The 54,941-nt window shown below is 60.9% G+C and carries 53 protein-coding genes and 9 pseudogenes (1 of these 62 running past the window's edge); 37 read left to right on the top strand and 25 right to left on the bottom strand.

All coding sequences use genetic code 11. The features are described from left to right. Positions 1 to 772 carry the 5' portion of an SDR family NAD(P)-dependent oxidoreductase gene (locus HAP41_RS13365; protein WP_166101196.1) on the bottom strand. 5 nt of this gene lie to the left of the window's left edge, so the window shows 772 of its 777 coding nt (coding positions 1–772); the start codon lies at positions 770 to 772; its stop codon lies beyond the left edge, outside the window. 103 nt (positions 773 to 875) lie between these two features. Here HAP41_RS13365 and HAP41_RS13370 point away from each other — a divergent pair, with 103 nt between their 5' ends. From HAP41_RS13370 to HAP41_RS13390, 4 genes are all read left to right on the top strand, one after another. Next, positions 876 to 1,565, top strand: a complete 690-nt coding sequence (locus HAP41_RS13370; protein ID WP_166101192.1) for a GntR family transcriptional regulator — start codon at positions 876 to 878, stop codon at positions 1,563 to 1,565. A gap of 285 nt (positions 1,566 to 1,850) precedes the next feature. Further along, positions 1,851 to 3,482 (top strand): GMC family oxidoreductase, encoded by a 1,632-nt coding sequence (locus tag HAP41_RS13375; protein WP_224580865.1) that lies wholly within the window; start codon positions 1,851 to 1,853, stop codon positions 3,480 to 3,482. A gap of 426 nt (positions 3,483 to 3,908) precedes the next feature. Continuing rightward, positions 3,909 to 4,835 carry a non-homologous end joining protein Ku gene (gene ku / locus HAP41_RS13385; protein WP_166101189.1) on the top strand — a complete coding sequence of 309 codons (927 nt, stop codon included), beginning with the start codon at positions 3,909 to 3,911 and terminating at the stop codon, positions 4,833 to 4,835. 81 nt (positions 4,836 to 4,916) lie between these two features. Next, positions 4,917 to 5,384 (top strand): metallophosphoesterase family protein, encoded by a 468-nt coding sequence (locus HAP41_RS13390; RefSeq protein WP_166101186.1) that lies wholly within the window; start codon positions 4,917 to 4,919, stop codon positions 5,382 to 5,384. Here HAP41_RS13390 and HAP41_RS13395 read toward each other — a convergent pair. Together HAP41_RS13395 and HAP41_RS50730 are read right to left on the bottom strand one after the other, a co-directional pair. Further along, a pseudogene (locus HAP41_RS13395) lies at positions 5,359 to 5,588 on the bottom strand (DinB/UmuC family translesion DNA polymerase); the annotation flags it as partial. The gene HAP41_RS13390 and the pseudogene HAP41_RS13395 sit on opposite strands and share 26 nt — an antisense overlap. Positions 5,589 to 5,639: 51 nt before the next feature. Continuing rightward, a pseudogene (locus HAP41_RS50730) lies at positions 5,640 to 5,838 on the bottom strand (NADH oxidase); the annotation flags it as partial. A 191-nt stretch (positions 5,839 to 6,029) separates the two neighbouring features. On the opposite strand from HAP41_RS50730, the gene HAP41_RS13400 reads away from it, so the two are divergent. Further along, entirely contained in the window at positions 6,030 to 6,323 is a 294-nt protein-coding gene (locus tag HAP41_RS13400; protein WP_166101183.1) for a winged helix-turn-helix domain-containing protein, read from the top strand. A 54-nt stretch (positions 6,324 to 6,377) separates the two neighbouring features. Here the strand turns inward: HAP41_RS13400 and HAP41_RS13405 are convergent, their stop codons facing one another. Beyond that, a complete protein-coding gene (locus tag HAP41_RS13405) occupies positions 6,378 to 7,652 on the bottom strand; it encodes an IS256 family transposase (RefSeq protein WP_166064748.1) in 1,275 nt (424 codons plus the stop codon). A gap of 250 nt (positions 7,653 to 7,902) precedes the next feature. Between HAP41_RS13405 and HAP41_RS13410 the strand changes: the two genes are divergently transcribed. Then, entirely contained in the window at positions 7,903 to 9,027 is a 1,125-nt protein-coding gene (locus HAP41_RS13410) for an ATP-binding protein (protein WP_166101179.1), read from the top strand. A 380-nt stretch (positions 9,028 to 9,407) separates the two neighbouring features. On the opposite strand, the gene HAP41_RS13415 is transcribed toward HAP41_RS13410, so the two are convergent. Then, complete coding sequence (locus HAP41_RS13415; protein WP_166101176.1) at positions 9,408 to 9,743, bottom strand: hypothetical protein; 336 nt, start codon at positions 9,741 to 9,743, stop codon at positions 9,408 to 9,410. A gap of 163 nt (positions 9,744 to 9,906) precedes the next feature. Between HAP41_RS13415 and HAP41_RS13420 the strand changes: the two genes are divergently transcribed. Beyond that, positions 9,907 to 10,410 (top strand): hypothetical protein, encoded by a 504-nt coding sequence (locus HAP41_RS13420; RefSeq protein ID WP_166101170.1) that lies wholly within the window; start codon positions 9,907 to 9,909, stop codon positions 10,408 to 10,410. Positions 10,411 to 10,750: 340 nt separating this feature from the next. Continuing rightward, positions 10,751 to 13,036: an ATP-binding protein gene (locus tag HAP41_RS13425; RefSeq protein WP_166101166.1), complete on the top strand. Its 2,286-nt coding sequence runs from the start codon at positions 10,751 to 10,753 to the stop codon at positions 13,034 to 13,036. On the opposite strand, the pseudogene HAP41_RS13430 reads toward HAP41_RS13425, so the two are convergent. Next, a pseudogene (locus HAP41_RS13430) lies at positions 13,019 to 13,764 on the bottom strand (IS5 family transposase); the annotation flags it as partial. The gene HAP41_RS13425 and the pseudogene HAP41_RS13430 sit on opposite strands and share 18 nt — an antisense overlap. 198 nt (positions 13,765 to 13,962) lie before the next feature. Here HAP41_RS13430 and istA (HAP41_RS13435) point away from each other — a divergent pair. Then, positions 13,963 to 15,474, top strand: a complete 1,512-nt coding sequence (istA, locus tag HAP41_RS13435) for an IS21 family transposase (protein ID WP_166105319.1) — start codon at positions 13,963 to 13,965, stop codon at positions 15,472 to 15,474. A gap of 14 nt (positions 15,475 to 15,488) precedes the next feature. Next, a complete protein-coding gene (gene istB / locus HAP41_RS13440; protein ID WP_166057122.1) occupies positions 15,489 to 16,241 on the top strand; it encodes an IS21-like element helper ATPase IstB in 753 nt (250 codons plus the stop codon). Between the two features lie 129 nt (positions 16,242 to 16,370). Here the strand turns inward: istB (HAP41_RS13440) and HAP41_RS13445 are convergent. Then, positions 16,371 to 16,463: pseudogene (locus HAP41_RS13445) on the bottom strand (IS5/IS1182 family transposase); the annotation flags it as partial. 114 nt (positions 16,464 to 16,577) lie between these two features. Between HAP41_RS13445 and HAP41_RS13450 the strand changes: the two are divergent. From HAP41_RS13450 to HAP41_RS13465, 3 genes and pseudogenes are all read left to right on the top strand, one after another. Next, on the top strand, positions 16,578 to 17,153 hold the full coding sequence (locus HAP41_RS13450) for a hypothetical protein (RefSeq protein ID WP_166101162.1): 576 nt from the start codon (positions 16,578 to 16,580) through the stop codon (positions 17,151 to 17,153). A 90-nt stretch (positions 17,154 to 17,243) separates the two neighbouring features. Continuing rightward, positions 17,244 to 18,430 (top strand): annotated as a pseudogene (locus tag HAP41_RS50340) (ABC transporter substrate-binding protein). A 157-nt stretch (positions 18,431 to 18,587) separates the two neighbouring features. Continuing rightward, positions 18,588 to 18,794 carry a hypothetical protein gene (locus HAP41_RS13465; protein WP_166101159.1) on the top strand — a complete coding sequence of 69 codons (207 nt, stop codon included), beginning with the start codon at positions 18,588 to 18,590 and terminating at the stop codon, positions 18,792 to 18,794. A gap of 232 nt (positions 18,795 to 19,026) precedes the next feature. Here the strand turns inward: HAP41_RS13465 and HAP41_RS13470 are convergent, their stop codons facing one another. Then, entirely contained in the window at positions 19,027 to 19,305 is a 279-nt protein-coding gene (locus HAP41_RS13470) for a hypothetical protein (RefSeq protein WP_166101155.1), read from the bottom strand. 599 nt (positions 19,306 to 19,904) lie between these two features. On the opposite strand from HAP41_RS13470, the gene HAP41_RS13475 reads away from it, so the two are divergent. Further along, positions 19,905 to 20,627 (top strand): hypothetical protein, encoded by a 723-nt coding sequence (locus tag HAP41_RS13475; RefSeq protein WP_166101152.1) that lies wholly within the window; start codon positions 19,905 to 19,907, stop codon positions 20,625 to 20,627. 38 nt (positions 20,628 to 20,665) lie between these two features. Here the strand turns inward: HAP41_RS13475 and HAP41_RS13480 are convergent, their stop codons facing one another. Both HAP41_RS13480 and HAP41_RS13485 read right to left on the bottom strand, forming a co-directional pair. Beyond that, positions 20,666 to 21,022 carry a c-type cytochrome gene (locus HAP41_RS13480; protein ID WP_166101150.1) on the bottom strand — a complete coding sequence of 119 codons (357 nt, stop codon included), beginning with the start codon at positions 21,020 to 21,022 and terminating at the stop codon, positions 20,666 to 20,668. Between the two features lie 150 nt (positions 21,023 to 21,172). Next, on the bottom strand, positions 21,173 to 21,625 hold the full coding sequence (locus tag HAP41_RS13485; protein ID WP_166101148.1) for a pyridoxamine 5'-phosphate oxidase family protein: 453 nt from the start codon (positions 21,623 to 21,625) through the stop codon (positions 21,173 to 21,175). 272 nt (positions 21,626 to 21,897) lie between these two features. On the opposite strand from HAP41_RS13485, the gene HAP41_RS13490 reads away from it, so the two are divergent. From HAP41_RS13490 to HAP41_RS13500, 3 genes are all read left to right on the top strand, one after another. Continuing rightward, on the top strand, positions 21,898 to 22,059 hold the full coding sequence (locus tag HAP41_RS13490) for a hypothetical protein (RefSeq protein ID WP_208012674.1): 162 nt from the start codon (positions 21,898 to 21,900) through the stop codon (positions 22,057 to 22,059). A gap of 26 nt (positions 22,060 to 22,085) precedes the next feature. After that, a complete protein-coding gene (locus HAP41_RS13495; protein WP_414643298.1) occupies positions 22,086 to 22,436 on the top strand; it encodes a c-type cytochrome in 351 nt (116 codons plus the stop codon). Positions 22,437 to 22,692: 256 nt separating this feature from the next. After that, complete coding sequence (locus tag HAP41_RS13500; protein WP_166101145.1) at positions 22,693 to 24,981, top strand: heavy metal translocating P-type ATPase; 2,289 nt, start codon at positions 22,693 to 22,695, stop codon at positions 24,979 to 24,981. A gap of 18 nt (positions 24,982 to 24,999) precedes the next feature. Here the strand turns inward: HAP41_RS13500 and HAP41_RS13505 are convergent, their stop codons facing one another. The 5 genes and pseudogenes from HAP41_RS13505 to HAP41_RS13525 all read right to left on the bottom strand — a co-directional run bounded on the left by HAP41_RS13505 (position 25,000) and on the right by HAP41_RS13525 (position 27,730). Next, a complete protein-coding gene (locus tag HAP41_RS13505) occupies positions 25,000 to 25,311 on the bottom strand; it encodes a DUF3240 family protein (RefSeq protein WP_166101140.1) in 312 nt (103 codons plus the stop codon). Beyond that, positions 25,308 to 25,832 (bottom strand): annotated as a pseudogene (locus HAP41_RS13510) (efflux RND transporter permease subunit); the annotation flags it as partial. The gene HAP41_RS13505 and the pseudogene HAP41_RS13510, both read right to left, overlap by 4 nt. Positions 25,833 to 26,025: 193 nt before the next feature. Next, positions 26,026 to 26,337 carry a c-type cytochrome gene (locus tag HAP41_RS13515; protein ID WP_166101135.1) on the bottom strand — a complete coding sequence of 104 codons (312 nt, stop codon included), beginning with the start codon at positions 26,335 to 26,337 and terminating at the stop codon, positions 26,026 to 26,028. A 209-nt stretch (positions 26,338 to 26,546) separates the two neighbouring features. Next, positions 26,547 to 26,897: a c-type cytochrome gene (locus HAP41_RS13520; protein ID WP_224580863.1), complete on the bottom strand. Its 351-nt coding sequence runs from the start codon at positions 26,895 to 26,897 to the stop codon at positions 26,547 to 26,549. Next, positions 26,897 to 27,730 carry a universal stress protein gene (locus HAP41_RS13525; protein WP_166101132.1) on the bottom strand — a complete coding sequence of 278 codons (834 nt, stop codon included), beginning with the start codon at positions 27,728 to 27,730 and terminating at the stop codon, positions 26,897 to 26,899. The genes HAP41_RS13520 and HAP41_RS13525 overlap by 1 nt, the downstream gene beginning before the upstream one ends. Before the next feature lie 123 nt (positions 27,731 to 27,853). Between HAP41_RS13525 and phbB the strand changes: the two genes are divergently transcribed. From phbB to HAP41_RS13545, 4 genes and pseudogenes are all read left to right on the top strand, one after another. Then, complete coding sequence (gene phbB, locus HAP41_RS13530) at positions 27,854 to 28,579, top strand: acetoacetyl-CoA reductase (protein ID WP_166101127.1); 726 nt, start codon at positions 27,854 to 27,856, stop codon at positions 28,577 to 28,579. Positions 28,580 to 28,855: 276 nt separating this feature from the next. Next, positions 28,856 to 29,691 (top strand): annotated as a pseudogene (locus HAP41_RS13535) (IS5 family transposase). A 152-nt stretch (positions 29,692 to 29,843) separates the two neighbouring features. After that, positions 29,844 to 30,065, top strand: coding sequence for a LuxR C-terminal-related transcriptional regulator (locus HAP41_RS13540; protein WP_166101120.1), 222 nt, complete (start codon positions 29,844 to 29,846; stop codon positions 30,063 to 30,065). Between the two features lie 248 nt (positions 30,066 to 30,313). Further along, a complete protein-coding gene (locus HAP41_RS13545; RefSeq protein WP_166053720.1) occupies positions 30,314 to 31,657 on the top strand; it encodes an IS1380 family transposase in 1,344 nt (447 codons plus the stop codon). A 255-nt stretch (positions 31,658 to 31,912) separates the two neighbouring features. Here HAP41_RS13545 and HAP41_RS13550 read toward each other — a convergent pair whose 3' ends face one another. After that, positions 31,913 to 32,104, bottom strand: a complete 192-nt coding sequence (locus tag HAP41_RS13550; RefSeq protein WP_038945956.1) for a hypothetical protein — start codon at positions 32,102 to 32,104, stop codon at positions 31,913 to 31,915. Between the two features lie 390 nt (positions 32,105 to 32,494). Here HAP41_RS13550 and HAP41_RS13555 point away from each other — a divergent pair, with 390 nt between their 5' ends. Continuing rightward, on the top strand, positions 32,495 to 33,769 hold the full coding sequence (locus HAP41_RS13555) for an IS256 family transposase (RefSeq protein ID WP_166064748.1): 1,275 nt from the start codon (positions 32,495 to 32,497) through the stop codon (positions 33,767 to 33,769). A 32-nt stretch (positions 33,770 to 33,801) separates the two neighbouring features. Here the strand turns inward: HAP41_RS13555 and HAP41_RS13560 are convergent. Continuing rightward, positions 33,802 to 34,466, bottom strand: a pseudogene (locus HAP41_RS13560) (response regulator transcription factor). 422 nt (positions 34,467 to 34,888) lie between these two features. Continuing rightward, the gene (locus HAP41_RS13565) at positions 34,889 to 35,083 is read right to left on the bottom strand and encodes a hypothetical protein (protein ID WP_166101111.1); all 195 of its coding nucleotides are present in this window, start codon (positions 35,081 to 35,083) and stop codon (positions 34,889 to 34,891) included. Positions 35,084 to 35,722: 639 nt separating this feature from the next. Between HAP41_RS13565 and HAP41_RS13570 the strand changes: the two genes are divergently transcribed. Beyond that, positions 35,723 to 35,971 (top strand): carbonic anhydrase, encoded by a 249-nt coding sequence (locus tag HAP41_RS13570; RefSeq protein ID WP_224581035.1) that lies wholly within the window; start codon positions 35,723 to 35,725, stop codon positions 35,969 to 35,971. A 115-nt stretch (positions 35,972 to 36,086) separates the two neighbouring features. On the opposite strand, the gene HAP41_RS13575 is transcribed toward HAP41_RS13570, so the two are convergent. The 4 genes from HAP41_RS13575 to HAP41_RS13590 all read right to left on the bottom strand — a co-directional run bounded on the left by HAP41_RS13575 (position 36,087) and on the right by HAP41_RS13590 (position 38,434). After that, entirely contained in the window at positions 36,087 to 36,233 is a 147-nt protein-coding gene (locus HAP41_RS13575; RefSeq protein ID WP_166101108.1) for a hypothetical protein, read from the bottom strand. A 329-nt stretch (positions 36,234 to 36,562) separates the two neighbouring features. Further along, positions 36,563 to 36,967, bottom strand: coding sequence for a baeRF12 domain-containing protein (locus HAP41_RS13580; protein ID WP_063981738.1), 405 nt, complete (start codon positions 36,965 to 36,967; stop codon positions 36,563 to 36,565). Positions 36,968 to 37,633: 666 nt separating this feature from the next. Further along, positions 37,634 to 38,047 (bottom strand): cupin domain-containing protein, encoded by a 414-nt coding sequence (locus tag HAP41_RS13585; protein ID WP_063986168.1) that lies wholly within the window; start codon positions 38,045 to 38,047, stop codon positions 37,634 to 37,636. 105 nt (positions 38,048 to 38,152) lie between these two features. Beyond that, the gene (locus HAP41_RS13590; RefSeq protein ID WP_175618132.1) at positions 38,153 to 38,434 is read right to left on the bottom strand and encodes a hypothetical protein; all 282 of its coding nucleotides are present in this window, start codon (positions 38,432 to 38,434) and stop codon (positions 38,153 to 38,155) included. Positions 38,435 to 38,564: 130 nt separating this feature from the next. Here HAP41_RS13590 and HAP41_RS13595 point away from each other — a divergent pair, with 130 nt between their 5' ends. The 5 genes from HAP41_RS13595 (at position 38,565) to HAP41_RS13615 (ending at position 43,022) form a co-directional block, all read left to right on the top strand. Further along, positions 38,565 to 39,590 carry an ATP-binding protein gene (locus tag HAP41_RS13595; RefSeq protein WP_224580862.1) on the top strand — a complete coding sequence of 342 codons (1,026 nt, stop codon included), beginning with the start codon at positions 38,565 to 38,567 and terminating at the stop codon, positions 39,588 to 39,590. Positions 39,591 to 39,746: 156 nt separating this feature from the next. Next, positions 39,747 to 40,433: an antibiotic biosynthesis monooxygenase family protein gene (locus HAP41_RS13600; protein WP_166101105.1), complete on the top strand. Its 687-nt coding sequence runs from the start codon at positions 39,747 to 39,749 to the stop codon at positions 40,431 to 40,433. Between the two features lie 416 nt (positions 40,434 to 40,849). Next, a complete protein-coding gene (locus HAP41_RS13605) occupies positions 40,850 to 41,785 on the top strand; it encodes a LysR family transcriptional regulator (RefSeq protein WP_166101102.1) in 936 nt (311 codons plus the stop codon). Then, positions 41,782 to 42,519, top strand: a complete 738-nt coding sequence (locus HAP41_RS13610; RefSeq protein WP_166101099.1) for a peroxiredoxin-like family protein — start codon at positions 41,782 to 41,784, stop codon at positions 42,517 to 42,519. Before HAP41_RS13605 ends, HAP41_RS13610 begins: the two co-directional genes overlap by 4 nt. 317 nt (positions 42,520 to 42,836) lie before the next feature. Next, positions 42,837 to 43,022 (top strand): hypothetical protein, encoded by a 186-nt coding sequence (locus tag HAP41_RS13615; protein WP_166101095.1) that lies wholly within the window; start codon positions 42,837 to 42,839, stop codon positions 43,020 to 43,022. On the opposite strand, the gene istB (HAP41_RS13620) is transcribed toward HAP41_RS13615, so the two are convergent. Continuing rightward, positions 43,007 to 43,759, bottom strand: a complete 753-nt coding sequence (istB, locus tag HAP41_RS13620; RefSeq protein ID WP_166057122.1) for an IS21-like element helper ATPase IstB — start codon at positions 43,757 to 43,759, stop codon at positions 43,007 to 43,009. The genes HAP41_RS13615 and istB (HAP41_RS13620) overlap by 16 nt on opposite strands. A 14-nt stretch (positions 43,760 to 43,773) precedes the next feature. Then, positions 43,774 to 45,284, bottom strand: a pseudogene (istA, locus tag HAP41_RS13625) (IS21 family transposase). A 120-nt stretch (positions 45,285 to 45,404) separates the two neighbouring features. Here istA (HAP41_RS13625) and HAP41_RS13630 point away from each other — a divergent pair. The 3 genes from HAP41_RS13630 to HAP41_RS13640 all read left to right on the top strand — a co-directional run bounded on the left by HAP41_RS13630 (position 45,405) and on the right by HAP41_RS13640 (position 48,020). Beyond that, positions 45,405 to 46,043, top strand: a complete 639-nt coding sequence (locus HAP41_RS13630) for a cytochrome P460 family protein (RefSeq protein ID WP_224580861.1) — start codon at positions 45,405 to 45,407, stop codon at positions 46,041 to 46,043. A 26-nt stretch (positions 46,044 to 46,069) separates the two neighbouring features. Continuing rightward, positions 46,070 to 46,615 (top strand): DUF1993 domain-containing protein, encoded by a 546-nt coding sequence (locus HAP41_RS13635; RefSeq protein WP_135214177.1) that lies wholly within the window; start codon positions 46,070 to 46,072, stop codon positions 46,613 to 46,615. A gap of 64 nt (positions 46,616 to 46,679) precedes the next feature. Beyond that, complete coding sequence (locus HAP41_RS13640; protein ID WP_166101090.1) at positions 46,680 to 48,020, top strand: MFS transporter; 1,341 nt, start codon at positions 46,680 to 46,682, stop codon at positions 48,018 to 48,020. A gap of 221 nt (positions 48,021 to 48,241) precedes the next feature. Here the strand turns inward: HAP41_RS13640 and HAP41_RS13645 are convergent, their stop codons facing one another. Next, on the bottom strand, positions 48,242 to 49,738 hold the full coding sequence (locus HAP41_RS13645; RefSeq protein WP_248577199.1) for an MFS transporter: 1,497 nt from the start codon (positions 49,736 to 49,738) through the stop codon (positions 48,242 to 48,244). A 430-nt stretch (positions 49,739 to 50,168) separates the two neighbouring features. Between HAP41_RS13645 and HAP41_RS13650 the strand changes: the two genes are divergently transcribed. The 6 genes from HAP41_RS13650 (at position 50,169) to HAP41_RS13670 (ending at position 54,850) form a co-directional block, all read left to right on the top strand. Then, positions 50,169 to 51,086, top strand: a complete 918-nt coding sequence (locus tag HAP41_RS13650) for an NADP-dependent oxidoreductase (RefSeq protein WP_166101083.1) — start codon at positions 50,169 to 50,171, stop codon at positions 51,084 to 51,086. Positions 51,087 to 51,203: 117 nt separating this feature from the next. Further along, on the top strand, positions 51,204 to 51,326 hold the full coding sequence (locus tag HAP41_RS50040; protein ID WP_256478593.1) for a hypothetical protein: 123 nt from the start codon (positions 51,204 to 51,206) through the stop codon (positions 51,324 to 51,326). A gap of 10 nt (positions 51,327 to 51,336) precedes the next feature. Next, a complete protein-coding gene (locus HAP41_RS13655) occupies positions 51,337 to 52,773 on the top strand; it encodes an MFS transporter (RefSeq protein WP_166101079.1) in 1,437 nt (478 codons plus the stop codon). Between the two features lie 88 nt (positions 52,774 to 52,861). After that, the gene (locus tag HAP41_RS13660) at positions 52,862 to 53,275 is read left to right on the top strand and encodes a cupin domain-containing protein (RefSeq protein ID WP_166101076.1); all 414 of its coding nucleotides are present in this window, start codon (positions 52,862 to 52,864) and stop codon (positions 53,273 to 53,275) included. A gap of 93 nt (positions 53,276 to 53,368) precedes the next feature. Beyond that, complete coding sequence (gene egtD / locus HAP41_RS13665) at positions 53,369 to 54,322, top strand: L-histidine N(alpha)-methyltransferase (protein ID WP_166101072.1); 954 nt, start codon at positions 53,369 to 53,371, stop codon at positions 54,320 to 54,322. Positions 54,323 to 54,391: 69 nt separating this feature from the next. After that, positions 54,392 to 54,850 carry a DUF3788 domain-containing protein gene (locus tag HAP41_RS13670; RefSeq protein WP_166101069.1) on the top strand — a complete coding sequence of 153 codons (459 nt, stop codon included), beginning with the start codon at positions 54,392 to 54,394 and terminating at the stop codon, positions 54,848 to 54,850. The last annotated feature ends 91 nt before the right edge of the window (positions 54,851 to 54,941 follow it).

A 54,941-nucleotide genomic window follows, 5' to 3' on the forward strand; every position in this document is an offset into this window, starting at 1 on the left:
GCATCCTGTAGCCGCCGTTGACGTCGATGGTGACGCCGGTGATGTAGGACGCGCCCGGCGAGACCAGGAAGCGCACGGCTGCCGCGACATCGTCGGGCGTGCCGAGCCGTCCCAGCGGAATCTGGGCCGAAGCCTTCTCGTCGTCGGCGGGATCGAGCGACAGACGCAGCATCGGCGCGTCGATTAGCCCCGGCGCCACCGAGTTCACGGTGACCGTCCGCGGCGCAAGCTCGCGCGCCAAGACCTTGGTGAGACCAAGCACGGCGGATTTGCTGGCGATATAGGACGCGCTGGACCTGTAGCCGCCGAGCTGGGCCGCAACGGACGACAGTGTCACGATGCGTCCGCCGCCGACGGAGGCGGGCAGGCGGTTTGCGAATTCCCGGCAGCACAGAAACGTCCCGGTCGCGTTGACGTCCTGCGTCGTCTGCCATTCGGCAAGGTCCGTCTCTGCGACGAGATTGCGCGAGCCGTCGGGCCGCAGCATCAGGACGCCAGCCGCGGTCACCATGACGGCGATATCGCCCAATGCATGCTGGGCGCGGTCGAACGCCGCCTTGACCTGCGTCTCGTTCGAGACGTCGGCGACAATGGCGATGTGGCCGGTGCCGGCGAGTTGCGGCAGCAGGCCGTCAAGTGCATCCCGGCCGCGGTCGAGAGCCACCACCCGCAGGCCGTCTTCGGCCAGCGCTCGGCAAATGGCCGCACCAATCCCGCCGCTCGCCCCCGTCACGAGGGCGGCGCGCCGCTCCTGACCATTCACGCGTTTCACTCCTTGGTCCCTTGATTGGATACAATCCAAGGGTAGTCGCGCGCTAATGTCAACAATGGCAATATTTTATCCAATCTTCACCTTCGCATGTGGATGAGGCCCCGTGACCAGCGCATCGGATGTCACTGAATTGTTGCGTGAGCGCATTCTGTCGGGCGATGTGCCGTCAGGGTCGCGGCTGCAGCAGATTCCGCTATCGGAAGCCCTTGGCGTCTCACGCACGCCGCTGCGTGAGGCGCTTGCGCAACTCGCGAAGGAAGGACTGCTCATCTACGAACCGAACCGCGGTTACGCGGTAAGGGCGTTCTCAACGGCCGAAATCAGCGCGGCTTTCGAGGTGCGCGCGCGGCTGGAGGCGCTGGCGTGTGGCATCGTAGCGAGGCAGGGCGCCTCAGTGGAGGTGCTCGACCGGCTGCGCGAATGCGTTGCCGAAGGTGATCGTATTCTTTCGAAGGGTGTTCTAGATCCACACGATCTGATCCCCTATCGCCGTATGAACGTCGATTTTCACGAGACCATAATCCAGACCTGTGAGAACCCCTTCGTCAGCAGTTTCGTGCGGCAGTGTCACAACGTTCCGATGGCGTCAGACCGGGTTTTCATTTGGGAAGATTATCAGGTCATCGCGCGCTCCCACGACGATCACCATCGGATCCTAGATGCGATCGCTAAGCGTGAGGCCCAGCGCGCGGAGAACTTGATGTCGGAGCACATCCACTTCGCGCTCCTCGTTCTGCGCAGGAAGCTCGAAGAAGATGGCCGGGCCGCGCAATTGCGCGACGACCGAAAGTAACCATCGAAACGGCGCCTTCGTCCGTACGTTGGTAGCCAACGGTAGTCCGGGCCCCGCGCATCGCGCGTAAGGTGATCTTCACCGGTGGTGTATCGCGCCGATTGAGGCGGTGGGTGCGCATGAGGAGCGATCGAGAAGCTGCTTTTAGTTTCGGCTTCTCATGGCGGGACTGCCGCATATGATGGACATGCACCACGGATGGATATCCGAGCCTAGCGAAACAGTTTTCTCAGTCCCATTGCGCCTTTCCAATCCGAGAAGTGCACAGAATGGAAGTGACCGAACGTGATTGAACAGGAATACGACACGATTATCATCGGCGGAGGTTCCGCTGGAGCGACGCTCGCCGCGCGCCTCAGCGAAGACCCATCGCATCGGGTGCTGCTGCTTGAAGCGGGACAAGATCTCCGAACAGCAACTACGCCGGAACACATCCGCATCCCCAACCCGATGCGCGCCATCGGTGACGACGATTTCCGCTGGCCGAAGCTGTTGGCGCGACGCACCGAGCGCCAGCAGCCGCTGCTGCTCTGGCGCGGCCGTGCCATGGGCGGAAGCTCGACAATCAATGGTCAGATCGCGATCCGCGCCGTCCCCGACGACATCAACCGTTGGACGGCCGCGGGCTGTCAGGGGTGGTCGTGGGACGAGCTTTTGCCCTATTTCTGTAAGCTTGAGACGGACAAGAATTTCCCCAATGCAGTCTATCACGGCGATCACGGCCCGATCCCGGTGTATCGAGCTCCGGTCCCGGATTGGGGCAATGTCGACCGGGCGTTACGCTCGTCCGCGCTTGCCCTCGGTTATGGCTGGTGTGAGGATCACAACGCGCCTACCGGCACCGGAGTCTCGCCCTATGCTATCAACAGCGAGGGCGGCCTGCGAATCTCCACCAATGATGGGTATCTGGAGCCGGCGCGCGGTCGCGCCAACCTTGACATCGTCGGTGATGCCCTGGTCGACAGCGTCACCTTCGAAGGAAACCGGCTGCACGCCAGTGGCGTCTTGGTCCGCGTCAACGGTCAATCCTACGCGCCCCGCGCGACGCGCGAGGTTATCCTCTGCGCCGGCGCCATCCATTCGCCGGCTATCCTGCAACGCTCCGGCATCGGGCCTGTCGCCCTGCTGGAGCCGCTCGGTGTCCCGATCCGCGTGGATCTCCCGGTGGGCGAGAATCTGCTCGACCACCCGATTGTAAACGCACTGCTGCATTTGCGCGAAGGAAGCCAGGTAAGCACGCTGATGCATCGGCACACCAATTGCTGCCTGCGCTACTCGTCCGGCCTCGCAGACGCTGGCGAAAATGACATGATCATGATTGCTGGCAATCTTGCTCGCTCGCAGCAATCGACGGCCGATGTGGCGCTCGGACGCATCGCTGTCTCTGTCTATCAGGCCTTCAGTCAAGGCTACGTCCGCATCACTACCACCGACCCAGAGGTCGACCCGGCGGTTGAGGAACGCATGCTGTCCGATCCTCGCGATCTGGTGCGCCTGCGCGATGGTGTTCGCCGCCTGCGCGATATCTGCTTGCAGCCTGCGGTAACCGAGGTCGCTTCCCGCGTCGATTATGGCATCAGTGGCCGCTCTATGGACGAGCCGTTCAGCGACGCAGAGTTAGACGGCTGGCTGTTCGCCGAGTGTAGCGACGCGCAACACGCGAGCGGTACCTGCCGCATGGGCGCGCCGGACGATGCGCGCTCGGTCGTCGATCACGAATGCCGGGTGATCGGATGCACCGGACTGCGCGTGATCGACGCGTCGGTCATGCCGGAAGTCCCGCGCGCCAACACCCATTTGACCACAGTAGCCATCGCAGCGCATGGCAGACCGGTTGAAAGATACAAGGTAAGCGGTGGTACCCGGTGCCGGCCTGAGTGTATCGATGCAGCCCAGGCTCTTTCCGTACTAGAATGACTTGGGAGCCATCGCGTCCTTCTGAATCTCGACGACCCTGGCGCAGCGCCGGCACCCCACCCTCAGAATATGTTGAGGAATCTGGCTCAGCCGCAGCGCCCCTCCAGATGGGCCCGACCTGCTCTCTGCGCGAAGGTCGTCCAGAAGCGCTTGCCAGTATTCCGGCGGCAGATCAGCTTCCGGAGCCAATCCGTGCTCCCGAGGCACTTTTCTACCGACGAAAGCGGCCATCTTATCCATCTCCTTCGGGTTCGGCATGCGCCAGCTCACGGGTCGGTCCGTCATGCCTCAATAGAACATAACAGGAACAAAAGAGTCGATAGCCGGCATGAAAAATATCCTCTTGGGGGCCCGTCCATGCTGTCGGAACCATGCCCTCCCGTTCGTCTTGAATCCGAGCCGTCCCGAACTGGAGTTCTGCGTAACATGGCCCCGAGAGCCAACTGGAAAGGCTTCTTGCGTCTGTCGCTTGTCACCTGTCCGGTGGCTCTCTACCCGGCGACATCGGAATCCGAAAAGATCTCGTTCAATCAGCTCAATCGAGCGACCGGTCACCGGATCAAGTACGTGAAGGTCGACGCCGATACCGGTGACGAGGTCGCGAACGAGGACATAGTCAAGGGCTACGAACTCGACAAAGGACAGTACATCGAGCTCACCAAGGAGGAGCTCGAGGAGCTTGCGCTGGAGTCGACGCGGACCATCGAGATCGACGAATTCGTCGACAAAGCAGACATCGACCCGCGCTATCTGATCCGTCCGTACTACCTGCGTCCCGACGGCAAGGTCGGTCACGACGCCTTCGCGGTGATCAGGGAGACCATCCGGGAGATGGATAAGGTCGCGATCGGCCGCGTGGTTCTCACCAACCGCGAGCACATTATCGCGCTCGAGCCGTTGGAGAAAGGTCTGGTCGGCACGCTGCTGCGCTACCCCTACGAGGTCCGATCCGAGCAGGAGTACTTCGACGAGATCCAGGACGTCAAAGTCACCAAGGACATGCTCGACCTCGCAAGGCACATCGTTAACCAGAAGACGGGCACGTTCGACCCCGAGAAATTCGAGGATCATTACGAGACCGCGCTGGTCGACCTGATCAACCAGAAGCGCGCAGGCAAGACCATCCGCCCGAAGGAACGGCCCAAAGGCGAAAACGTGGTCGATCTGATGGAGGCGCTGCGGCAGAGCGTCGGTCGGGAGGCTGCGCCGGCGAAGGCAGCAAAGCCCGCCAAGAAGCCGCGCAAGGCGGCGGCGGGCCAGAAAGAGATGCTGATGACGATCCAAGGCAAGAAGCCGGTGAAGGAAGCTGCGGCGAAGAAACCCGTGACGGGCCAGCGGCGGAAGTCGGCTTAGGCGGGCGATGTCCAGGGCACCCGCGGTGCATCAGGAGGCCGCGGCCCAACGCGCGATTAAGTGCTTCAACCGGACGGTTCGATGACCATCACCATCGGGATTATCTCGGATACTCACGGCCTGCTCAGGCCGGAGGCGCTGCGCGTGCTGGCCCATGTCGACCACATCATTCACGGCGGCGACATCGGCGATCCCGAGATCATCACGGCGCTGCGGAGAATTGCCCCCGTCACTGCGATCAGGGGGAACGTGGACACGGGCGACTGGGCCACCGAGTTTGCCGAAACCGAGTTCGTGCGACTCGCCGGACGTTTATTCTACGTTCTGCACGACCTCAAAACCCTGCAGGTCGATCCCGTAGCTGAGGGCATCGATGTCATTGTTTCGGGCCACTCCCACGTGCCGAAGATCAATACCGTAGACGACTTGCTCTACCTGAATCCCGGCAGTGCTGGGCGCCGACGCTTCAAGCTACCGATCACGCTTGCGCGCCTCGAAATCGCTCCCGACGGTCTGAAACCAATTATCCACGATCTGGATGTTGGATAGGCCGCGTCCATAGGCAGCGCCAGATGGGGAGATCGAGCTGAGGCTCGACATCGTCGTTCACCAGCGTTTGCAGCGACGACAGCGACACGCCCAGAAGGCGAACCGACTTCGGGAAGGGCATCTCGGCCTGCAGCAGGCTATCGCCAAACTCTCCAAGTTGTCCCGGCTCGATACGGAATTTGGGACCGACCGGCTCCGCGTGATGCGGGACGTTGGATGTCATCAAGGTTGCGTCGATATGATAAAGGAAGTTTCTCCTTGCAAACGTGGTCTTCAGCTCATCAACAACGCGCTGGCGCGGCCTCTGTTCGCCGGCCTGTCCGATCTTCATCAGGAGCGGCATCAGCAGCCAGCCGCCCCGGCCCCAAGCGGTGCCGAAGGAACGGGTGATCTCGGTCGGTTGAGGATCGAGCGTACTGTAGACAGAGACCTGCTTGTAAGCCGTCGAGCCATAGTACCGTGTTGGCTAAACCGATCGCCTTGTGGTTGAGGATCGCAGCATAGCGCTGGATTGCGCCGTTTGCCTCGAGGAGGGGGATGAACTTGCTCTGCTAAGCTCCGTACCGCCGGCTTCGCCAGTCCATTGATTTCACTGGTAAGCATGGCAAAGTAGCTCGCGCGGCACAACCAATTGGACACATGATGATGGTGCGCTCAGTGGTTGACGAAGATCGATTCGCGAAAGGAAGTTTTTCTTTTGGGCCGTTTAAATTAGTCCCGGAGCAGAGACGTCTCGAAAAATCGGGTGTGCCGCTTCGGTTGAGCGCGCGCGGCTTGGACATTCTTGCAGTCCTTGTTGAGCATGCTGGCGAAGTTGTCAGCAAGAAGGATCTGTTAGTTCGGGTTTGGGCCGACGTCACCGTCGACGAGGGTAGCCTCAGAGTTCACGTAGCGGGCTTGCGCAAGGTGCTCGGTGATGGAGAGGAGGGGGCGAGGTAGGGGATGTCCCGATCGCTGTTGAACTACGTCGGGTCGACGTTGCCGGAATGAATATTACGCAGCCCTCGTGACGTGGGCAACGGACTTGATTGTCATGCGATCGTGGTGAGCTTGAAGGGCCGCACGCAGAACCGACAATTGCTTATGCGCCTTCAATCGTCGGAAGCCCTTGTTGGCCTCGATCATACCGGCCGCGACCCATCGCAAGGCCATACCGGCATCCCGCCAGCGTTTAACGTTGCGCGTGACGCGGCGAATGGTGCCCATCATGTTCTCGGCGATATTGGTACAGGCGAGCGATCGGCGAAGCTCCTTCGGCAACTTCAACCGGACGACAGTCAGGATTTCGTCGAGGCCTTCGAGGATACTGGCCGCAACGCCGGGCCATTGCTGGTCGAGTCGACGCGCGAGATTGCGGATCAATTTTTCAGCCTTGTCGGCGTCATCGAGCTCCCAGGCCTGGCGCAGCACCCGGCGGGTGGCCGCATGATGCTCTTTCGGCAGGCGTTCCATGATGTTGCGCGCCTTGTGGATCTGGCAGCGCTGGATCGCAGCGGCCGAACCGAAGGTGCGGCGGATCGCCTTCGACAACGCCTTCGCGCCGTCGGCGATGAACAGTCTTGGCACCGTCGGGTCGAGCCCGCGCGAGACCAGGTTGTCCAGCAGGGCCTGAACCGTTGCTGCATTCTCGGTCGCCCCTTCCACCAGCGCCAGCGGATGCTTGTTGCCTTCGCCGTCAACCCCGATCGCGGCCACCAGCACGAGATCGTCGTCGAGATGCAGCCCGTCGATTTGGACCACCAGAAGGTCGAGCGCGGACAGATCGGCAGCCATGAAGTCGGCCAGCCGCGCCGCCGACAGAGCCACGAACCTCCGCGAGGCCGCCGACTTCGAAATCCCCGATCCGGGCGGTGCCGGCACGTCACCCTCGGGCAGCCGGACGGCGCGGCCGAACCGGCGCGTCGACACATTGATCAGCATCAGGTTCATCGCCCAGCGACCGAGCCAGTCCTCCTGCGCCGCCGTTTCCCAGCTCGGGATCGTGACCTCGCGGCCGTCCATGCCCCGGACCCGCGGGCGATCGACCTCGATCTTGCCGCCGTGGAAACCGATCCGCCCCCGCGTTCGGCCCCAACGGTGCGCCCGCCGCGCCGCATCACGACCGTGGCGCGGCCCGCAGGCCGCTGTCACATCCGCCTCCATCATCGTGCCGAGCGCCTCGATTCCTGCCGCAAGGCAGAACCGATCGAAGCTCGCTCGCACTTCCGCAAATGATTTCTCCACAGCCCCGGTCGCCGGCCAACCAGCCGGTGTGATATCTCTCGTCATGGCGTTGCTCTCCTTTGTGGAATCAGCACCCCGAGCCTACCGGCTCAAGGTGGGCAACGCCGACCTCTTCAGAAATTCAACAGAACCCGGGACATCCCCGGCGAGGTATGTCACGACCATTCCAGGACAAGGGTATTGCTTCGTAGCGCCCGTCTCACGAACGCTCAAACCTGTTGCTGACATCTCAAGCTTGGGTCAACGGCCTAAATTTCCGAATCGACTTGGCAGGATGATTGGCAGGGACGACGCCGTGCGTGCGATCTCCTCGCATCTTATGGCCGAACGATTCGTGTCCATTGTCGGTCCGGGCGGGATCGGCAAAACAACTCTGGCAATATCTGTCGGCCATCAACTAACTACGGAGCTTGCCGATCAGGTTCACTTTATTGACTTGGGCTCACTTTCCGATCCGCATCTCGTGGCGGGTACGATTGGCTCGGCGCTCGGGTTTGTCGTTGACGATCGCGACCCTATTCCCGGTCTTCTGGCCGCGCTGCGAGACATCCGCGTTTTGCTGGTGCTCGATAGCTGCGAGCGCGTGATTGAGGCAGCTTCTGCGCTGGCAGAAACCATTTTCGAGGAAGCGCCGCAAGTCTGCATCTTGGCAACAAGCCGAGAAACCTTGCGGGTCAGAGGCGAGCACATTCATTGGATAGCCCCCCTCGAGTTTCCGCCTGAGGGCGTCCATATGAGCGCACGAGAGGCGTTGGCGTACACTGCAGTACAGCTCTTTGCCGAACGCGTTGCAGCAAGTCAGCTTCGGTTCATGCTCAACGATGTCGACGCGCCGGTGGCGGCCGAGATATGCCGAAGGCTTGACGGGATCCCCCTCGCAATCGAGCTGGCGGCCGGTCGTGTGGACGCCTACGGAATTCATGATGTTGCGCGTCTCCTCGATCACAAGTTTGAGCTCTGGCGAGGCCGGCGAACGGCGTTGCCGCGACACCAGACGCTCACTGCGACGCTCGACTGGAGCTACGACCTATTGTCGGAGCTTGAGCAAACTATCCTGCGCCGACTATCCGTTTTCGTCGGACCGTTTACGATTGAGGCCGCCTTTGCGATCGCAGCCGGAGATGATTTGGACGATTCGCAGGTAGTCGAGTCCATTGCTAGTCTTGTCGCGAAGTCACTTCTAACAGGGAACACTCGTCTCGCCATCCCTCTGTACCGATTGCTGGATACCACTCGCGGGTATGTGCAGGCGAAGTTGGCCAAAAGCGGCGACGCAAGCCTCGTTGCTCGCCGTCATGCTGTCTATCATTTGGCCTTGTTCGAGCGCATTGGTGCCAAGCTGCCCGGCTCCCGCAAGAGCGACAATGCGTCTGACTCCAACCTCATTCGGTCGATGACAGGGGCAGAAGCGACAATCTAACCGAAGCGTCGGTTGTCACCAATGGTCGGCCTCTCGATGAGATCCGCGTTGCGCTCGACTGGGCGCATGGCAAGTCTGGTGACCCACTGCTAGCGCTCGACCTCACGGCCGCTGCCGCACCGATCTGGATTCATCATATGCTAATAGACGAATGTCGGGAACGGACAGAGCAAGCGGTTTCCCGAATTGACGAAAAGGTAGGCCATGACGCGCGCCGGGAGCTACGCCTCTTCTTCACTTTGGCGGTTGCGCACATGGAATCGACCGGGGACGCTGCGATAATTGATGATGCGTGGTTGCGTGTATCCCGATTGGCTGAAGAACTGGATGATAACGAGTATCGGTTGAGGAGCTTGTGGGGTCTCTGGATAGGGCGATACCTAAGAGGCGATTTCCCCGGCGCACTGCAGATCGCCGAAAAGTTCGTCAACCTGCCTGATGGCGCTATCGATGTCGCTGATCGTTTCGTCGGAGAGCGGATTTTGGGAGTGACGCTGCACATCCTTGGGGACCAAGCGGGTGCGCGGCGACATCTGGAAAAAATGCTGGCAGGCTACGTCGCTCCGCCAGGGCAAATGCACGCCCTGCGATATCAGTTTGATCAACATGTGGCTGCCCGAACGTACCACAGCCAAACCCTTTGGCTGTTGGGTTTCCCGGACCAGGCAATCGAAGTCGGCAGACGCGCCTTCGATGATGCGACGGCGCTTGGACATGAATGTTCTCTTCTCTATGCGCTTGCCTATGGCGTTTGCCCCCCTAGCGCTCGAGCTCGGCAATTCTGATGCTGCGGGAGCGCTCATCTGAACGATGCTTCATCGAGAAATGACGTTCAGGGCGATGGGGGTATGGGGCCGATGTTATTCGGGTATTCTGGAGATGAAGCGTGGCCACACCGCTTCTGGCCTTGCCCTGCTTCGCGAAGGCTTGAAAGGCTTCCCCCCGACCGGCTTCCAAAGCCGCTATTTATTCCTTCTCGGCAATCTCGCGCTCGGTGAGTCTGGCATCGGCGATCACCGTGGAGCCAATACAACGATCGATAGGGCGCTGGATCAATCGGAAAGGAACCAGGACCGTTGGTTCGTCGCCGAATTGCTACGTATCAAGGGCATTTTGGCGCTTGATCAAGGCGGCCCGGAAGCGCCCATGTTGGCCGAAGCGCACTTCAATCACTCTCTCGAGTGGTCGCGCCGCCAAGGCGCAACATCCTGGGAGCTCAGAACTGCGACAAGTCTGGCCTGCCTGATGCAGAAGCAGTCGCGCTTCGGGGAGGCACGAGAGCTGCTCGCGCCGCTCTACGCACGCTTCAGCGAGGGGTTTACCACCGCAGATTTGGTCAAAGCTCGCTCTTTGCTGACGTTGCTGAACGAGTCGACACCCTAGTTGGATCAATCGGATCGCAGGTGGCGCCTTTATTCGGCGCAGAGCGAGTGCGTGTCGCAATCATACCATTCCACTAAGTGATGACGGGCCATTTACTCCGTCCACGCAGCATCTTGTGCATCGCACAAGAGAACCTTGTTCGATTTCCGGAAAGTGCGAAGGCAGAGGTTTTAAATAGGAAATCGGCCCCTCGACGAGGGTGCTCAAACAGCCGTAAAATGTGTCAGCGGCGGTTGGCCCAGAAGTATCAACTCCGTAATGGTTTTGAACGCGGCAAGGTGTCGTTGGGAGGCTGACGATCGTACGTTGATCGACCTGTTAGGATCGGCAATGTGTTGAGATGATCGACCGCAAAAATCCAAAGGCAGATCAAGAGATTTTGTTTGGTCCTTTCCGTTTGTCCGGTTCGCGGAGAGTTCTGGAAAAGGAGGGCGTTCCAATTGAGGTTGGGGTCCGAGCCTTCGAAATTCTGGCCGTTCTGGTTGAGCACGCTGGGAAAGTGGTCGGCAAGAAGGATTTGATCGCTCAAGTATGGCCCGGCGTCACGATCGATGAAGTAAACCTTCGTGTTCAAGTTGCCATGCTCCGTAAGGCGCTCGGCGAAGGAGACGCCGGAGCGCGCTATGTGGCAACAATTCCGGGCCAGGGCTATTGCTTCGTGGCGCCAATCTCTCGCTTGGGGCCGCTGCAAGCCGATGCTACGCACAACCCAGCCTCATTCATCGCTCGAAAGTTGCCGCCTCGTTTGACCCGAATGATTGGTCGCGATGAAGTGGTCCACGAGATATCAGGTCAGTTGTCGGAGCGACGCTTTGTGACGATGGTTGGCCCGGGCGGCATAGGAAAAACAACTGTTGCTGTCTCGGTGGCTCACGCATTGTTCGAAGAGTTTGCAGGTGCCGTATGCTTTGCCGACCTCGGTCCCCTCAATGAGCCGTCTCTGGTGGCCAGTGCGATAGCTTCGGCATTAAGACTCGGGGTTCGTTTCACTGATCCCACCAAGGGACTTGTGAATTTCCTTCGAGACAAACGGGTCCTGTTGATCTTCGATAGCTGCGAGCACGTGATCGGGACCGCCGCAGCAATAGCCGAAGAGATTTTCGTGAGCGCGCCGCAGGTGCATCTCCTCGTAACAAGTCGGGAATCGCTAAGGGTTGAGGGCGAGTACGTCTATTCGCTGGCAGCTCTGGATAGCCCGCCAGGAGATGCCGACCTCACAGCGGCGCGGGCACTCGCCTTTCCGGCGGTGCAGCTTTTTGTGGAACGAGCCGCGGTTGGGCGGCAGTATTTCCAACTGCACGATGCCGATGCCTCGATAGTTGGCGATATTTGCCGTCGACTAGACGGAATTGCCCTCGCCATTGAGCTCGCCGCCGGCCGCGTCGATGCTTATGGCATTCGGGAAACGGCGGCGCTGCTGAACGACCGCCTTAACCTCCTTGGCGAAGGTAAGCGCACCGCGCTTGCGAGGCATCAGACCCTAAGCGCAACCCTGGACTGGAGCTACGACCTGCTTTCAGAATCTGAGCGCTTGATTCTTCGCAGACTCTCGGTCTTCGCGGGCAATTTTACTCTCGAAGCGGCTCGCTCGATCGCTGTTGGAATTGACCTGGATGACGCGCAAGTCGTCACCGGAATTGCGAGCTTAATCGGAAAATCGCTCCTCGCGACGGATGGCGACAACAAAGCGGCGCGCTACCGATTGCTCGACACCACCCGAGCTTATGGCTTGGGAAAGCTCGCTGGGAGCGGAGAACTAGACTACATCAAACGGCGTCACGCGAGCTATTACAAACGGATTTTTGAGCGAATCGATCACACTTCGTCCGGGGTCGAAGGCTTTTCAACGTACGCCGAGCATCTCGATAATGTGCGGGCAGGGCTCGAATGGTGTTTTTCTGACCCCGGTGACATTCGGGTTGGCATTGCACTCGCGGCTGCGACAGTGCGGTTGTTCTTGGAGATGTCACTATTAACTGAATGTCGTCGTTGGGCCGAGCGCTCGATCACCGCGTTCGATGAATCGGATCGCGGGAGCGCTCGCGAGATGGAGTTGCGATCAGCACTTGGACTTTCACTAATGTTTGCCACGGGAAACAGCGACGAAGCACGAGGCGCTCTTTTAAGAGGGTTGGAACTCGCCGAAGAGCTTGGAGATTTGCGGAATCAGCTGCTACTTCTCGAAAAGCTGCATGTATTCCATCAGAGGATAGGAGACTGCCACGAAGCCTTCACCCTTGCGCAGCAGAGCGAGGACGTCGCCGCAAGTCTTGGCGATAGCTCGAGTGTTGCGATAGCGAATTGGACGCTGGGGTTTTCCCACTACTTCGCGGGGGACTGCAAAAGCGCACAGACGAATTGGGGGGCGCCAATGCCAAAAGGCGATAGTTCTCGATCGTACGGGACCAATGTTGCTTTTGATCGTGACATCCAAGCGCGTACGCGATGTGGTTTGGGATCCGTTCTCTGGGTGCGTGGCTTTCCGGATCAGGCCATGAGGATCGGCAGGGATATAATCAAGGAGGGCGCAACTCTGAGGGACCCGTCAACATTCTGCATTTGCCTGAGTTTTACGAGCTTCACATCCCTTAGAGTCTGTCCGGAAAGATTACCTTGGATTGCATAGCTTTCGCAGCATGAGTCGGATGGAGGCCAGCTTGAGAAAGGCGAGCGCCCTGTGATTGAAGCATTCCCAATCTTTGGACAGTCTTCGGCATCGCCCGAGCCAGGCAAAGGTACGCTCGACGATCCAGCGTTTGGGCAAGACGACGAAACGGTGAGCCTGATCGGAGCGTTTGACGATTTCGAGGTTCACGCGCTTCAGAGCGCTACGCAGCCCCTTCTGGAAATGTGGCCCTTGATATCCGCCGTCGGCGTAGAGCTTCAGAAGAAAGGGATAGAGGCCGAACAACGTTGCCATCAGGAGCACGCCGCCGTCGCGATCCTGGATGTCCGCCGCATGCACGATGGCGTGCATCAAGAGGCCTTGCGTGTCGACGAGAATGTGCCGCTTCTTGCCCTTGATCTTCTTGCCCGCGTCGTAGCCATGGAGATCATGAGGCCCCCTTTTTCAGCGCTTTTCACGCTCTGGCTATCGATGATGGCGGCGGTGGGAGAAGCCTCGCGCTCGGCCCTTTCGCGACATTCGACATAGAGGGTGTGATGAATTTTATCGAGCGTGCCGTTCCAGCTCCACAGATCGAAGTAGCCATACAGCGTCGAGCGCGGCGGCAGGTCCTTGGGGATCGCGCGCCACTGGCAACCTGTGCTCAGGATGTACATCAGCCCGTTGGCAATCTCGCGCAGGTCCACCGTACGCTTGTTGCCGCCGCGCTTGGCCGGCGGGATGCGAGGCGTGCGGATTCCGATTTATTCCGGCCGGGTATTCCGACTTGAAGCCGGCCACGATTCCGAAATGAAACCGGCCGGCATTCCGATTTGAAGCCGGCCGGGTTTTGGAAGTCGGCGTTTTCGTTTGGGTCAGTCCTTCAGGCATCAAGTCCCTCGTTGATCCACGAGGGGAAGCGGATGCCGGCCAAGAGAGAACTGACCATGCGACAGATACGACAGATGCTGCGGCTTGCCCGTGATGGGGTGAGCGCCCGGGAGATCGGGCGCACGCTCGGGGTGGCGCGCAGCACGATCCAGGACAATCTCAAGCGTGCCTCGACTGCCGGGCTGGCGTGGCCTTTGGCGGGCGATCTGACCGACGCCGTTCTTGAACAACGTCTGTTTGCCCATGCCGGCGTCAGGCGCGGCTTCCGCCGGCGCCGGGAGCCGGATTGGGCCTCGCTGGCCTGTGAGCTGAAGCGGCCTGGCGTCAATCTGATGGTGCTGTGGGAGGAGTACCGGGCGGTCCATCCGGAAGGTTATGGCTACAGCCGGTTCTGCGATTTATTCCGGGAATTCGAGCGGCGGCTGTCTCCGACGATGCGGCAGGACCATCCGGCCGGCGACAAGGTCTTTGTCGATTACTCCGGCAAGAAGATCATGATCGTTGATCGCGCAACCGGGGTTGTGCGCGACGCGGAGATCTTCGTCGCCGTGCTTGGCGCCTCGAATTACACCTACGCCGAGGCGACCTGGACGCAGACACTTCCGGACTGGATCGAGGCTCATGTCCGAATGTTCCGGTTCTTTGGCGGGGTGCCACGCCTCGTCGTCCCTGACAATCTGAAGTCCGGCGTGCACCGGGCGTCGTTCTACGACCCCGAAATCAATCGCAGCTACGGGATGATGGCGTCCCATTACGGCGTTGGCATCCTTCCGGCACGGCCAAGAAAGCCCCGGGATAAGGCAAAAGTGGAAGCCGGAGTGCGTTTTGCCCAGACCTATATCCTCGGGCGGCTTCGCCGGCAGACCTTCTTCTCGCTGGCTGAGGCGAATGCGGCAATCGCCGCCGCGCTGGAGCGCATCAACGCCCACGTCATGCGCCGGATCGGCGTCAGCCGCCGACAATTGTTCGAGACCGTCGAGATGCCTGTCCTGGCGCCGTTGCCGGATGCCGACTATCAGTTCGCGGAATGGCTCCTGGCCCGCGTCTCGCTCGATTATCACGTCGAGGTCGACGGCTTCTTCTACTCAGTTCCACACGGCCTGATCCGGGAGCAGGTCGACGTTCGCGCCACCACCCGGACCATCGAGTTGTTCCATCGGGGTTTGCGTGTTGCTGCTCACCAGCGCCGTTATGGCGGCCGCCGGCACGGCACTGATCCCGATCACATGCCCAGTGCGCATCGGCGTTACGCCGAGTGGACTCCCGATCGATTCCGGCGCTGGGGGCGGTCGATCGGGCCCAACACCGAGGGGCTCGTTCTCGCCATCCTGGCCAATCGGCCTCATCCCGAACAGGGATTCCGGACCTGTCTCGGCGTGCTTCGGCTGTTCAAGGATATTGATCCCGAACGCGCCGAGCTGATCGCGGCCCGCGCGGTCGCGGTCAGCGCACTGACCTACAAGAGCATCGCCTCCATCATCGCCAACAAGCTCGAACGCAGTTCTCGCGATACCGAGGACGCGATCATCGAACATCCCAATCTGCGCGGCCCCGGTTACTTCCATTGAAAGGATTATCCAGCATGCTCACCCATCCCACCCTCGACCTGCTGCATAGCCTTGGTCTCCACGGTATGGCCAAAGGCTTCAAGGACCTCGATGCCCAGTCCGAAGCGCGCAGCCTCGAACACGCCGAATGGCTGGCGTTGCTCCTGGAACACGAGAAAACGCTGCGCCAGCAAAAGCGGTTCGAAAGCAGAGCTCGAGCCGCCAAGCTGCGTCATGCCGCCTGCGTCGAGGATGTCGATTACCGCGCTATCCGCGGCCTCGACCGCACGCTCTTTCTAAAACTCGCCGCTGGCGACTGGATCCGGGCACGACATAATCTCCTTGTTACCGGGCCGTGCGGCGTCGGCAAGAGCTGGCTCGCTTGTGCCCTCGGCAACAAGGCTTGCCGAGACGACTTCTCAGTTGCCTACCATCGTGTGCCGCGTCTCTTCGCCGCTCTCGCACTCGGCCGCGCCGATGGCCGCTATACCAAGATGCTGCGGGCGATCGCACGACTTGATCTGCTGATCCTGGACGACTGGGGACCAGAACCTCTCGACGCCGACCAGCGCCGTGATTTGCTCGAAATCGTCGAGGATCGATACGAAGCCCGCTCGATTATCGTCACCAGCCAGCTGCCCGTCGATCGCTGGTACGAAATCATCGGCAACCCCACCATCGCCGACGCGATTCTCGATCGCCTCGTCCACAATGCCTACCGCATCGAACTCAAAGGAGAGAGCCTCAGGAAGCAGAAGCAACCCGCTCAAGATCAACCGGTCTCTTGACCTTCCCAGCCCTCGACGACATCATGAAATTGACCCATGCGAACGACGCCACGGGTGGCCGGCTTCAGATCGGAATACCCGGCCGGCTTCGAATTGGAATGCATGGCCGGCTTCGTCGGAATCCGCACGAGGCGCGATCAGCGCCCACTCCTCGTCGGTCAAGTCGCTCGGATAGCGCAGGCGGCTGCGGTCGTAGCGTGCACGGTTCTCGGTAGTCCACATTGCGGCGCGTCCCCATCGAATCAGGCCGCTCACCTTGAATCACAACCGATTCATTCGACTCAACATGTTTTGGAACAGACACTTAGGATCGGCAATCAGACGGACGCGGCGGATATGATTGGGCGTCTCCTCGCTCACGCCAGAAAGCATTCTCTTGGGCCTTACGAAGCGATCGGCATTGGTCTTAGGGGGACTCTGCTGATTAATCGTGGTCAGGCCGAAGAAGGGGTCGGCATGGTGCGAGATGCTATCGAAACCCTGCATGTCGGCCGGTATGAGTTGCACAACCCTGCGTTCCTCGCCGCTTCCGCAGAAGGGTTGCGGATGCTGGGCCAATATGAGGAGGCGTTCAGACAAATCGACGAAGCCATCGCCCGAATTGAAAGAAACGGGCAACTGCTCTTTCTACCGGAGTTCCTGAGGATCAAGGGGACCATCGTCATGGCCGCTCGGCAAGCAGATTTGTCCCAAGCTGAGGCCCTTTATCTGCGCGCGCTAACAGTTGCGGGCGGGCAGTCTGCTTTGGCTTGGGAATTGCGGGCGGCGACAAGCGCGGCCAGATTGCGAGCTATTCAACATCGTATCGAAGATGCTCGAGCTATACTTGCCCCGATCTATAGTAGGTTTACCGAAGGGTTTGAAACCGCCGATCTGAAAGACTGCAAGGCAGTATTGGATCGGCTAGGTTAGTCTGAGCGGATCTGGCGAGTTGCGTGGGTGGACTGCAACGATTTTTGCGTGCCGGGGCACGGCGCCACACATGGCAAGTGAGAGGCAGCAATGACATTATTTCGAGCGGCATTGGCCTTTGTATTTTTGGTCTACGGCAGCTCCCTCGGGCTAGCAGACAGCGTCATGGGCGAGATCCGCGTCGGCCAAACGCTACCGTATAGTGGGCCGCTATCCAGCTTTGGTATCATTGGTCGGGTCCAAGAAGCCTACTTCGCCAAAATCAACGCGGAGGGCGGCATCAACGGCCGAAAGGTAAAATTCATCAGCGTGGACGATGCCTACTCTCCTCCCAAAACCGTCGAGCAGACGCGTAGATTGGTGGAGCAGGAGGGGGTGTTGTTGATGTTCGGCTCGCTAGGAACTGCGACCAACAGTGCAGTTCATCGTTACCTAAATGCGAAGGGCATTCCGCAGCTGTTCGTTCTCAGTGGGGCTACGAAATGGGCTGACCCAAGAAAGTCTCCATGGACCATGCCTGGAATGCTCGCCTACGAAACCGAGGGGCCATATACGCCAAGCACATCCTGCAGAACATACCTCACGCCAAGATCGCAATACTGTCACAGAACGACGATTTTGGCCGCGACTATGTGACGGGTTTCAAGCGAGGCCTGGGAAACGAAGCAAAAGCCGCAATCGTCGCCGAAGAAAAATACGAGACGAGCGCGCCAACGATTAGCTCTCAATTGGCGACGTTGAAGGCGTCTGGCGCTAATGTGTTGTTCGGCGTCACGATCGGAAAATTCACGTCGCAGCTCATCAAAGGAGTGGCCGAACTCGGCTGGAAGCCGGACGCCTTCTTCGTTCCGGCGTCGGCTTCCTCGATCTCGTTTCTCGAGCCAGCGGGTCTCGAAAATGCGATTGGGTTGATTTCGTCGAGCAATCAGAAGGACACGATCGATCCTCAATGGGCCGGTGACGCCGGCGTGAGCGACTTCCTGGAGTTCATGAAGAAATACCTGCCCGGGGCAGACCTAAACAATTCCAACTATTCCGCGGGCTATCATTATGCGGGACTTCTGACGAGAGTTCTGCAAGCGTGCGGGAAGGATCTCAGTCGTGAAAACATCATGCGCCAGGCCGCATCACTTCGTGAGATTGCGCTGCCGCTACTGTTACCCGGAATAACGGTAACGACCGGCCATGAGGATTACTTGCCGTTCCAACAATCGCAGCTGCGGCGCTTCAACGGAAAGAGCTGGATTGGCTTCGGTGACATACTAGACGATCGGTAGGCGCGTCTCGATCGCGTCGATCCACCGACCAATCTGCCGGCATATCGCACTCTTGGACCAACTGCCGCTGCTGAACGTTCATAAAATCAAGCGACTGGCAAGAATGGGCCGCGTTTTGCGCGTTTCAGTGGGGTTGGCTAGTTGATGGAGCGTCCAAATGGCAGATTGTGTGATTGTTCGAGCCTACGGAAGGCAATTAGATCAATTGCGTGCAGAAGCGTTCCGCATTACACGAGGACGACAAATCGACTGGTGGATAGACCGTGGCGACAAAGGGAGGCATTTTTACTTCGAGAGTGCTGAAGCAAAACAAGCGTTCACCTCAATGTGCGACAACTTCGCCGTCCCGTACGTCGAAGCCTAATCATTTAATCTAATCGTGGCTGTCGCTCTTGTTCGTTCTCGCGTGTACCGCACTGGCGATCCGGCTGGTTGCGGCCGCGGTTTGCGCGGAACCCTCCGACTCGATCCCACTTTGTTGTTCGCTGGGATGGGCGGCGCGGGCGAGCAGATGGAATTGCGAAGCGCGAACAGGTCTGTTGGATCGTCCGGCACCGTGGTGAGTGAAGACCGCGAGTCAAGTCCGGGCCGTGTCTTCAGGTGCCGGGATCTCTCCGATCGCACTCCGGGCATCGGCCATCTGTGGCGGCGCCGAGTTGACGGCCGAATTCTTCCCTGAGGACGTCCGATGCCCAGAACTCGCCATCGCTCTTGATGATTCTTTTCGCCCGCTCAAAGGCATGGCTCTCGGCGGCATCGTCGCCGACGCGGATAATAACCCGATCGTGGAAAGGACAGACAATCGTGGCACGGGTGGTTTCGAGCGCGTAGCGCACAACCGCGGTCAGATCGTCGGCATGAAGTTTGCTGGACATCGTGGCTCTCCTGTCGACGTCGCGGAGCGAAATGCAAATCAACCCCGGGCTTCTGAAGAGGAGGTCGGCATGCTTACAAACCCCAATTCCTCGGGTCCGCATTGATCCAGCTCAACAACGGATGTCGCATGCTCCAATCGCCGTAAGGGGGCTCTATGATCATCCGCAATTTCGCCGAGGCGCAACTCAAAGGTCGCCTCCACGTCAGCTGCCGGAAGAACGAGCAAATCGTTGATCTAGATCATTTCGCCATACTGCCAAGATCGCATGCTGCGCGTCGGACACGAGGGAGGTTCTATATGGCACCGGTCTCAACACCGCATGATGAAAAATGCCCTCGCCGTGGTTCCAGGTTAGTACACCTCGAGTGGCACGAACGCGTCAATGCTCAGGAGGCGCAAGAGCTCTGGCGCTGCTGGATCTGCAAGAGCGAATTTGTCACCCCCGTCGCTTCTGATGGGACAGAGTCGTCAGTCGCTGGGATCACCGAACCATTCTTTACGAACCTGCTCGTCTGATCAGTTCCGCTTGAGCGGATCGACAAGGAAATCGTTCGATGTCCTTGGTTAATGCATCGCCTCATCATCTCGAGCGCTGGCATGAAGTTTCGGACGCTGATGGCCGCCGCGATTGTCGCCATGCTCCCGCAATTTAATGCGGGAGCACAGGTGAACTTGTCGGCTGGCAGCACGTCGTCCCAACTGTCCGACCTTATGATCGCGATACAATTCCAACACATCAAATTATGGTTGGCCGGAAAGCTAGGCAACTGGGACTTGGCGAATTATGAGCTTCGACAAATCCAGGCAAGCTTGCGGAAGGCAACGCCGACTCCCTCCGAAGGCCTGCGCTCGTCCCAAACTACCGAACAGCTGCAAGCTCTGGATCGCGCGATTCAACAGAAGGATGGTGCAGCTTTCGCCAAGGCTTACTCGGATCTCACGAACGGATGCAATGCCTGCCACCGCGCCAGCGGATACAGTTCAATCACCATCCAGGTGCCGGTTAACTCGCCGTTCAGCGATCAGCTGTTCGCAGATCAGATCGCGCAGGGTCGCGCGCTCGCTCGCGGGACCTGCGGCCTCTGTCACATTGTCTCGGATGCTTCAAGGGAAACACCAGCCTTTCGCGTCCCCGCGCCAAGCTTCAGCGAAATTGCCAGCCGGCCATCTTTTTCAGCCAACTATCTCCGAGAGCTATTGACGTCAAACCACCGTCGCGTAGGCCCGAACCAGGCAATGCTTAAGCCAAAGCTCGTCGAATACCAGATCGATGCGATCGTTGCGTTCTTCGAGACCGTGCAAGCCGACCGGGCTCGCTAAGATCTGAGCTTAGGGTCATGGTCGCGCCGATCAGCGTTCTAGTCTTGAGTCTTTAGGCTAAGGATGTAATTCGCGAGAGCGTCGGCCTGATCGGGCGCGATGACGAGGTTCGGCATGTTCTGGTGGCTGGTCTTCAGGAACACTTTCAGCGAAAGTGCCGTCGTTCCATACCTGTTTGCGATTGACGCGAAGCCCGGTGCCTGATCCGACATTCCCGGCATGTGCGGTTCGATTGCATGACACGGCTTGCACCATGCTTCCGCGAGGCGATGTCCTTCAAACGCGCTGTCTGCAGCAAGTTTAGATCCGTCCGCCTTGTGCACGCGGACGAGAAACAACGCTAATAGCGCGATCAGGATCACGAGGCTGATGTTGACTCGCATGCTGCGGAACATGTTCCGTCTCAACTCGGGGTTGGGGCACTCACAGCAACCGCGCGAGCGCCAGCGGGCATCTCATCGCCAAAACCGCCTGCCGATCAGCCGTTCTGGCGAAAGAAAGCAGAATGACCGAGCGCACCCGCCCTTAGCGCAGGATGCGGCGCTTTAACACGCGATCAGGTCGGTATGTCCAAATCCCTTTGAGTAGTCGAGCAGGGAGACAATCGTGGGTGTCAGGCGGAAGACGCAGACCTCCGAAGTGTTCGGCATGGGGAGATCAAGGCTCTTCTGGTTCGGATACCGCGAGATCAGGAGGCGCAAGGCGTTTTCGAATTCGGCGGGATTCGTTACGAGCTTCGCGCGTGCCGCCATCGATAGGCCCAGGATGTCCATCACTTGCGTGGGATCGTCATCCACCGTTAGCGAGACCCGATCGTCCTTCGCCAGGTTAGCTGCCTTCTGGCTGTCCGCTCCGCAAAGGAAATAGATGACGAGCCCATCATTGGCGTAGCCGACAGTGGTCACCTGGGGCCAGCCGTCAGATCGTAGGGTAGCGATCCTCGTCGTCCGGTGCTGATCCAGAAGCCGAAGGATTTTCCGCCTGAACGTTTCGTCCATTGGTCGCCTCCGATTTAGACCAGTTTAGCCCCGAACTAGCGTGTACGTTTTGAGGCAGGTCAAGTATCGAGGAAGCCGGCCGCCAAGCGTAGGCGCAGTGGGCCTGCCATACGCCTGAGCGCAATTGCACCAATCGCTCTCGGAGGGAGCGCTGTTTGGCAGTTATGCTTGTCGCTATAGCGGGCCCCATCGCCAACCGACCTCATGCTTTGAGCTGCATCAAGCTGGCTTTGAACGGCGGTGACATCGTGTGGACTGGGAGGGCTGCTTCGATGCGCCGAGTTGCCTTGAAAGCCCTATTCACGGCTCTCGCTTTCAGAAGAGCCGAGAAGGAGCGAGTCGATTGGGATCGAAATATCTTGATCTTCTCGACGGTGGTGACCGTCGGGCTGGTTGCGCTCTATGTCTACGGCAAGGCTACCTCGCGTTGGTGAACTGTTTCGCGGGAACGACTGCGATGATGCGATGCTTGCTGATACTTTCGACAATAGGTCTCGGGTCGAGCACCTGCGCCCATGCGCGCGATGAGGAGCAGCAACATGGCAAAGAGCTGTTGCAACAATTGTGCGCCCGCTGTCACTCAGTTGGTAGGACCGGCGCGAGTCCCAACAGGCAAGCGCCGCCCTTTCGCAGCTTCAGCGAAACCAAACTCTATGACAGCGACTTCCTGCAACGACTACAGGATGGCTATAGCAGCATTCATCCCTCCATGCCGACCTTCCGCTTCAACAGGGACGATGCAGAGGCTGTCCTAAACTACATGAAGTCAATTCAGGAACCAACTAAGCCGAAACAATCTCCGCCGCGATGAGGTCTGAGCATCTCCAGGAGACCAAAATATTCGTTCAAGGACAATAGACAGCATCTTTGGGTGAAACCGGAGACCCAGTGGTCGTCCTCTTGAGAGCATCTGCCAGAACCCTCGGAAAGATTTTGACCTAGCTCATCGGCGCCTTGCGAATGGCTGCGTTCGTTGGAGGCGAGTGTTCGAGACTTGTCATTGATTCTGCTCAAGCAACGGAGCTTGTTTCGGAAGAGAATGATGCAGGTAGTGTTGGAATGAGATCATGTCGTTTGAGCGGGTTCTACGATGGACTCTGGTTGCAATCGCAATCGCGGGATTAACCGCGGGTATCCTTGCGCGAGCTGCCGGCCGTCCTGATCTGGCCGATTTCGCATGGGCAATCGGCACGGCACCCGTGATAGGTGGACTGGCGGTCTCGATCGTCAGGGACTTGCTGGGCGGCCGACTGGGAGTGGACGCGATTGCGCTCCTGTCGATGAGCGCGGCATTGGCGCTCGGCCAGCCGCTTGCCGGCGCCGTGGTGGCGCTGATGTATTCCGGTGGCAACGTACTGGAGGATATCGCGATCGCGCGGGCTGAGCACGACCTGCGGTCACTGGTCGATCGTGCGCCGCGCCGGGCACATCGCAAGACTGGCGAGCGGATCGAAGAGGTTCCGATCGAGGCGGTCTTGGTCAGCGAAGAGCTCCTGGTACGGGCCGGCGAGATCGTGCCAGTCGACGGCATCGTCCGTTTGGCCATGGCGACCATCGACGAGTCCGCGGTTACGGGCGAGCCGATCCCGGTCGAGAAGACACGCGGCAGCGCCGTTCTTTCCGGTTCGCTGAATGCGGGTGAGACCTTCGAGTTGACCGTTACCGCACCGGCTGGCGAGAGTACCTACGCTGGTATTGTGCGCATGGTGACGGCGGCGCAAACTGCGAAGGCCCCCTTTGTGCGGTTGGCCGATCGCTATGCGCTGATCTTTCTTCCCGTGACGCTCGTCACCGCCTTCCTGGCGTGGTGGATCTCCGGTGATTTGACCCGCAGCCTCGCTGTGCTGGTGGCGGCAACGCCTTGCCCCCTGATTCTGGCCGCACCTGTCGCCTTCATCGCCGGCGTAGCGCAAGCGGCCCGTCGCGGCATCTTAGTCAAGGGAGGAGGGGCACTGGAGGCGCTGGCTCGTGCGCGCACCGTGCTCTTCGACAAAACCGGCACTCTCACGGTTGGAGGTGCGCGGTTGCTTTCGGTTGAAGTCGCTCCGGGGGAAAATCCGGACGAGGTCCTCACGCTTGGGGCCTCGCTTGAGCAGGCCTCGCATCACGTCCTCGCCAAGACCGTCGTCTCTGCGGCCGTCGATCGCGGCCTCAAGCTCAAAGCGCCCGAACAGGTCAAAGAAACCATGGGCACCGGTTTGTCCGGCCTTATCGACGGCCGCCGGGTAACCGCGGGCTCGCGAGAGTTGCTTCGCTCACATGCCGAGCTGTCGCCGTGGGAGCTGCGGGCAATCCGGCGCGCATCGTGGCGCTCGGCGCTCATCGTCTTTGTCGCCGTGGACGGCCTTCCGATCGGTGCGCTGCTGCTGGCCGACGAGCTGCGGGCTGATACGCCGCGAGCGATCCGGCTGCTGCGCGATGCGGGCATCGTACGAATGGTCATGGTCACAGGCGATCGTGCCGCAGCGGCGCAGGCAATCGGAGCAGCGCTCGACCTCGATGCCGTGCTGGCTGACCGCGTTCCCTCGGACAAGGTCGAGGCGGTGCGCACTGAACAGCGGCTGCATCCGACCATCATGGTCGGTGATGGCATCAATGACGCCCCGGCACTGGCCGTGGCCGATATCGGGGTCGCGCTCGGCGCACGCGGCGCGAGCGCCTCGTCCGAGGCGGCGGATGTGGTCATCCTTACCGATCGGCTTGATCGCGTCGGCGAAGCGATCATAATTGCGCAGCGTGCACGGCGTATCGCTCTCCAAAGCGTCATTATTGGCATGGGATTGTCGATAGCTGCCATGGTGGCCGCTACCGTTGGCTGGCTGGATCCCGTGCCGGCGGCGATCGTGCAGGAGGTGATCGATGTTGCCGTCATCCTGAACGCGCTGCGGGCGCTCACTCCAGCCCATGGGAGCGCCGGTCGCCGGATATCCGCAGAGGAGGGCCTAGCACTGCATCACGACCATCAGGCGCTGTTCGGGGATCTCGACCGACTGCGCAAGATCGTCGATGCGATCGACGATGTGCCGCCAGACGCCGCTGCGGCCTTGATCGAAGAGGCTGATCGCCTCGTTCAGGGCAGTGTAGTGAAGCACGAGCGCGAGGACGAGGGCAGCGTCTATCCGAAAATTGCGGAGGTGCTGCGCGAACGCCACGGCCTCTCTGCCATGAGCCGCGCGCATCGTGAGATCCTGCACCTTGCGCGGCTGCTCGCACGGATCGCGGCCGACCTGCCGTCAGAAAAGATCGACCGCTATCTTATTCGAGATGCCCAGCGTGTGATCGAGGCGATCGAAACGCTGGTGCGCATGCATACGGCCCAAGAGGACGATATTTACGAAGCCGTGGCGGCGGACTGAGCAGCTTGGCGATGTCGGTTAGTCGATCGTGCCGAATTCCGCCACGGGCAGAATCCAATAGACGAGGTTGGTGCCGGTGAACGAAGCCCGAACCCGGTCGAGCAGGCGCGCGGCATCGTTCCGTGGTAGGACAATCCATACGATGACCTGATTGGCGTGCCCTTTGACGCGCTCGGCCATGCTTTGGAGCCGCACGGCGGTGCCGTGTCCGGCAGCATCGAAGGCCGTGAAACCCCTCACCAGATCGGTCTGTTCGCTGAGATAGTCGAAGAGCTCGTCGCGAAGCTGGCGCGGCAGGATCAGCGTGAGGCAGACGGACACGCTCGTCATTTGGCCCCCTTCGCAGCGCCGCCGTAGCGGCGATACAGGATCGGCAGCAGAATCAGCGTCAGCATTGTCGACGAGACCAGCCCCCCGATCACGACGATGGCCAGCGGTCGCTGCACTTCAGATCCCGGACCGGAGGCGAACAACAGCGGGATCAATCCGAGCGCCGTGATGCTGGCCGTCATTAGAACGGGCCGCAGTCTTCGCATGGCGCCTTCGACGACGATGCGACCCTCGCTCAGGCCGTGAGCGCGTAGCTGGTTGAAATAGGAGACCAGCACGACGCCGTTCAGTACGGCTATGCCGAGCAGCGCGATGGATCCGACCGACGCCGGAACGGACAGATATTCGCCGCTTGAGACCAGCGCGAACACGCCGCCGATCAGCGCGAAGGGGATGTTGACCAGCACCAGCACCAGCAGGGCATGGCGCACCGAGCCAAATGTGGTGAACAGCAGCACGAAGATCAGGCCGATGACGACCGGCACCACGACAGAGAGCCGCGCGGCGGCGCGCTGCTGGAAACAGGTCCGGCTGCAGCGCCGTAGACCGGCGGGAAATCACAACGATGTTCTCCCGGCCGGTGTCGTCGAAGAACGGCACCTGAGCGCGCTCGCGCCGCTCGGCACGCTTTCGACTCTATCCGTGCATCGGAAGTTCCGCATTGACCCATCTCAACCCGGGCTTCGAACCTTGGCGGCGGCGGTGGGCCGTGCCCTACTTGAGTGTGCGGACGTAGTCCGCGAGATCCGCGATCTCCGTCCGGTTCAGCGATAGCGTCGGCATGTTCGGATGCGGTGCGAGTAGAAGGAAAGCGAGCTTGTTTTGGTCGAAATCGGGCATCTTCGCGAAGGTGGAGAACGGCGGCGCCTGGTCGGAGGCTTTCTTCTGGCCGCTTTCGACGAGATGGCACGCGGCGCACCAACGCTTTGCGATGTCCTTGCCGTGATCCGCGTCCGCCGCTGCGGCCGGTGTCACGATCGCAAGCGCGCAAATCGTGGCGGACGACAATCTGAATGCTTTCGACATGCGAGGGTCCCCAAGGATCGAGCGTTATTGTCGGCGGACAATCTGACCGGTGACGTCTTCCACGTGAAGCAGCAGAAAGATAAGTGGTCCCCCGTCGTCGTGGACCGGCGTGTTGATCGATCGCTCGCCGCGCGTTACGGCAAGGCAGCCCGGGACGATGTCCGACCAATTTTGACCAAGGCTTCTCTCGATCGCGCACGTCTGATAGCTCATTGCTCCAACGTCTTCAGGAACGCCATGAAATCGCCGACCTGGTCGGAATCGAATTGAAATTCTGGCATCGCCGGATGCCCAGTGACGATGCCCTCGGCCAAGGCCTCCTGCAGCATCTCGATCGGATATCGCTCGTGTAACGTCCTGAACGGTGGAGCAATCTTGAGGGGGCTTGGGCTGACCTTGTCGGTCGAGTGGCACTTCGCACAATACAGCAGCGCAAGACGTCGGCCTTGCTCGACGCTCGAAGCTGCGGTTGGGTTAGGGGAGAAAAACAAACCCGCAACGAGTATGGCGCCTGCCACGGCACGTCCAGTTCCGAGATGCGTCCTCACGTAGTGCTCCATCAGTGCGACATCATGACCGGAACTGTCATACTGCGGAACATTTCCTGCGTGACCCCGCCGAATACCGTTTCCTGAAGTCGAGAGTGGCCGTAACCGCCCATGATCAGCAGGTCGAGGCTTTCATCCGCAGCGATCGACAGGATGCTCGCTTGCAGATCGCTACAGTCGGCCTGAAGCGATACGGCCTTCGCCGGCAAGCCCTTCCGCGCGAGATGTGTCAGGAGGCGTTCGGGCGATGCATCGGGCGGTACCTCGGATGCATTGAGGGTGATGGTCGTCAGAGCGGCTGCGTCGGTGATAAATGGCATCGCGTCCCGCAAGGCGCGGGCGGCAAGGCGGCTGCCGTCCCAGCAGATGCCGACGCGTGCCGCCTTGAACGCACCCCGGAAAGTATAGGGAATGAACAGCAGGGGCCCACCCGCCTGCAAGAGCAGTTCCTTCGGAAGCCGGTTGTCAAACGTGTCGCCCTCGGGGTCGCCTTGTGACACGATCGTCAGATCATAGAGGCGCGCCGCTGCACCAGCTTTCGCAACCGCGTCGGCGAGAGTTCCGTTCAGTGCGTACCTTCCATAGTTGATCCGGACGTTCTTCGCCTCGACCTCGAAGACGCGCAGCGCTGCCTCGGCTCGCTCCAGCGCACGTTCATACTCGAATTGCAGGGACGATGCGATGGCTGCGCCGCCTTCCGCAAGAAACGGCACGTTCGTCGAAGCATATCCTGTTGCAATTGCATCCAGATGTGCCGAAGCACTCATTGCAAGAGAAACAGAAGCGTCGATGGCAGGCCGCGGTGAGCGCTCCGTAGGAATATGCACCAATAAGTCCTTGAACATGCGTGCCTCCCGTTCCGATCGGGCTGAAGAGCAGCACAGGTCGACATCGAGAGCCTTGACGCACGTCAAAGCGGTAGCCGGCGCCCCGGGTATCGTTTTGACCATAGGGCGGGAGTTCTAGATATGGCGCGGGTGGCATTGGTAACTGGCGGTACCAGAGGCATTGGCGCCGCCATATCTCAAGCGCTTCAGGCCGAGGGTTGCCTCGTAGCGGCGACCTACGTCGGAAATGCCGAGGCCGCCAAAGCCTTCGCGAGCCGAACAGGCATCTCAGCCCATCAATGGGATATCGGTGATTTCGACGCTTGCGCTACCGGAGTGAAGGCCGTTGAGGCGTCAGTCGGGCCAATCGACATTCTTGTCAACAATGCCGGCATCGTTCGTGACGCCACGTTTCATAAGATGACCCAGCCGCAATGGGATTCCGTGATCCGCACCAATCTCGACGGTGTGTTCAACATGTGTCGACAGGTGATCAACGGCATGCGCGCAAGACGGTATGGCCGAATCATCAATGTCTCGTCGATCAACGGACAGAAAGGCCAGTTCGGCCAGACAAACTACTCCGCGGCCAAAGCCGGCGAGCTTGGATTCACCAAGGCGCTGGCGCTGGAAACGGCGCGTCTCGGAATCACGGTAAACGCCGTCTGCCCCGGCTATATCCATACCGAGATGCTGGATGCCGTGCCGCAGGATATTCTGGAGAAGAGCATCCTGCCGCAGATTCCGGTCGGCCGTCTCGGCCGACCGGAAGAGATTGCGCGCGCTGTCCTGTTTTTGGCAGCAGAAGAGGCGGGATTCATCACCGGGTCGACGTTGTCGATCAATGGCGGCCAGTACATGATTTGAGCGTGGACAGGTCACTGACCGTCAACGCTTCCAACTCACCCGAGCCGTTCACCTCCGGGTCTTACGGACTTGAAACCGCCAGGCCCTTGGCAATCTCCGCCGAGACAAAATAAGCGACCGCGATAGCAATTATCGTCGCCAACATTGCCGCCGACGGTGCGATGAAGCCGAACAGGCCACCCCCAAAGCCTTAGTGTCTGTTCCAAAACATGTTGAGTCGAATGAATCGGTTGTGATTCAAGGTGAGCGGCCTGATTCGATGGGGACGCGCCGCCAATGTGGACTACCGAGAACCGTGCACGCTACGACCGCAGCCGCCTGCGCTATCCGAGCGACTTGACCGACGAGGAGTGGGCGCTGATCGCGCCTCGCATCCCGCCGGCCAAGCGCGGCGGCAACAAGCGTACGGTGGACCTGCGCGAGATTGCCAACGGGCTGATGTACATCCTGAGCACAGGTTGCCAGTGGCGCGCGATCCCCAAGGACCTGCCGCCGCGCTCGACGCTGTATGGCTACTTCGATCTGTGGAGCTGGAACGGCACGCTCGATAAAATTCATCACGCCCTCTATGTCGAATGTCGCGAAAGGGCCGAGCGCGAGGCTTCTCCCACCGCCGCCATCATCGATAGCCAGAGCGTGAAAAGCGCTGAAAAAGGGGGCCTCATGATCTCCATGGCTACGACGCGGGCAAGAAGATCAAGGGCAAGAAGCGGCACATTCTCGTCGACACGCAAGGCCTCTTGATGCACGCCATCGTGCATGCGGCGGACATCCAGGATCGCGACGGCGGCGTGCTCCTGATGGCAACGTTGTTCGGCCTCTATCCCTTTCTTCTGAAGCTCTACGCCGACGGCGGATATCAAGGGCCACATTTCCAGAAGGGGCTGCGTAGCGCTCTGAAGCGCGTGAACCTCGAAATCGTCAAACGCTCCGATCAGGCTCACCGTTTCGTCGTCTTGCCCAAACGCTGGATCGTCGAGCGTACCTTTGCCTGGCTCGGGCGATGCCGAAGACTGTCCAAAGATTGGGAATGCTTCAATCACAGGGCGCTCGCCTTTCTCAAGCTGGCCTCCATCCGACTCATGCTGCGAAAGCTATGCAATCCAAGGTAATCTTTCCGGACAGACTCTAAGTGTTGATGCGCTGGTCGAGGTGATGATGGCGCGGAGCGGTTAACGGGCCGTGCATGCTCCCACGGCGTATTGCCTCCATGAACAGTCGCGGGAGAATGACTATAGTGAGGCCAACACGCGATGACCTGGCGATGTCCGAGATCCTTCTGACACCCCGCGAGAAACAATTATTGAGGCGTCTCGCTGCCGGGAAGACGGATAGAGAAATTGCTGCAAAGCTCGGCGGAACTGCCAAGCAGATCGCGGAGCAACGAGTTCGTCTCCTCGGCAAACTTCGGATAGCGTCCGAGGCTGAGATTACGTCGGCGGCCCATCGTCTGGCGGAGTGGCGGACCTATCGAGGCATTACCTAATTGCTGAGGATCAGGACGGGGCGGGCGGCCACGATGAAAGCGCCCGCCGCAATAGCTACCACCCGCACGATCAACTCGCTGCTCTCCTGCGGCGGTTCAACGCATTCAGCTATTGAGCGGCTCTAGCCCGTCTTATTCGTCAGAGGGCGCCTGAGAGGCTGGCGAGCGTGGTGTAAAGCGCTGATGCGGCGTAGGATTCGGTTGCAAAGCCAACCCCATCACCTTCAGCCGCGAACACCACGCCCGCCATGACCGACGATACGATTCTGCCCTTCTCGTTTCCAGCCGTTCACGCCAAGAAAGTCACAGCTGCCTTCGATGGCGGTCGGCTGACCTCGAACGGGGGCGTGATGCTTCTGGCGATGGCCGAGCGGCGTCTCGGCTTGGCCGACAATTTGGCCCGGGTGTTCCCGGATCGGCGCGATCCGACGCGGGTCGTGCACAGCCTGGTCGATATGTTCCGCGCGCGCATGTTCGCGATCTGCTGCGGCTACGAGGACGCCGACGACCTCGATCATCTGCGGTCCGATCCCGCATTCAAGCTGGCCTGCGGACGGCTGCCGGACACGGGTCGCGATCTGTGTTCCCAACCGACGCTGTCGCGCCTGGAGAATGCTCCGCGCCTGCGCGACGTGATCCGACTGACCTACACTTTGGTCGACGCATGGATGGATAGCTACCCGCGCGAGCCGGCATCCGTCACGCTCGACATCGATGATACCTGCGATGTCGTCCACGGCCATCAGCAGCTCTCGCTGTTCAACGCTCATTATGACGAACGCTGCTTCCTGCCGATCCACGTCTACGACACGGAGAAGAGCCGGCCCGTGGCGGTCGTGCTGCGGCCCGGCAAGACGCCGGGCGGCGTCGAGGTGCGTGCCCATCTGCGCCGCCTGGTACGGCATATCCGGACGCGGTGGCACAACACGCGAATTACGTTCCGTGGCGACGGGCACTATGCCCGGCCGGAGGCAATGGCGTGGTGCGAGACCAACGGCATCGACTACATCTTCGGTCTGTCCGGCACCAAGCCGCTCGCCAGAAAAGTCGACGCGGTCGCCGACGACATCCGCACGCGACGCGCCATCGAGAACCTGCCGGTTCTGCGCGGCTATACCGAGACGCGCCACAAGGCAAAGTCCTGGGATCGCGAACGACGCACCGTCGCCCGTATTGAGGCGACGATGCTCGGCCTCGACATCCGCTTCGTCGTCACCAGCCTCGATGTCGGCTCGGCCGAGTGGATCTACGACAGCCTGTATTGCGCGCGCGGCCAAGCCGAGAATCTGATCAAGCTGCATAAGACGCAGCTCGCCTCCGATCGCACCAGTTGCCGTTCGGCGCTCGCCAATCAAGTCCGCCTCGTTCTCCATACCGCCGCTTATTGGCTGATGCTGACCGTGCGCGACGCCATTCCCAAAGTCCGGGAATTGGCCACTGCCGAGTTCGCGACGCTGCGTCTTCGGCTCTTGAAAATCGCCGCCCGGGTTGTCGAGACCAAGAGCCGCATTCGCCTTGCGTTCGCCGCGGCATGTCCCGAAGCCGACCTGATCCGCAGCTTGCCCGGCGCGCTGCTGCCGCTCGGTCCTTGACCGGTGGGGCGTCCGCCCGCGTTCACCCAACCCATCCCTCAAGCGCGTTGCAAAGTACCGGTCGTCAGGCGGTGAAAAGCCGAAGGCAATCCTGTGCGCCTCGTCAGCGGAGGTGTGCGGATGCACCAGTCGGACCAAAATACCGCGCTCTCACGAATAGGGCGGGCTAGTAACCGCGAGCCCCGCCAGCGCCGACCAAGTAAGAATGAGTCATCAAGGCCGCTGGCAGAAAAGACTATGTGGAGCGCAGACACCCTAGACGATTTCGACGCCCGGCTCACTACCGGGGCCTACCCAATCTAAATTATCCTTCCTGGTTCGAATGCCACGTACTATGGCACCTTCGACGATGAGCCAGACATTGGGTGACAGGCCTTCCCCGATGACGACTGTGGCGTCCTGATCAGGAAGCCTTTGCAGCGTCTCCACAAGCTCTCGCACCTTCATGGCCGTCATCCAGCACGCGGAACTGCTGCTAGTCTTTTTCGACTTTTGCGAGCTAGCAATTGGCCGTTGGTACAACCTCGCGACAGCCTACGGCTTCCTGCCCCCTTGCTTCCACCCCCGCCTCTCAATGAGGCTCTTCGGGGCCGGGGTGGGGGGTGCAATGAAGCAACGTCAACCGCGAAAAGCCACCCCGCTCTGGGTGTGGTTCGCGCTCGCTCTCGTGGCTTGTGGCATCGCGGCTTATGCGACCGGCTACCTTAGTCTTCGGAAATGACGAGGGATCCAGTCGCCGGGGATGTCCCGGGTTCTGTTGAATTTCTGAAGAGGTCGGCGTTGCCCACCTTGAGCCGGTAGGCTCGGGGTGCTGATTCCACAAAGGAGAGCAACGCCATGACGAGAGATATCACACCGGCTGGTTGGCCGGCGACCGGGGCTGTGGAGAAATCATTTGCGGAAGTGCGAGCGAGCTTCGATCGGTTCTGCCTTGCGGCAGGAATCGAGGCGCTCGGCACGATGATGGAGGCGGATGTGACAGCGGCCTGCGGGCCGCGCCACGGTCGTGATGCGGCGCGGCGGGCGCACCGTTGGGGCCGAACGCGGGGGCGGATCGGTTTCCACGGCGGCAAGATCGAGGTCGATCGCCCGCGGGTCCGGGGCATGGACGGCCGCGAGGTCACGATCCCGAGCTGGGAAACGGCGGCGCAGGAGGACTGGCTCGGTCGCTGGGCGATGAACCTGATGCTGATCAATGTGTCGACGCGCCGGTTCGGCCGCGCCGTCCGGCTGCCCGAGGGTGACGTGCCGGCACCGCCCGGATCGGGGATTTCGAAGTCGGCGGCCTCGCGGAGGTTCGTGGCTCTGTCGGCGGCGCGGCTGGCCGACTTCATGGCTGCCGATCTGTCCGCGCTCGACCTTCTGGTGGTCCAAATCGACGGGCTGCATCTCGACGACGATCTCGTGCTGGTGGCCGCGATCGGGGTTGACGGCGAAGGCAACAAGCATCCGCTGGCGCTGGTGGAAGGGGCGACCGAGAATGCAGCAACGGTTCAGGCCCTGCTGGACAACCTGGTCTCGCGCGGGCTCGACCCGACGGTGCCAAGACTGTTCATCGCCGACGGCGCGAAGGCGTTGTCGAAGGCGATCCGCCGCACCTTCGGTTCGGCCGCTGCGATCCAGCGCTGCCAGATCCACAAGGCGCGCAACATCATGGAACGCCTGCCGAAAGAGCATCATGCGGCCACCCGCCGGGTGCTGCGCCAGGCCTGGGAGCTCGATGACGCCGACAAGGCTGAAAAATTGATCCGCAATCTCGCGCGTCGACTCGACCAGCAATGGCCCGGCGTTGCGGCCAGTATCCTCGAAGGCCTCGACGAAATCCTGACTGTCGTCCGGTTGAAGTTGCCGAAGGAGCTTCGCCGATCGCTCGCCTGTACCAATATCGCCGAGAACATGATGGGCACCATTCGCCGCGTCACGCGCAACGTTAAACGCTGGCGGGATGCCGGTATGGCCTTGCGATGGGTCGCGGCCGGTATGATCGAGGCCAACAAGGGCTTCCGACGATTGAAGGCGCATAAGCAATTGTCGGTTCTGCGTGCGGCCCTTCAAGCTCACCACGATCGCATGACAATCAAGTCCGTTGCCCACGTCACGAGGGCTGCGTAATATTCATTCCGGCAACGTCGACCCGACGTAGTTCAACAGCGATCGGGACATCCCCCAGTCGCCGTAAGGCGGGTGACAACGCCGTCAGTCCGGTGGATGCCCAACCGCTCGGCAAGCGCCACGAGTTCGGCCAATGACTGAACCTGCGTTTTCTCCATCACCCGTGAGCGATGCGCCTTGATAGTACGCTCTGTACAGCCCAGCACGTACGCTATCTGCTTGTTGACCTTGCCCGAGCTACTAGTTCGAATACTTGCCGCTCTCGCGGCGTCAATGCAGCCAGACGAGCGCGATCCGCATCCAACTTGCCCTTTTTGGCACGCGCGACTTCGTAACGTGCGAACGCACCATCAATTGCGCGAAAGAGGTCGTCGGACAATGTCGGCTTGATCAGAAAGTCTTCCGCGCCTGCCTTGATGGCCTGCACCGTGGTCTGGATGTCGGGACGGCCGGTAAGAAATATAATCGGCAACGTCGAACCGAGTTCGTCCAATCGAGTTTGGAGTTCACGACCGCTCATTCCCGGTAGTCGTACATCGACAAGAATGCAGCCGGGCTTGCTTTCGTCCGGGAAGCGATCCAACAACTGCTCGGCAGACGCGTAGGTCGCCACTTCGTACCCGGCGAGTTTCAGGCGACGTTCGAGCGCTGTTCGGAAGGCACTGTCGTCATCGACAACATATACAAACCTCAGCACGAGACGCCTCTAAACCCCAAGGTCGTTGGTAGACCTACGTCAGCCGCGACTAGCTAGAAGAGCCAGTACAGCATCGATGTCGTCCAAGCCCGCCGCGATGAACCGGCGAGGTGATGCCGATCAACGTATCCTACTCGACTGGCAAGTGGGCCTGACCATTTCCGACAGGGGATGTGCGATTTTGGCACCGTGATTGTACGGGCTATGTCGGGTGGCGTGCATACATGTTTTGCCCCCGCACGACGGGAGATGAAAAAATTTCGATAGGACTACTCTTCAAGTCGCTGCTTTCGATGGGCAAACTGTCAAAATGAAAGCAGCGAGCACTATGCCACGCCCCCAGACTAATCCTCGTGACCGCCAACGAGGGGGGGGGTGCAAGGGCGCTTGGTCCGCATACCCGGGGTCCTCACGCTGAGGTCCTAAGCGCCGCGCCAGACGTGCAACACGCCCTCGCGAAAGCCGCCGACGAACTGATCGGATACGTCCGGTGGCAGAATTTCGCTGAGATCATCGAACGAACCGCTCACCATGATGGCGAGTTCATGTGCGGAAGCATGCTCTGCCCATCGGCGACCCAACTCCAAACCGCGTTGCCGATCTGCCGCTGCATCCATCGTCTTGGACTATTCCCCCGTTCATCGGTTCGGACGAAGTTGATGGCCGCGCTCGGGCCCTTTACGTTCTCGCCAATCTTGGAAGCTTGGGGGCTGAGAAAGATCGGCGAGGCGCGCCCCAGACAAGCAGAACCTCAGTGTTTGGCTAGTGCACTTTGTGCCAATGCATTGCGGGCCTCGCGGCCATAAGTTACAGTCGTTGGAGGAGACAGCGCCGGGACATGGGCACGGTTCGCGGACCTTGGGCATCTTCGGTAGTCGTGCGGCACGCGGGTGCCGGGTAACTCACCATACCACCGAGCTAGGGTTTGGCCGGCCAACTCGATAGACTGGCGTCCCTCGCGAGGAACGAGCAGAGGTAGGCAGCCTCAGCTGGCGGCCTCAGTTGAGTTTCCTGCGAAGCTTTCGAGCGCTGGCGGGCCTAGCGCTCCCGGCGCTCTAATCAGCAATTGGATCGGCAGCCGGGAGCATTGGGGGCTGGAATGCAAGCCCGTACCATGTTTGGCAATCCTCGAACTTCGCGCGCCGGTATTCTTACGGAATCACGGCAACAAGAGTTTCGCCGTGCTTGTCGACCACGTAAAGGTTCAGAGAGGAATACAGCAGGTGATCCCAGTCGATCCACGCGATTTGGGCTTGGTGCCGGGCAGTCGTGAGACGGGGAAGCAACGTCCGTTTGCTGCCATACTCGGCTGTTCGGATGCTCGCGCGCCCGTCGAACTGATTTTTAACGAAGGGCCGAACGATCTTTTTGTAATCCGAGTGGCGGGCAACGGTCTAGGCACAGAGGCGCTTGGAAGCCTCAAATATGAGGCGATCGTCCGATCACGCCGTATTGCGTCATATATCAATCCGGATAATTGTCGGAGCACCATGGGTTTGTCTTGAGAAGCCGGAGAACAATGCGGGGCACTAATTAACGCCGTGCGCACGTTTGCGGCCGGGCCTCTTCCAGCCCCGACATAGCCCCAGACTTCGGTCATCGATCACCCGCCATGCGCGCTCAATAGCCTGCTCCCCATCGATACTGCCACGCTATCCCGACGTCGCTGAACTGGCTGCCCGTTCGGGTGTAGATGCCCGTACCGGCGTTGAGCTTGATCGAATTCTGACGATCGATCGGCAGCGCGACAGTAAAACCCGTACGCATGGTCTCTTGTTCGTTGTCGCCCTTCTTGCCGTCTACGGTGGTGCGGAGGCCTCTGAAATAGGTGCCATCCAATGAAATCCATGCGCCGGAGAGTGAAACCCCAGCGCAGGAGCTAGGCCAAGGAAACCGTAAACTCGGAATGCCGTCTGGGGGAGCGTAGGTAGCGGTCTCCCGCTAACAATTCCCCCGAGGGCGATCCGAGCCTGCCATGGCGGGCTCATAGCTCAATGCCAGCAGACGATCGCCCTTAACCGCGACCATCCGCAACGGCATGTAGGTTAGCCAACCGCTTAAGTCACGAAGGGCGAAGTTCGCTCGGCAGTGGCGCGTCAGGCGTCGGCGATCAGTGAGGCGATGTCCTCGAGCGGACGCCGGCTGAAGTCCTTCGCGAGCTCCCCTAAGATCTTGTCTCTCAGGTCGCGATTGAAGTGCTTGCGCATCTCTCCCAGGATTCTGGGATCGGAGACGACGACCAAGTGTTCGATGGTTCCGTCAAGGCTGAGCTTGTTCAGGAAAGCCGCCGTCGCTGCCGCGAAGTCGTCCTCGACGAGCCGCCTCCCGTCGGGGTTGGCTGAGCCGGAACGATGCCGCGCACCCAAGCCCGAGTGGGCGGACTGAGGCGGAGCCGCCGTGATCTCGACCAAGTGGACCCCAGGTTTCACGCCTGTATTGTGGAACAGGCGGATCGTCTCGCCGTCAGCGACAGCTACTGTCGCACCGGTAGGCAGAATCATCGAAAGACCTCCCGTTCACGATCCCGCACTGACACGGCGGGCTATGTACTTGTCAGCCGGCGTGTTGCTGCGTCTCTTAAGCTCCCGGCACGGAACTCCTCAGAGCAGGGCAGTACAACGATCGCCGTAAGGAAGCGGCGCGGCGCGCACAGCGATCTTGGCGGCCGAGAAGTCGGTGTGCTGGGGAACGCCTTCCCGGCCGGTCGACGATCACTCGAAGATTGAGTCCTTGGCGGTCGAAAGGAAAATCACCTCTCGCTATGGAGTCGATAGCCGACCGTTATCGGAATGACTGAAAGACGCTCGGCGCCGCGGCGGGACTACGGCGCTTCCCTCTGCGAGCACTCGCGCAAGCGGTCGCCGGAAGCCCCGCCTTTGCCGAAGCTTGTTCGAAGGCAGATGGAAGCTTCGGCCCGGATGCCTCGGTACTCGTCGCGACATTGGAAGCGCGCGCACCCTTCGCGATGTCGGGACGACCGGCGCAATGTTCCGCGGCGTTTGCCCGGCGTCGTCTCGACGTGGGTCGGCTACGTCAAGAACTTCGCCCACCGCAACCGCGATACGCACGCGGCAGCGATGGAGATCGCGTCCGGTTCGACCAAGACGAGCTTCAGCGACCGGAAAGAGTTCTTCTGCCAGATTTCCCGCGCGCCGCGGTCCCCGCCCTTAGGGGAACGTCAGGCCGAATGCAGCCGGATCGGGCTGCTCGCCTTTCCGGGGGACCAAGAAGCGTTCCAACCCACCCGGCACGAAGCTGAGCAGCAGGGTCGCCTGGTCGCCGACCACCTCGATCGTATGCGGCACACCGCGGGGAAGAGCCGCGTAGGCGCCTGGCCCCACCTCGATACGGGCATCGCCGACCCGCGCGATTAGCTTCCCTTGCACCACGTATAGTAGCTCGTCCTCGCGCGTGTGGGTGTGTAGCGGCGGTTCTTCCCCGGCTCGCACCGTCCACAGGACAGTGCCATATTCGCCTCCGGACTGGCTGCTCTCCACCTTCATCTCGACGCTCGAGCCTCCGCTCGAGGTCACTGTCTCGCCGCCGTGCGGCACCGTGAGAACCGGCTTGTGAACTGACATTGTAACCTCCTGATTGCGCGTCGGATGAGCCCGGCACCGTGCAAGCATGGAATTCCGTGCGGCGAATTGGAAATGACGTCACGCCATGAAATCAATAGCTGCGCGTCATGATGGCGGTTCGCTTTCCGCATCGGACTCGCGTGCATCCGACGTTGACTGCTCGAGCAGCTCGGTCAGCATCCTGATGGCCTCCGTTGGCTTCAGGACTTCGCTCTCACGTAGCTGTTCGATCTTCTCATGCAGCAATCTGAGCTTCGCCCTACATTGATCCGGTAGTCGCTCCCTGCGGCTTTGCGATCGATATCTTGCTGCTTGTTGTGGCTTAGCATGATGATCAGCGCGGCGTTGCCGCCTGGGCGCCGCGGCGTGCCGATAACGGTCGGCCATCGACTCCATGGCAAGAGGTGATTTTCCATTTTTCGGTGCTGGACCCAATCTTCGTGCCGTCGTCGCCCCCCCGCGTGTACAGGCCGAAGTTGGCGTACTGTTGGACGATCGCAGGCCAGGAGTTTCCCAGATGCTGATCAAATATTCATCCGACATTTCCTTTCCCGGCGAGGTCGAGAGCCCTCTGCCGGAGGATGTCGTCGTGCTTACGGGCCGCGCCGGCGTCGCGCTTGGGGTGCAGCGCCCACTCGGCGTGAGAGTGCGGAGCGTCAGCGGTCACGGCAGCGGTGTGATCGCGTCCAGGCGCGTGGAGATTCCGGTCGTCGGGGGCTACGGCGAGATCTCCGGGGTCCTGTTCCGAACCGCCCCACGGTCAAGCACGCGCCGCGTGGCCTTCGCCCGCGGTTCGGAGGGGGAGAGGTCGATCGGGGACGTGGCGCAGTTCGTCGTCCACGACATCAACAACCTTCTCGCCGTGATCAGCGGCGGCCTGCGGCTGCTCGAGTGCCAGAGCGACGCCGCTTATCGAGAGGCGATCGTTGGCAAAATGCAGGAGGCGATTACGCGAGGCGTGTCGCTCAGCCGCCAGCTCCTCGATACTGCGCGACCATGCCGCAAGTCGATCGACGGCTTTGTCGCAGGCAGTCGTCTCGCAGCGATCGCGGGTACGCTTGACTGGGCGTTGCGCCCGGACATCACTGTCCGCACCGAGATCGCGCCTGACTTATGGACCTTCAATGCCGACCCGGAAGAGCTGTACTTTGCGCTCCTGAATCTCTGCCGAAACGCAGACGATGCCATGCCGGCCGGCGGCACGATCACCGTCGCGGCGCGGAATGTCGAGCCGTTTAGCGCGGACCGCGGGTTCATTGAGATTGTCGTCGCCGACGAGGGGGAGGGCATGTCTGAGGAGGTCCTGTCGCAGGCGTTCCTTCCGTACTTCACGACAAAGGCGGCTGGCGGCGGCAGCGGACTCGCGCAGGTTCGGCGCTTCGCCGAAGGACGGAGCGGTGCGATCAGTATAGAGAGCGAGCGAGGTGGCGGCACGCTGGTCCGCCTCTGTCTCCCGCGTGTCGACGATGCGGGGGGCCGGAGCAGCTTTGTCGGTACGCGGATCACGCGCACGCCGTCATCCAAAACTCACCGCGGTCAGTGACTACCGCGGTGTGGCAGGAAGGCCGGATATGCGGAAAAGCGGGAACGCGCCCGCGGGCGCTTCCCATCCGGCGAGTCACCGTGAATGCGACGCATGGTCGGGGCATTTCGACATCGAATCGACTACATCGCAGCACTCCAGGAATGAGATACGACTATGTTTTCCGTGATTTTCGAAGCCCTCCCCCATAAAGGGAAGTGGGATAATTACCTCGACAACGCCAACATGCTGCGCCCGGAGCTGGAGCAGGTCGAAGGCTTCGTCGACAACATCCGCTACAAGAGCCTGATACGCGAGGACTGGATCCTTTCGCTTTCGAACTGGCGAGACGAGAAGTCACTCGTCCGCTGGCGCATCCGCACGCGCCATCACGAGGTCCAGCAGAAGGGCCGCGACGAAATACTCGCAGATTACCACCTCCGCGTCGGTCAGATCACTGCCGACAACAAAGTGCCCGTGGGTTACGCCCTGAGGGAACAGCGGCTCGATGAGACCGAAGTCGGGGAGGGGATGACAGTCACGCTGATCAACGCGACGCGCCCCGCGGAGTGGAAACAGACCGACAACCCGTACGACTGCGCGGAGTGGCTCGGACTGAACCCTTGGGCCGCCGACTTCACGTCCTGGGACATCTTCGAAGCAGTGCTTACGCCTGGCGACCTGATTCTGCTCATGTCCTGGAAGGACGCCGCCGCAGCGCAGGCTTACGAGAACGCGTCCGCGCCGAATGACAAGGCAAGGGTTCGTACAGTGCGGATCGTGCGCGACTATGGGAAATACGACCGTCGCGAGGCACCTCAATACTACGAAGATGCCAAGGGCGGCGAGACCCTCCATGCCTGACGTCGCTCCGTCGGGAAGGGCCATGCTGCCGCGAGTTCGACTCTGGTCTCGCTATGCCGCCCGGTCCCGCGTTTAGCCAGGCTTGGCGAGAAACAGACGGTTGGCCGTGCCGAAATATCGTTGAGGCTTGCTCCGCTAGTTGTCGCACGATTGATTTCTGCACGGACGAAGGCGACGAACATGGGTACACGGCGGCGCCGCCGCCCGTCCGGTTCTCGCCCATCTCGCATGCACTAACCTGGCTCTCAGAAACTCCTGAAAGCGTGTCCGTGCGTCCTAATCAATAGGCCGAGCCGTTCCAACCTGCGCACGCAAGTCGCATCTACTCCCCATGATCGCGACGTGCCTGTCACGCCGTCGATTGCAAAGGCTCGTCTCTATCGACAGCCGCACCTTGACGGAGAACATAACAACCCATGGAGCTTCATCAGGTTCGCTACTTCCTCGCCGTCGCGTCCACCCTCAACTTCACCCGCGCGGCCGAGCAGTGCAATGTCACGCAGCCCGCGTTGACCAAGGGGGTGCAGAAGCTCGAGCAGGAACTCGGCGGCCAGTTGATCTATCGCGAACGCCAGCTCACCCAACTCACCGATCTTGGAAAGGAAGTCCTTCCGATGCTGGAGCGCACACTGGCCTCGGCAGAGGCGGTGCGTCGCCGAGCCCAGGAGTTCCAACGCAAGGACGTTGCGCCACTGAAGATTGGCCTTGCCCCATCCATCTCGGCGTCGCTCGTCCTCGATCCGATCGCAGAGATCGCAAAGTTCGTCCCTGGACTTCACGTCGAGCTGCGCGAGGGCGCGGCGAAGAAGCTCGTCGACCTCTTGCTTGAGGGCGAGATCAACGTCGCAATGGTCGGCGACGTGCAGGATGTGCCCGCCCGCATCGACGACTGGTCGCTGTTCGAGGAGCGCTACGTTGTGGTTCTTGCGCCGACACACCGGCTCGCAAATCGTCCCTCGATCGGCATAGACGACCTCCGTGAGACCATCTTGCTGGAACGCGCCGACTGCGACGTCGCCCCGAAGATCCAGAAATCGTATTTCCCCGAGAGCCCGCCCCAACTTGGCCACTGCAGCGGTCACGACCTGCACCTGCAGCACATGGCCGCGGCCGGCCTTGGCGTGATACTCGCGCCCGAGCACATGCCGCGCCTTCCGACGCTCAAGACCATTCCGCTCGAAGGCAACCTGGTTTCACGGGAGGTGCGCCTGCTGGCTGTGCAAGGGCGCCGCTACTCCCCGGCGCTAGACGCATTCGTCAAGGTCGCGCGGCTTCGCGACTGGTCGGTCGAAGCCTCCGATCGGGGCGTGCCGCACGCAGCGGTGCCGGTGGTGTCGAGGGCGCCCGCATGACCACGACACGCACGCCGACCGCCAGCCGCTTCCAGCCAATCGATCCTCAGCCCGATGACTCCCAACCGATGCTAAATCAGACCGACAAGACACTAGCCCGGATTCGCACCGAGCTGTTGACGACGTTCAGCGCCGCGGATTGGGAGTCATACAACCACCTCGTGCGCTGGCTCCGGGATACAGACGTGGCATCGCACGCTCTGAAGGTTGGAGACGACGCACCGAACTTCCTCCTGCCGGACGCTGACGGCCGTCTCCACTGCTCCGAACGGCTGCGCCGCAAAGGACCCCTCGTCCTGAGTTTCTTCCGAGGCGGCTGGTGTCCTTTCTGCACCGCTGAGCTTCGGGCCCTGCAGGCTGCAAAGGATGAGTTCGAGAGCATCGGTGCGACCCTCGCAGTGGTGACACCCGAGACGAGGGACTTCCCGCGGCAGCTCAAGCGGAGCCTGGGCTTGGACCTGAAGGTGCTCTCCGACGTCGACTATGGCGTTGCCATGTCGTATGGCGTGCTGTTCCGGGTGCCCGACGAGACCAAAGCGCACTATTCCGGGCTAGGATTCGACTTCGGCGCTCGGCACGGGTCATCGGAGTGGATGTTACCTATTCCCGCGACATATGTGATTGACGCGGAAGGCCAGATCCGCAGCGCATTCGTCGAGCCGGACTTCACGATACGAGAGGAGCCGACGCAAATCCTGGCCTCGCTGCGCCAGGCCGCTTCCACGTCCGAGTGAGGGCAGTAGAAGGTGGGGAGCAATATCCGGGCAAACCTGGCGATGAGCCAGTTTGAAGTGCCCTTCGACGACCGCGCACTCGCAGTTGCCTACTACGACGTAAGACGGTCGGGTCGGCGCTCACAGCGCTCACGTACGACGATATCTTCTGCCTATCGAATACATGTCCAAAGAGAATTTCTAATTTTGTCGGCCGAGTCCGATCTTTAGGGCTGGCTAGGCCGAGCGCGCGGTTGGCCACACAGCGATTGAAGTAATGATTGAAGCCGTTTCACTGGATCAGAGTGCACAGCGCGCGAGCGGTAAAGGAGATCCCCATGAAATTATCGAGGACTATCGGCCTCGCTGTTGCCGTCTCGGTGCGGATTCCGACGAAGCCGGCCATGCATTCCAATTCGAAGCCGGCCGGGTATTCCGATCTGAAGCCGGCCACCCGTGGCGTCGTTCGCATGGGTCAATTTCATGATGTCGTCGAGGGCTGGGAAGGTCAAGAGACCGGTTGATCTTGAGCGGGTTGCTTCTGCTTCCTGAGGCTCTCTCCTTTGAGTTCGATGCGGTAGGCATTGTGGACGAGGCGATCGAGAATCGCGTCGGCGATGGTGGGGTTGCCGATGATTTCGTACCAGCGATCGACGGGCAGCTGGCTGGTGACGATAATCGAGCGGGCTTCGTATCGATCCTCGACGATTTCGAGCAAATCACGGCGCTGGTCGGCGTCGAGAGGTTCTGGTCCCCAGTCGTCCAGGATCAGCAGATCAAGTCGTGCGATCGCCCGCAGCATCTTGGTATAGCGGCCATCGGCGCGGCCGAGTGCGAGAGCGGCGAAGAGACGCGGCACACGATGGTAGGCAACTGAGAAGTCGTCTCGGCAAGCCTTGTTGCCGAGGGCACAAGCGAGCCAGCTCTTGCCGACGCCGCACGGCCCGGTAACAAGGAGATTATGTCGTGCCCGGATCCAGTCGCCAGCGGCGAGTTTTAGAAAGAGCGTGCGGTCGAGGCCGCGGATAGCGCGGTAATCGACATCCTCGACGCAGGCGGCATGACGCAGCTTGGCGGCTCGAGCTCTGCTTTCGAACCGCTTTTGCTGGCGCAGCGTTTTCTCGTGTTCCAGGAGCAACGCCAGCCATTCGGCGTGTTCGAGGCTGCGCGCTTCGGACTGGGCATCGAGGTCCTTGAAGCCTTTGGCCATACCGTGGAGACCAAGGCTATGCAGCAGGTCGAGGGTGGGATGGGTGAGCATGCTGGATAATCCTTTCAATGGAAGTAACCGGGGCCGCGCAGATTGGGATGTTCGATGATCGCGTCCTCGGTATCGCGAGAACTGCGTTCGAGCTTGTTGGCGATGATGGAGGCGATGCTCTTGTAGGTCAGTGCGCTGACCGCGACCGCGCGGGCCGCGATCAGCTCGGCGCGTTCGGGATCAATATCCTTGAACAGCCGAAGCACGCCGAGACAGGTCCGGAATCCCTGTTCGGGATGAGGCCGATTGGCCAGGATGGCGAGAACGAGCCCCTCGGTGTTGGGCCCGATCGACCGCCCCCAGCGCCGGAATCGATCGGGAGTCCACTCGGCGTAACGCCGATGCGCACTGGGCATGTGATCGGGATCAGTGCCGTGCCGGCGGCCGCCATAACGGCGCTGGTGAGCAGCAACACGCAAACCCCGATGGAACAACTCGATGGTCCGGGTGGTGGCGCGAACGTCGACCTGCTCCCGGATCAGGCCGTGTGGAACTGAGTAGAAGAAGCCGTCGACCTCGACGTGATAATCGAGCGAGACGCGGGCCAGGAGCCATTCCGCGAACTGATAGTCGGCATCCGGCAACGGCGCCAGGACAGGCATCTCGACGGTCTCGAACAATTGTCGGCGGCTGACGCCGATCCGGCGCATGACGTGGGCGTTGATGCGCTCCAGCGCGGCGGCGATTGCCGCATTCGCCTCAGCCAGCGAGAAGAAGGTCTGCCGGCGAAGCCGCCCGAGGATATAGGTCTGGGCAAAACGCACTCCGGCTTCCACTTTTGCCTTATCCCGGGGCTTTCTTGGCCGTGCCGGAAGGATGCCAACGCCGTAATGGGACGCCATCATCCCGTAGCTGCGATTGATTTCGGGGTCGTAGAACGACGCCCGGTGCACGCCGGACTTCAGATTGTCAGGGACGACGAGGCGTGGCACCCCGCCAAAGAACCGGAACATTCGGACATGAGCCTCGATCCAGTCCGGAAGTGTCTGCGTCCAGGTCGCCTCGGCGTAGGTGTAATTCGAGGCGCCAAGCACGGCGACGAAGATCTCCGCGTCGCGCACAACCCCGGTTGCGCGATCAACGATCATGATCTTCTTGCCGGAGTAATCGACAAAGACCTTGTCGCCGCCGGATGGTCCTGCCGCATCGTCGGAGACAGCCGCCGCTCGAATTCCCGGAATAAATCGCAGAACCGGCTGTAGCCATAACCTTCCGGATGGACCGCCCGGTACTCCTCCCACAGCACCATCAGATTGACGCCAGGCCGCTTCAGCTCACAGGCCAGCGAGGCCCAATCCGGCTCCCGGCGCCGGCGGAAGCCGCGCCTGACGCCGGCATGGGCAAACAGACGTTGTTCAAGAACGGCGTCGGTCAGATCGCCCGCCAAAGGCCACGCCAGCCCGGCAGTCGAGGCACGCTTGAGATTGTCCTGGATCGTGCTGCGCGCCACCCCGAGCGTGCGCCCGATCTCCCGGGCGCTCACCCCATCACGGGCAAGCCGCAGCATCTGTCGTATCTGTCGCATGGTCAGTTCTCTCTTGGCCGGCATCCGCTTCCCCTCGTGGATCAACGAGGGACTTGATGCCTGAAGGACTGACCCAAACGAAAACGCCGACTTCCAAAACCCGGCCGGCTTCAAATCGGAATGCCGGCCGGTTTCATTTCGGAATCGTGGCCGGCTTCAAATCGGAACGATGGCCGGCTTCAAGTCGGAATACCCGGCCGGAATAAATCGGAATCCGCAGTCTCGCTAGTCACCGGCGCCGTGGCAGCGCTCGCGCAGATCAACGGAGCTGCTCCGGCCGGCCCGACCGCGAACGTGGTAGACGGTGCTGGGCACCTGCGCGTGCCGGCGGACTACCGAACCCTCTACCAAGCGCTCGGCACCTGGGCGATTGCGGCTGAGAGCGGCCAGGGCTCGAATGAAATCCACGCCGTCTACGCATCCCCGGGGGCGATCGACGCCTACCGGAAGACGGGGCATTTTCCGGACGGCGCCGTTCTGGTGAAAGAAGTCTTCGCGACTTCGACCAACGAGATGACCACCGGCACGGTAAGCCACGCCGACAAGCTCAAGGGCTGGTTCGTCATGGTGAGAGACAGTAAGGGAACGCACCCCGGCAACCCGTTGTGGGGCGACGGGTGGGGATGGTCGTGGTTCGACGCGGACAAGCCGCTCAAAACCACCTCGACGGACTACCGTTCCGATTGCCAGGGATGCCACCTGCCTGCCACGGCCACGGACTGGATTTATGTGAATGGATATCCCGTCCTGCGTCACTGACCGACGTTCAGAGTAAAAACGAGCGGATGGAGTTCGACGTGTCCCTCTCGGTCTATGACATCACGGTCCCTGTCATGGTGCACGGACTGAACGTGATGGACGACTATCTCGACCACGCTCAAGCACTCGAGCGGACCAGGGGATACGAGCCTGGAAGGATCCTTGGCGAGCGGCTCGCGTCCGACATGCTGAGCTTCGGAGAACAGTTTTCTGTAAGCTGCAATAAGGTTGACGCCCACATGGCGAAGCTGATGCAGCGCGATGCGCCGGCTCCCCACAGCACCCTCATGATGTACCCGGCACTGAAGGGGCGGCTCCTCGAGACGCGCGGCTTCCTGCAAAACGTGCAGCCGGGCGAGATTGCCGGCGCGCAGTCCCGCACATACGAACTGACACCGCCTATCGTGCGCGGGTGGTTCGGCGGCGACAACTACATCCGGCACCTGGTGCTACCCGACTTCTTCTTCCACATCGCGATTGCGCACGCGATCCTTCGGCACCTCGGAGCGAAGATCGGGAAGCGCGACTACCTCGGCAACCTCAGTCAGCAGAGCGGAGGTGACTACTCGTGAGCGGCGGGCGCGGTGCGCGACACGAGCCGAAGCTTTCAAGGTTCACGCCGGAAATTGCATACTGATGGGTGGCGTCGACGGTCTGACGGCGGCTCAGCGCCGCTGGGTAATGCTCTGCATCTTGCTTGGACTTGGTCTAAGTTCCCTCGGAAGCGCGATCGTGAATATCGCCTTGCCAAACATCTCGCGTTCATTCGCAAGTAGTGACGCCGCGACCGTTTGGGTCGTGAATGCCTATCAGCTTTCGGCAACGGTCTGCTTGTTGCCCGTTGCAAGTCTGGTCGAATCACTCGGTCTGAAGCGCGTTTATACCGCCGGCCTGGCTATTTTTGTTTTCGCGTCGTTGGGTTGCGCGTTCGCTCCAACATTGCCGATGCTGGTGAGTGCGCGCCTAATTCAGGGTGCCGGGGCAGCTGGAGTTTCTGTGGCCGGCATGGCATTTGTACGCGTGATTTATCCGCATCACATGGTCAGCAAGGGCTTCGCGTTAGTCGCATTAGCAGTGGCGATACCTGGAGCATTGGGCCCCACCATCGCGGCGGCAGTACTTGCCGTGGCAAAATGGCCCTGGTTGTTCTTGGTGAATGTGCCATTCGGCCTCACTGTTCCGCTATTTATTGCTGCTGCACCACCAGACGTTCGGGTTGCGCGCTCTCTCGATCTGATCGGGACCGCTCTCAATGCGCTGGCGTTCGGGCTTTTCGTCGTCGGTGTCGGCACGCTGGGTACTGGCGATGGGCGCATTGCGACGGGAGAGATCGTAGCAGGACTTTTCTGTCTTGGTCTCTTCGTTCGACAACAGCGCCGGCACCCTGTGCCAATGTTGCCATTCGATCTTTTCCATATACCCCTGTTTACCCTATCGGTGTGGACATCCGTCTGCTCCTATGCCGCACAAATTCTGGCTTACGTCTCCTTGCCGTTTTTATTTGAGACGAGGATGCATCTTTCGGCCGTGGAAACAGGTGTTCTTCTGACAACCTGGCCGTTCATGACTGCCGTCACGGCCCCAATTGCCGGCCGCTTGACGATCCGCCACCCCGCTTCGGTGATCTGCAGCATTGGTTTGGCGCTGTTGGCGGTCGGTTTGCTCCTGATGGTCTTCTTGCCAACATCTCCGGCGAGATGGGATGTCGTATGGCGACTGGCTCTTTGCGGTATCGGCTTTGGTCTTTTTCAGACCCCGAACAACACGGCGATGATGACGGCTGGACCCGTAGGGCGCAGCGGGGCCGCAAGTGGGATGAATGCCTCGGCTCGCTACGTCGGATGGTCACTTGGTTCCGCGTCGGTCTCGCTGATCTTCGGCTTGGGCGGAGACCAAGGCGCCGTCTTTTGTCTGGTCGCCGGAATGGCCTTCGCTCTGACGGGAGTCGCTACCAGCAGCGCTCGTCGGTTCAGATAGCGTCCAAATGCCGGACGCAGCACCTCGTCGGAGGTCGTTCGGCGATATCTGCGCCATGTGCTCGCCGCTGCAGACAAACGTGGCTTGTGACAAGCCGCTGCTGAGCTCGTGGTTCGAGAATCAACAATCAGCCATGGCGTTCCGCTGAACACGGCTTCCGTTAAGTTCAGGGTGTCTGTCAGTTCTAATGAAATATCGGATTCGGTTGAATTCCGTACTTTCTAAGTTGCGTCCGCTTTCGCCATCACCGGTGTCGGGGTCTTCGAGGCCGCAAAGGCGCCGCCGATCGAGGTCGCGGCGGCTATGGCGAGGCCGACTTCGTAGCCGGACGAGAAAGACGCGACGCCGGCGGCAAGTGCCACCCCGGCGAGCTGCGCAATCCGGCTCGCCGCATTGTTGATGCCGGAGGCGAGTCCTTCGTCGGCCTGATCCACACTCGACATGACCGACGCGGTGAGCGGCGCCACGAGCACAGCGAAGGACAGGCCCAGCAGGGTCATAGGTCCGATCACGCCGAGCATCAGGGATTCCTTCTCGCCAAGCGCCATCAGGATATAGGCGAGTGCCGCACCGAGCGGTCCCGCGATGAGCATGGCCCGCGCGCCAATCTTGTCTGCCAGCCGGCCGAAGAGATTCGACAAGAGCCCCACGCCAAGCGTGAAAGGTAGGAATGCGAGCCCGGCGTCGGTCGACGACAGGGCGCGGCGATCGATGAGCTCGAAGGGTAGCAGAAAGAACATGATCGAAACCCCCGCATAGACCATCAGGGTGACAACGTTCAGCCCGAGGAAGGCGCGGTTCTCCGCCAAGCGAGGTGGCGTCATCGGGTGTTCGCTTCTGCGCTCCCAGAACGCGTAGACGGCGAGCCCGACAATGCCAAGCCCGGTGACAATCACGAGCACTGTGCCCGACGGGGCTGAAGCGCCCGCGGCGGCCTGAACTTCACCGGGGCCGATTTGGCTAAGCGCCCAGGCAAGCGCCCCGATCGCCAAAGCGAGGATCGCGGCGCCAATCACGGCGAATCTGCGCTGGATGCGACCATCCTTCGGCGCAAAGACCAGCAGAACTCCCACTGCCACGAGCGCGAGCGGCGGGTTGATCCAGAACACGGATGGCCAGCCAAAGGTCTCGGTGAGCCAGCCGCCCAGGACAGGACCTCCGGCGGTGGTGAGAGCCGACGCTGCGGCCCATACGCCGATCGCGCGGTTTCGCTCTTCGCGCGGATAGGTGGCCCCGATCAGGGCGAGGCTCGCGGGAGTAACGATCGCTGCGGCCGCTCCCTGCGCGACGCGGGCAGCGATCAGCCAGGCGGGCGAAGGCGCCAGCGCGCAAGCGGCGGACGTCAGACCGAACAGCACGCAACCGAACCCGAGCATGCGCGCTTTGCCGTAAACGTCCGCGAGCGCGCCGCCGATCAATGTCAGCGAGGCGAGCGCCAGCATGTAGCCGTTGAGGACCCATTGAACCGAGGCGAGGTCCGCCGCCAAATCTGAGCGCAATCTCGGTAACGCAACGGGCAACGCTGTCGCATCGATGAACGCCATCGAGGACGCGAGCACGCAGGCCGCGAGTACCATCCGCCGGCAGCGAGGTGGCGCCTCCCGACCGAGCTCTCGCGGGCAAGGTTCTGCGTCGATAACGCCGCGGCTGCATCCCTCTACAAACGGCTGCGCCGCGTTGCGACTCGCTCGCCGTCTCTGGTTTGCAGGATTGGTCATTCGCAGTCTTATTTCGGGTTGAAAGTGGTTCCGACAGCCGTCTCATACGGTGGCGGTCGGACCCCGGTGAAGGAAATTATCTCTCGCCATAGAATCGATAGATAATCGTTATTGCCTTGCCGCGCAGCGGCATGCCGTCGCGGCGTGCGCAACTTGCCTTGATTTACCAATGGCAGAGAAGACCGTCGCACCACTATTCCCCGCTGCAATGGAAACCATACATGCCGGCTATTGGAGAATGTTACTCCGCGCTGCCATCAATGGGTACCGCTCGTGGATTTTGTCGAGGGCTGGACAACTGAGATCGTGGAGGCGCCGTCCCATCTTCGCTTTCGGAACTACCCCATGGTCGCTGGCAAGCGATGCCGAACCGGCTTTTGTCGCTGGAACGTATCCAGCAAAGGAGCAAATAACTGAGGAGACAACTCACATGAAGGCAATCGCCGTAACGGACCAGGCCGCGGGAACGGCCGGGATGAAGCTGGTGGAGCGGCCCGAACCGCGGCCAGCGATAAACGACGTCGTCGTTCAAGTTCATGCATCGGGCTTCACTTGGGATGAGCTGACGTGGCCCCCGATGTGGACCGATCGCCTCGATCGTGACCGAACACCGTCGATCCCTGGGCACGAGCTGGCCGGAGTCGTCACCGCTCTCGGTTATGGCACGACGGGATTGTCAGTGGGACAGCGGGTGTTCGGCCTGACGGACTGGTATCGCGACGGCACCTTGGCGGAGTATGTGGCCGTCGAGGCACGCAACCTTGCGCCGCTGCCGGGCGACGTCGACTTCACGGTGGGCGCGAGCCTGCCGATGCCGGGTCTGACTGCGTGGCAAGGACTGTTCGTGCACGGCCACCTTCAGTCGGGGCAGACCGTCCTTGCGCACGGTGCGGCTGGCGTCGTCGGTTCGATGGTGACGCAACTCGCACGTGAGGCCGGCGCCTACGTCATCGGCACCGGACGCGTTGCCGACCGTCAGGCGGTGCTCGACTTCGGCGCGAATGAGTTCGTCGACCTCGAGAACGACGTTCTAAAAGACGTCGGTGGCGTCGATCTGGTTTTCGATATCTTTGGCGGCGACATCGCGAAGCGGTCCGCAAGCCTGATTCGAGCGGGAGGAGCGCTGGTGACCATCGCCGGGCCGACCGAGGCGCGGCCCGCCGACGGCTTGGCGATCGACTTCGTTGTCGAGTCCGATCGCGCCCAACTGGGTGAGATCGTCCAGCGTCTGCGGGACGGACGACTGCGGACGAACATCGGCACCGTCTCGACCCTCGATGACGCCATCGCCGCCTTCAATCGGACCGAGCGACGCAAGGGGAAGACAATCGTTCGCGTTCGCCCGTGAGAACTTGGGCCGGAGAACGGTTCCGCGCTCCTCGTCAGCACGGCACGCATCCACGTTTAGGCGTCGCTCGGCCGTGGCCTCCGGCGGCGCGTCGCGGGCAGGAGGCGACGGCGGTTCATGGCAAGCCTGCTTGAGGTTGAATTGATGTTGCGAAAAGTGATCCGCGAACGGACACGGCAGTTCGGCTTCGGGCTGCCGGCCAATGAGCCCGCGCGCCGCGAAGCGCGCCACCTGACATGACGGCCAGGTCGTGAGCAGCGCGTCCCTGACCCTGACCGATCGCGGCCTGGCGCTCTCCGAGCCTAAGGCCGTCGGAGCGCAGGGCAGCACCAAGGTGCTCGCCGCGTCGAGCCTGGGCAGCTGTCTAGTGTTCGTCAGCGGCGCCGTCGTCACGGTCGCGCTCGCGGCGATTGGCCGAGACATGCGCCTGTCGCCGCTTGACCTGCAGTGGGTCATGAACGCCGAGCTCCTTCCGCTCGCGGCCCTGACTTTGGTAGGCGGCGCTCTGGGTGATCGGTTCGGACAGAAGTGGATATTCCTCGCGGGGATCGCTCTCTATGGCCTGGGCGCAGCCGCAATTGCTTTCGCGCCGAGCTTCGCGCTGCTCATCGGCGGCCGCTTCCTGCAAGGTTTGGGCGAAGCTGTGATCCTGCCCAACGGCCTTTCCGTGCTCGGGCGGGCCTTTCCCGCCGACAAGAAAGCCCGTGCGATCGGCATCTGGTCCGCCGCCGCAGCGGTCGCCAGTGGCGTCGCGCCCGCGATCGCGGGCGCGATCATTGATCACGGCTCCTGGCGGACGGCCTTTCTGATGCTCCTGCCCATCGTCGCCAGCGCGTTGGCCTTCGGCACGGCGTGGATACCCAAGGACTCCTCGACCAGCTACGTCCCGATCGACGTCTATGGCGCGGTCCTTTCGACAGTCGGGCTCGGCTCGTTGGGCGCGGGGCTGACGAGCCTGACCAACGGTGCCGGTCCAACCCTTTGGCTGCTCATCACTCTGATCGTCGGTCTGGGCGGCTTAGCCGGCCTTATCGTCACACAGCGGCGGCTAGGCGAGAATGCCATGCTGCCCCCGTCGCTCTTCGCCTCGCGGTCGATCGTCGGCGCGAACCTGTTCACCGCACTCTTCTACGGTCCGTTCACGGTCATGCTAACCTTGATCCCGTTCGTGATGATCCGAGGCGCGCACCTGCCGACGCTGGTGGCGGGCCTAGCCTTCCTTCCTCTGCAAGTGCTGATTACGGTCGTTTCGCCGCTCGCCGGTATGCTCTGCCGCGTGTCCGGCAGGCGCCTGCCATTGTTCGCCGGCAGCGCCGTCGTCGCCTTGGGTTGCATCATGGCGCTCCGTATCGGTCCGAACGCAACCTATTGGGCGGACATCTTCCCCAGCATCCTGTTGCTGGCGCTTGGCATGAGCCTCGCGATCGCGCCGTTGACGACCCTCGTCCTCACGTCCGTCGAGTCCGATCGAGTCGGGACAGTGTCTGGCGTCAACAGCGCAGTCTCACGCGCCGGGTCGCTCTTCGCCATCGCATTGCTCGGCGGCGTGCTGCAGCAAGGCGGTCCTCAGCTGTTCTGGGGATTCCACATGGCGATGGTTGTCGCCGCCGTCGCCTGCGTTCTCGCCACGCTCGCGGTGTTCATCATCGAGCCGGGGCCTCATGTCGACTTCATCCCGCGAGACTGACCGTTCGGTGTCGGAAATCAGCGGGCCGGCAAGGTCGAGAGGGAACAATGAAGAACGAATACCAACCTCTAGGCAGAAGGAGAAACTCATGAAGATCCGGACCATTGTCGCTGTCACCTGCGCCGCCTTCTCGATGGCCGGCCCGATCCGCGCCCATGATCGCGAAGCGGAAACCGTCGCGAAGAAACTCGAGGCGGCCATTCCCAATGTCCCTGGCAAGTCGCTGCTCGCCCTGGAGGTCGATTACGCGCCGGGCGCGGCATCCCCGCCCCATACCCACGCGATGTCGGCTTTCATCTACGCCTATGTGATCTCGGGCGCGATCGAGTCGAAGGTGAACGACGGAGAGAAGCGCATCTATCGGGCAGGCGAAGGCTGGTCGGAGCCGCCGGGTGCAACCCATTCGATCAGCCGCAACGCGAGCAAGACAAGGCCGGCGAAGCTGCTCGCTGTCTTCGTCCTCGACACCAGTGACAACCCGCTGACGACACCCCTCAAGTAACGTACTCACTGAGCCTGGCACGAATTCACGGTGAAAATATCGGCCACGAGTTTACCTCGGCCGTTATCCGCCGTGTCACCGAAAGCGGAAAATATGCTTCACGTGAATGACAGCATCGACGCTGTTGAAAATGCATTTGCCCGAGACGTCGTCGGCGGCTTATCCGCTGATGTGAAGACGCTGCCGAGCCGTTGGTTATACAACGAGCGTGGATCTGAACTTTTCGAAGAGATAACGAGGCAGGATGAGTATTATCTGACCAGAGCCGAAACGTCGATCTTGCGAGAGCGGCAGCGTGACATCGCCGATTTTGTAGCGCCTGGCGCGGTTCTCATCGAGTATGGTGCGGGAGCCGGCGTTAAGACGGAGCTTCTGCTGGCAGGCCTGCGTGACCCGCGAGGCTACGTGCCGATCGATGTCGCCGATGCTTTCCTTGCAGAAACGTCTAGGAGGATCGCTTCGCGCTTCCCGTCGCTCTGGGTCCGTCCCATCGAGCGCAGTTTCCTGGATGAATTTGAGGTTCCGTTCGATGGCTCCAGCGGCGGCAGGACAGGATTGTTTCCTGGCTCGACGATGGGGAATTTGAACGCGAGCGAGGCGAAGACCTTGCTGATGCAGATGGGGCGACACTTAGGCAAAAACGGACGTGCCATCATCGGTGTCGATCTCCAGAAAAACGTAGATACGCTTCTGCGTGCTTACGACGACAGCGCCGGTGTGACAGCCGCTTTCAACCTCAACCTCCTTGAGCGGATCAACGCCGAACTGGGCGGCGAGTTCTGTTTAGAGCGGTTCAAGCACGTCGCGCGCTGGAACGAGATCGAGAAAGCAGTAGAGATGCATCTGGTCAGCGTGTGCGATCAGCGCGTTACCCTCTGCGAGCGCGCGTTTAGTTTCAGAACGTCGGAAAGCATTCATACTGAGAGCTCCCGAAAACATACTGCGGAGAGCTTCGAGCGGCTTGCCCGGTCCGGCGGATGGAAGGTTGTCGAGCTTTGGCAGGACGCGGGCGGATTATTCGGCCTATTCGGGCTCATTCGCTATTGATCGGCCGATGATGCGGCACACCAGGTCTTCCGAAACCAACGTGAGAGTTGCGGTGTAAAGGAAAGCGGCATGGAACAATCCCCCCAGATCGGCGACAGGATCACCGATAAATCAGCATCGCCCGACGACAGCACTGTCCGAGACTGGATCGGGCCGAAGGCGTTCGGGCATTGGGCCGAGCTGCGAAAATGGATCGAGGCATACTACCCCGATGTTTTCGCGCCGGATTGGCTCTATCGTGGCAAGAAGCGTGGTTGGTCCCTGCGTTACAAGAAATCCAAGGCATTCTGCACCTTCCTGCCGGAATACAGGCAGTTTTCGGTCGAGGTGGTTTTGGGGGCAGCAGAGCGAGAGAAGTTTGAGGCGCGGCGTTACGGGTGGCGCTCGCAGCTGGTGAAGCTTTACGATGAAGCCCGAACATACCCAGACGGAAAATGGCTGAAAATTGCTATCTCATCCGCCGCCGATCGGCATGACGTGACGGAGCTTTTAAGTCTGAAGCGTCCGCCTCCGCGGTCGCGCGATTGAGACGCTCGCGCCGCTCCGGCGCGATGGTGGTCCTCCAGATGAAATAGACACGCGCCTTGAACACCTTCTTGTGCGGCGGGGCGACGACATC

Source organism: Bradyrhizobium barranii subsp. apii, assembly GCF_011516635.5.
GTDB lineage: Bacteria > Pseudomonadota > Alphaproteobacteria > Rhizobiales > Xanthobacteraceae > Bradyrhizobium > Bradyrhizobium barranii.

Bases quoted from the DNA above. Each gene is read 5' to 3' on its own strand.
- HAP41_RS13540 (WP_166101120.1), top strand. From the start codon at position 29,844: ATGTCCGAGATCCTTCTGACACCCCGCGAGAAACAATTATTGAGGCGT.
- HAP41_RS13635 (WP_135214177.1), top strand. From the start codon at position 46,070: ATGGAGTTCGACGTGTCCCTCTCGGTCTATGACATCACGGTCCCTGTC.
- HAP41_RS13650 (WP_166101083.1), top strand. From the start codon at position 50,169: ATGAAGGCAATCGCCGTAACGGACCAGGCCGCGGGAACGGCCGGGATG.
- HAP41_RS13610 (WP_166101099.1), top strand. From the start codon at position 41,782: ATGACCACGACACGCACGCCGACCGCCAGCCGCTTCCAGCCAATCGAT.
- HAP41_RS13480 (WP_166101150.1), bottom strand. From the start codon at position 21,022: ATGTTCCGCAGCATGCGAGTCAACATCAGCCTCGTGATCCTGATCGCG.
- HAP41_RS13600 (WP_166101105.1), top strand. From the start codon at position 39,747: ATGTTTTCCGTGATTTTCGAAGCCCTCCCCCATAAAGGGAAGTGGGAT.
- HAP41_RS13575 (WP_166101108.1), bottom strand. From the start codon at position 36,233: ATGCGTACGGGTTTTACTGTCGCGCTGCCGATCGATCGTCAGAATTCG.
- HAP41_RS13470 (WP_166101155.1), bottom strand. From the start codon at position 19,305: ATGTCCAGCAAACTTCATGCCGACGATCTGACCGCGGTTGTGCGCTAC.
- HAP41_RS13425 (WP_166101166.1), top strand. From the start codon at position 10,751: ATGATCGACCGCAAAAATCCAAAGGCAGATCAAGAGATTTTGTTTGGT.
- HAP41_RS13550 (WP_038945956.1), bottom strand. From the start codon at position 32,104: ATGAAGGTGCGAGAGCTTGTGGAGACGCTGCAAAGGCTTCCTGATCAG.
- HAP41_RS13660 (WP_166101076.1), top strand. From the start codon at position 52,862: ATGAAGATCCGGACCATTGTCGCTGTCACCTGCGCCGCCTTCTCGATG.
- HAP41_RS13580 (WP_063981738.1), bottom strand. From the start codon at position 36,967: ATGATTCTGCCTACCGGTGCGACAGTAGCTGTCGCTGACGGCGAGACG.
- HAP41_RS13670 (WP_166101069.1), top strand. From the start codon at position 54,392: ATGGAACAATCCCCCCAGATCGGCGACAGGATCACCGATAAATCAGCA.
- HAP41_RS13605 (WP_166101102.1), top strand. From the start codon at position 40,850: ATGGAGCTTCATCAGGTTCGCTACTTCCTCGCCGTCGCGTCCACCCTC.
- HAP41_RS13645 (WP_248577199.1), bottom strand. From the start codon at position 49,738: ATGACCAATCCTGCAAACCAGAGACGGCGAGCGAGTCGCAACGCGGCG.
- HAP41_RS50040 (WP_256478593.1), top strand. From the start codon at position 51,204: ATGGCAAGCCTGCTTGAGGTTGAATTGATGTTGCGAAAAGTGATCCGC.
- istA (WP_166105319.1), top strand. From the start codon at position 13,963: ATGCGACAGATACGACAGATGCTGCGGCTTGCCCGTGATGGGGTGAGC.
- HAP41_RS13640 (WP_166101090.1), top strand. From the start codon at position 46,680: ATGGGTGGCGTCGACGGTCTGACGGCGGCTCAGCGCCGCTGGGTAATG.
- HAP41_RS13450 (WP_166101162.1), top strand. From the start codon at position 16,578: ATGATTGGGCGTCTCCTCGCTCACGCCAGAAAGCATTCTCTTGGGCCT.
- HAP41_RS13555 (WP_166064748.1), top strand. From the start codon at position 32,495: ATGACGAGAGATATCACACCGGCTGGTTGGCCGGCGACCGGGGCTGTG.
- HAP41_RS13520 (WP_224580863.1), bottom strand. From the start codon at position 26,897: ATGGAGCACTACGTGAGGACGCATCTCGGAACTGGACGTGCCGTGGCA.
- HAP41_RS13590 (WP_175618132.1), bottom strand. From the start codon at position 38,434: ATGGCCGACCGTTATCGGCACGCCGCGGCGCCCAGGCGGCAACGCCGC.
- HAP41_RS13495 (WP_414643298.1), top strand. From the start codon at position 22,086: ATGCGATGCTTGCTGATACTTTCGACAATAGGTCTCGGGTCGAGCACC.
- HAP41_RS13505 (WP_166101140.1), bottom strand. From the start codon at position 25,311: ATGACGAGCGTGTCCGTCTGCCTCACGCTGATCCTGCCGCGCCAGCTT.
- HAP41_RS13465 (WP_166101159.1), top strand. From the start codon at position 18,588: ATGGCAGATTGTGTGATTGTTCGAGCCTACGGAAGGCAATTAGATCAA.
- istB (WP_166057122.1), bottom strand. From the start codon at position 43,759: ATGCTCACCCATCCCACCCTCGACCTGCTGCATAGCCTTGGTCTCCAC.
- HAP41_RS13420 (WP_166101170.1), top strand. From the start codon at position 9,907: ATGAAGCGTGGCCACACCGCTTCTGGCCTTGCCCTGCTTCGCGAAGGC.
- ku (WP_166101189.1), top strand. From the start codon at position 3,909: ATGGCCCCGAGAGCCAACTGGAAAGGCTTCTTGCGTCTGTCGCTTGTC.
- istB (WP_166057122.1), top strand. From the start codon at position 15,489: ATGCTCACCCATCCCACCCTCGACCTGCTGCATAGCCTTGGTCTCCAC.
- phbB (WP_166101127.1), top strand. From the start codon at position 27,854: ATGGCGCGGGTGGCATTGGTAACTGGCGGTACCAGAGGCATTGGCGCC.
- HAP41_RS13475 (WP_166101152.1), top strand. From the start codon at position 19,905: ATGAAGTTTCGGACGCTGATGGCCGCCGCGATTGTCGCCATGCTCCCG.
- HAP41_RS13400 (WP_166101183.1), top strand. From the start codon at position 6,030: ATGGTGCGCTCAGTGGTTGACGAAGATCGATTCGCGAAAGGAAGTTTT.
- HAP41_RS13390 (WP_166101186.1), top strand. From the start codon at position 4,917: ATGACCATCACCATCGGGATTATCTCGGATACTCACGGCCTGCTCAGG.
- HAP41_RS13585 (WP_063986168.1), bottom strand. From the start codon at position 38,047: ATGTCAGTTCACAAGCCGGTTCTCACGGTGCCGCACGGCGGCGAGACA.
- HAP41_RS13405 (WP_166064748.1), bottom strand. From the start codon at position 7,652: ATGACGAGAGATATCACACCGGCTGGTTGGCCGGCGACCGGGGCTGTG.
- HAP41_RS13595 (WP_224580862.1), top strand. From the start codon at position 38,565: ATGCTGATCAAATATTCATCCGACATTTCCTTTCCCGGCGAGGTCGAG.
- HAP41_RS13515 (WP_166101135.1), bottom strand. From the start codon at position 26,337: ATGTCGAAAGCATTCAGATTGTCGTCCGCCACGATTTGCGCGCTTGCG.
- HAP41_RS13500 (WP_166101145.1), top strand. From the start codon at position 22,693: ATGTCGTTTGAGCGGGTTCTACGATGGACTCTGGTTGCAATCGCAATC.
- HAP41_RS13525 (WP_166101132.1), bottom strand. From the start codon at position 27,730: ATGTTCAAGGACTTATTGGTGCATATTCCTACGGAGCGCTCACCGCGG.
- egtD (WP_166101072.1), top strand. From the start codon at position 53,369: ATGCTTCACGTGAATGACAGCATCGACGCTGTTGAAAATGCATTTGCC.
- HAP41_RS13490 (WP_208012674.1), top strand. From the start codon at position 21,898: ATGCGCCGAGTTGCCTTGAAAGCCCTATTCACGGCTCTCGCTTTCAGA.
- HAP41_RS13630 (WP_224580861.1), top strand. From the start codon at position 45,405: ATGCCGGCCGGTTTCATTTCGGAATCGTGGCCGGCTTCAAATCGGAAC.
- HAP41_RS13615 (WP_166101095.1), top strand. From the start codon at position 42,837: ATGAAATTATCGAGGACTATCGGCCTCGCTGTTGCCGTCTCGGTGCGG.
- HAP41_RS13565 (WP_166101111.1), bottom strand. From the start codon at position 35,083: ATGGATGCAGCGGCAGATCGGCAACGCGGTTTGGAGTTGGGTCGCCGA.
- HAP41_RS13415 (WP_166101176.1), bottom strand. From the start codon at position 9,743: ATGTCCAAGCGCCGTCGCATCATCGAAGGCGCGTCTGCCGACTTCGAT.
- HAP41_RS13485 (WP_166101148.1), bottom strand. From the start codon at position 21,625: ATGGACGAAACGTTCAGGCGGAAAATCCTTCGGCTTCTGGATCAGCAC.
- HAP41_RS13545 (WP_166053720.1), top strand. From the start codon at position 30,314: ATGACCGACGATACGATTCTGCCCTTCTCGTTTCCAGCCGTTCACGCC.